We start from the raw sequence: 57,671 nt of genomic DNA on the forward strand, positions 1-57,671 counted from the left end.
TATACATTCGGCATCTCACTCTTTACCGTTTTCCTGATCGGGTTTTTAAATTTTGCAGTCAGCTTTGGTTTATCTATGTTTCTGGCATTCAGGTCAAGAAAGCTTAATTTCGGTCAGGTAAGTGAAATTTACAAAGGAATTTTCAGGTACTTCCTGAAAAATCCGCTAAGGTTTTTCATTCCTTTACAATCCGGTTTGGATAAAAAGACGGATGATCTGATGAGCAGCAAAATTCCTACAAAATCTGAAGATCATTAAATTGATCAATACCAAATTTATCCTGGAATTTTTTCAGGTAAAAGCTTTTACGCATCTGAAAATCGTTCTTCAATAACGGGGAGTGAATTTTGATAATCACTGTTTTGTCCTCAATATTTACGCTCTTTATCTCCCTGAAAAGGCTCTCATCGAGATATTCTTCCAGAAAATCTTTAATTTCAAAAGCAATCAGTTTACCTTCAAAGCCATAAATTCTTGCGAAAGACTTCACAAGCTCCGATGATTGATATTCTCGTTTTTTACTCTTTTTCATGATAAATTCTTTTCAATCAAATAGATTATAATTCGAAAATAATACTTTCCTCGTTAATTTTTTTTACCACATTTTCGGTACGTTCTCTGTGCGTATCCGTAATAAATATCTGTCCGAAATTTTCCTGGTTTACCAGTTCAATCAGCTGCGAAACCCGGTTGTCATCAAGCTTATCAAAAATATCATCCAGCAGCAGAATCGGCGTTTTTTTGGTGAGTTCCTTTACAAGGCTCATCTGGGCAAGCTTTAGAGAAATAAGAAAAGACTTTTGCTGTCCCTGTGACCCGATTTTTTTAATCAAAACAGAATCCATCTCAAACAGAAGATCATCTTTGTGAATCCCTTTTGATGTATAGGTAAGCATTCTGTCGCGCTCCAGGCTTTCCTTCAATAGATCTTCAAATGAATGTTCCAGGAGATGAGATTCGTAAATTACCGAAACCCGTTCCATTCCTCCCGAAATAATCTGGTAAAAACTCTGAACAATAGGGTTAAGTTTTTCAACAAAATCCCTGCGTTTTATAAAAATTTTTGTTCCGGTTCTGGCAATGGGATCATCATAAATTTCCAGGGAATCTTTATCCCAAATCCTGTTTTTAGCGAAATATTTTAACAACGCATTTCTTTGCTGCACGGCTTTCTGATATTGGATGAGATCAAACAGATATTCAGAATCGGTTTGTGAAATCATCGAATCCAGAAACTTTCTTCTGCTTTCCCCGGAATCCGAAATGAGATTGGAATCGTAGGGAGAAATCATGACGCTCGGCAGATAACCGATGTGGTCAGCAAGCCGGTCATAGCTTTTATCATTTTTTTTGATGATCTTTTTGGCTTCTTTCGGCTGAGAAATTTTAATGACATCTTCACGGTCTTCATTGATGATTTCTGCGTCGATAGTGAAAAAATCTTCTTCGTGCTTAATGTTATTGAGATCGGTATTTCCCAGGAAACTTTTTCCTACCGAAAGATAATGAAGCGCATCCAGAATATTGGTTTTTCCCACACCGTTGTTTCCCACAAAACAGTTGATCTGCGGTGAAAACTCAAATCTTTTTTCAGAATGGTTCTTAAAATTATACAGCGAAAGTTTCTTGATAATCATTTGTCAAAAATACTTCATTATTACTGAAAATAAAAAAGGAAGTGCAGAGCAGGTTTCCACTCCGAAGGAAAAATAAGCATCATCTCTTTCGTTTTCAGAGAAATAAATAAGAACAAATGTAATAATACCTGAAAAGAAAAAAGAAACCGCAGCATTGAAGCTGAGGAATTGTGAAGCTAAAATAACACTTAAAAATACCAGCACATATGCAATGTATTTGGTATTCTGAACACCAACAAGAGCCGGGAATGTTTTCACCCTATCTACTTTCATATCACGGATATCAAACGGAAGAACCAGCGCGGTAATGAACAGGAAGCTGATTAGAAATATCGGGATATTAAATTCCGGCAGGGTAAGCCAGCAGTTCATCAATGCCCAGACCAGTCCTACATAAAATACCTTGAGCAGAGGGATTTTCCGGATATAAACATCAAGGAAAAAACTGTTGTAGAGGAGTCCCAGAAAAACAATGATGCCCCATTTTATCAATCGTATTTCATTATGATTATGAATAATTAAAAACGAGCAGATAATTCCGGCAGCAGCATTTACCATTAAAATTTTAGAAAAATGTTTTGTTTTCTGGTATTTGGTGTAAAGATAGCCACTGAAATATGTTATAAAAATCAGGAAAACCGTGGGATAACGGAATGTGTTTTGCTCCAGCATGAAAAATACTGCAAAAAGGGTTCCCGTTAAAGAAACATATAATTGACTGTCTATAACGGATTTTTTCAGTATTTTTAAGGTATTCATTTATCAAAAATAACATATATGAAAAGATTTTCCAAGATTTTTATGCTTTTGCTTCTCCTGCTGAATTTTTCGGTAGTTTTTGCTCAGAAATATTACGATGAGCAGTGGAAAAAAGTAGCTTCAAATTCTCAGAAAGGAGCGTATAAATCTAATCTTCCCATCATTTCAGAAATACAGAAACAGGCGATGAAAGACAATAATATGATACAGCTTATTCAGTCTTTAAAGGCAGAATTCAGCATTATCAACCGAACTCAGGATGATGAAAAAAATGATACGGCAAGTCAGTTCTTCAAAAAACTTACCGAGGTTGAAAAACAGCTGAAAGGCAATGACAGCATATTCTTTGAAGTTTTGCTGAATAGTTTTTTCATGGATTATTACAATGAACATTCATGGCAGATAAGACAGCGTACCAATATCAATTCCCAGGATTTTTCACAAATAGAAACCTGGAGCAGGCTTGATTTTAAAAATTATTTATATCAAAAATACCAGCAGCTTGATTTCCAAAAAGATAAATTAAGAAAAATTGCTCTGAAAAAATACGAGAAGGCTTTTTCAGACGGCGATTATATTTCCTATTTCCCTACATTATGGGACTGGTATTCCACCCAAAAAATCAAATTTCTTTCCAATAATGATTTTTTCACCAAAAATGAGCTCGAAGAAAACCGTATTAAAATTAATGCAGATTTTGATGAATTAATTGCTCAGAACACCGGAAATTCCAAACTGTATTTTATGCACAAAAAGTTGCAGCAAAACTGTAATTTCGGTCAATGCAAGGATAGGCTGATGCAGCTTAAAAATCTATTGAAATCCGATGCGGAAGGCGATTATAAAGTTCTGATCATGGAAGATATCATCAATCAGCTGATTGCTGATAAAAAGCAGAAGGATGCTCTTGGAGTGGCTGCCCAGGCAAAAAAACAATACCCGAAATCTGATTTCATAACCAATATCAATAATGCGGAAAATCTTATTGTAAACCCGTTTTTGAATATCAAATACGAGCAGCAGACCCAAAGCAACAAACCGATTCATTTTGTGGCAGAATATAAAAATGTGAGTTCTTTTTCCATCAATATTTATGAAGTGAAGGAAGATTTGACATCCTTTTTAAAATATGCTAAAAATCCTTATGCCAATACATTTACCAGTGTTAAAAAGAATCTTATTAGAAAAGAGGGATATCAGCTGAATGATCCTAAGGATTACCAAAATCACAAAACATCGCTGGAAATACAACCTCTTCCGCCCGGAATTTATCTTGCAGAATATACCGTTCACGGAATCAGCGATAAAGATGCCGATGCTGACAAAGATTTTTATATTCTGGTTGCGGATAACAGGATTACTTACCAGTTGAAGACGGAAAGAGATCAGTTATCAAACGAATTAAAGCTGGTTCACAGCGAAAACGGAAAACCTCTTACCAATGAAAATCTTACCTTTTATGAATTTGTTTCTAATAAAGAGGTCAACACAATACAAGGTAAAACAAACGATAAGGGCGTCTTTATGTTTCCAAAAACATCGGGTTCGGATTATTACAGAACCTTCCTCATCGGGCAGCCGAAAACAAACAATTTTCAGATCATGGAGGTATACGGAAGCAGAATCCAAAATATCGATCAGGATAAAGAAGCAAAACGAAGCAAAGCTCATATTTTCACAGACCGGGGAATCTATAGACCGGGGCAAATGGTTTATTTTAAAGTGATTAACACCAGTATCAATAAAGAAATTGAATCTGCGGTTGCAGGATTGCAGCAAAAAATAACGTTAACGGATGCAAATGGCCAGGATGTTTCTGCTCAAACATTTACCACCAATGAATTCGGTTCTTATCACGGAAGTTTTATGTTGCCGAAAGGTAAATTAAATGGAGCTTTCTATTTGAGAACCGATACCAATGAAGGATATAAAGATTTCAGCGTTGAGGAGTATAAAAGGCCAAAATTTGAAGTAACATTTGATCCTGTAAAAGACGAGTACAAATACGGACAAACCATCGAGCTGAAAGGCAAAACCATGATGTTTTCCGGAGTTGCTTTAAGCAATACAACGGTAAATTATGAAATCAAAAAACGCAATATCCGCTGGAGATATTTTTCATGGTATCCGCAGGATGATGATAACGAAAACTCAATTTTAGGAGAAGCAAAAACCAATGAAAAAGGAGAATTTATCATTAAGCTTGACCTTAAAAAAGATGAAAAGATAGAAGGGGTTCAGATTGATAATTACGAAATCAATGCCTCTGTTACAGATATCAACGGCGAAACGCAGACTGCCGATACACAATTAAAAGTAGCTTCAGTTTCCCATTACATCCAGGCTGAAGAAATTAAAGATGTTTTCTCCGATGAAAATATAAAACTGAAAGTTGAAACCAAAAATTATAATGAACAAAACCTTAAAAAATCGTATCAGGTAAAGCTATCAAAGCTGCAGGCACCGGAAAGGATTTTCAGGAATAATTTCAAATCCGAAGTTCAGGATTTGCCGAAATACTCTAAGGCGGACTTCATCAGCAAGTTTCCGCATGATTTTTACGATAAAAATGATGAAATTAAAAACTGGAAAACAGCTTCTGTTATTCTTAATGATACAAAAAGAAATGAAGAATTTCTTGATCTTGGAAAACTGGAAGCCGGAGATTATCAGCTTGAACTGTACAATATCGAAGGGAAAGATACGATAAAAACCACTCAGAATTTCAGCGTCTGGGATAAAAAATCGTTAAAGCCGAATCAGAAAACTTTCCTAACGGTTTTACAGCCTCAAAGAGAATTTACGAGAGGTGAGAAAGCTATGTTTACTATTTATTCTTCCGTTCCTGATGCTTTACTGAATATTTTCGTTCAGGACGGATCAGGGAAAACAATTTCAGAAGTTAGGGAATTTAAAAACGGGATTGTAGAGTATACGGCAGACATTCCGAAAGATAAAAATGTAAGAACATTGAATGTTCAGTTCCAGGTGGTGGCATTCAATGATGTTCAGACGGAAACTGTCAATCTTGCGATAAAAGATGCAGAACAGCCTTTAAGAATTGAAACCATTACGTTCAGGGATAAAATTCAGCCCAATTCAAAAGAAAAATGGTCTGTAAAAGTTTCAGGAAATGAAAAGGAGAAAATCAATGCGGAAGTATTGGCCAATATGTACGATATGTCTCTGGATAAATTTGTTATCCATAGATTCAATTGGTATAGCTTATCTGTGCAGACTTCAATGGTGACTTCTTATGACATCAGAAAATATCTTAATCAGCAATATTATCAGAAAAGATTGGAATATATGCCGGAAGAGGAAGTTGTAATTCCAGCTTTTAATTGGTTTGACAGAGACTACTTTAACGGACTTCCGGGAGAAGCATCAGGAGTGGTAGTACGCGGTGTTGCCAGTCCGGCTCCAATGGCTTCAAAAAGGGACAAAACGCAAATCGCAAGTATGAGAATTAGTGATGAGGCTATCAATATAATCAATTCCGGAAGACAATTAACGGAAGAAGAAAAAAAAGAGTATACTGATGATTTCTATTATGATAAAGACGACAAACCTTTGGAAAATATTCCGGTTCGCCAAAATCTTAATGAAACCGCTTTCTTTTATCCGGATTTAAAGACCGATTCCGAAGGAAACGTAAGCTTCGAGTTTACTTCTCCGGAAGCTTTGACGAAATGGAAATTAATGTTCCTGGCGCATACAAAAGATGCCAAAGCAGCAACATTGGAAAAAGAAGTGATAACTCAGAAAGAATTCTCAGTAACCCCGAATTATCCAAGATTTTTAAGAGAAGGCGATGAGCTGAATCTCCAATCAAAACTGTCGAATTTAACCGATAAAAAATTGAACGGTTCGGCAAGCTTACAGATCCTTGATGCTTTCACCAACGAAGATATTTCTTCCCAATTCGGATTAGATTCAAACGTTCAGAATTTTGAATTGAATGAAAAAGGAAATTCATCATTAACATGGAAAGTAAAAGTTCCTAAAAATGTTTCATCGATTATTTTAAAAGTGGTTGCCAAAGCCGGTCAGTTTTCCGATGGCGAACAGAAAGCTGTTGCTGTTTTACCAAACAGAATGCTTGTAACAGATGCCGTTCCGGTTTTCGTAAAAGAAGGTGAAACCAAAACATTTACACTTGAAAATCTCAAAAACTCGACTTCAACAACGATTTCTAATGTTTCCAATACATTGGAACTGACGACCAATCCGATCTGGGAAATTATGTTTGCGTTGCCAAGCCTTAAAAATGATCCCAATAATTCAGCCGATGTCATCTTTAACAAATGGTTTGCGGATGTGTTAGCATCAGAAATTTTTAAGGCCAATCCAAAGATGAAAGCTGTTTTTGATGAATATCAGGATAAAGGATTGTTAAACTCCAATCTTGAGAAAAATCAGGAGTTAAAACAGTTGTTGCTGGAAGAGACACCGTGGGTTCTGGAAAGCCATAATGAGAAAGAGCAGATGCAGAAATTAGCATTGCTGTTTGACGTTAATACGATGAAAAATTCGATCAACCAGGATTGGGATGATCTTAAAAAGCTCCAAAACCCGGATGGCGGTTTCTCCTGGTATCCGGGATATCCGAGTTCATATTCCACTTCATTGTACATTCTTAAAAACTTAGGAAAAATCAATCTATGGCTGAAAGATCATGTAAAAGCATACCAAAGTTCAGAACAAAATGAACTGGTGAAAAAGCTGGTTCAGTATGTAGATAATGAAGTCGCAAAATATGAAACCTCGGCTTCCCTCAAATCAGGTAAAGAAAGTAGCCTGAACAACTGGACGCTGGAGTATCTTGATGCCAGAAACTATTGGGAAAACCAATATCCTCTAAAAGGAAAAGGTGAAACCATAAAATCTCTGGTAAAACAAAAAGCGAAAACAGCAAAAATTACAGATTTCACCTTCTTCGGGCTCCATCGTACCGCCTTGCTGATGAATGATTTCGGATTGAAAGATGTTTCGGATAAACTGATGAATTATTTAAAAGAAACTTCCGTAGACTCAAAAACGCAGGGTATTTACTGGAAACAGAATCTTGACGACTGGGGCTGGTTCAGCTCTAAAGTAGTGAATCATGCCGGCGCATTGGAAGCTTTCAATAAATTAAAACCCAACGATCAGAAATTCATTGAAGACATGAAGATATGGCTCATCACACAGAAAGAAGTGAATTCATGGGGAAGCTCCAGAGGAACCGCTGAAGTAATTTTCACCATTTTAAATTCAGGAAAATCATGGACTTCTTCTGAAAGCGATAAAGCAACCATCATGTGGGGCGGAAAAGAACTGAAGCCGGAAACGCAGGCAACAGGTTATGTGAAATCTACGATAAAAACGGATGTTCTCAACAAAAGCCTTGCTGAGGTTACCGTTACCAAACCGGGGCCGGGAATTGTTCAGGGAGGTTTGTTCTGGCAGTATTATGAAGATTTAGATAAAATAAAATCTTCTGAAAGTTATCTTTCCATCACGAAAGAACTGTACAGAAAAATCAAAACAGTCAACGGTGAAGAATTACAGAAAATAACTCCGGAAACGCCATTAAAAGTTGGAGATAAAGTAACGGTAAGAATGATCTTGAATACGGACCGTGCGATGGAATTTATTCATATTAAAGACATGAGAGCGGCAGGCTTTGAACCTTTAGATGTATTGTCCGGTTACCAGTGGAAAAATAATTTAGGATATTATCAATCCACAAAAGATGCTTCCACGAATTTCTATATCCAGTATATGCCGAAAGGGAAATATGTTTTTGAATATGATTATGTAGCCAACGCTTCCGGAAAATTCTCGAACGGAATAACCACCATACAGAATTATTATGCTCCGCAAATGAATGCGCATACCAAAGGAAGCGATGTTCATATTTCGGAATAAATTTGATTTTTAAACTTCTCAGAAATGGGAAGTTTTTTTATTGTAGGCTGGCTGTGAAAATTTTATAAAATTTAAAATTCTCTTTTTAACATTTAATGAAAACGATCACAAAAAAACTGATATATTTGTTTTTTTAACATTACTAATTATGGAAAACATTTTTGATGTAAAAACGATTCAGAATTATATTGACAGAATTAATACGTTAACTCCTGAAACGCAGCCGTTATGGGGGAAAATGGCGGTAGACCAGATGCTCGCACATTGTAATGTTTCTTATGAAATGGTTTACGAGCCGGAGAAGCACAGAAGGCCAGGTTCCATTGCAAAATTTATCTTAAAAACATTCGTAAAATCCAAAGTGGTCGGTGAAAAGGGATATTCCCGCAACAGCCCTACTGCCCCGCAGTTCATTATTGCCGACAGGAAAAATTTTGAAGAAGAAAAGAAAAGACTGATCGGTTTTATCCAGAAAACACAGCAGCTGGGAGAAACAGCTTTCGACGGCAAAGAGTCTTTTTCTTTTGGTAAATTAAAGGCGCAGGAATGGAACAATATGTTTGCCAAGCACCTGAATCATCATCTGGCACAATTCGGAGTGTAATTAATTTAAACCAAAACAGATGAAAAAATTAGTACTGTTTCTCCTTCTTATTTCAAATTTTCTGTTCTCACAAATGCCCGATATTTCAAATGTCTGGCTAAATAACAGCAAATCTTACACAGGAACAATCGGCAGCAAAAACCAGCAGATTACGCTTAAAATCGAAATCTCTGAACAGGATAAAAAAAATGACCAGGAATATTTTGTTTCCGGCTATACGCAGGTAGATAACAATTATACCAAATTCGAGGGCAAATTTAAAATTAAAAAATACAAAGATTCCGGTAAAAAAGGAAAGGTCTACGGAGAATATGAACTTGCCGAAGAATCCAAAGGAAAGCATTCCGGGATGTTCAGGGGGGAATTTGTATATACCTTCCGCTGGGATAAAAGCAGCGAGAAAATTGTTGCGCAAAATATTAAACTTACAGGCAACTGGAAAAGTTATGATAATACTCTGGATTTTAAAACAATAATAAATAATCAGTAATCATGATAAGAAAAATTTTGGCAGTAGTAGCAGGAATGATCGTGGGATCGGTAGGAGTATGGCTTATTGAAAGACTTGGTCATGCATTGTATCCTTTTCCGGCAGGTTTAAGGCCGGATAATCTGGAAGGTTTCAAATCGTATGTAGAAAGTTTGCCGTTTATGGGAAAATTTATTGTTATTATCGGCTATGCGTTGGGGGCTTTGCTTTCAGGATTTATTTCTACTAAAGTTGCGAAAGATGGAAAACCCACAGTCGCAATCATTTGTGGAGCAATTTTTACTTTTTTCACCATTTATAATATGATCATGCTGCCTACTCCTCTTTGGTTCTGGATTCTTGGAATCGCAGTTTGGGGATTGGTTCTGGCAGGATATAAATTGGCTTTAAATAAAAACAACATATGAAATTAGGAGCTTTTTCAATCAGCTTAAGTGTAAAAGACCTTCAAAAATCGAAAGATTTTTACGAAAAATTAGGTTTCAGCCAGATGGGCGGAAATATGGATCATAATTATCTTATCCTGAAAAACGGAGATCACATCATTGGCCTTTTCCAGGCAATGTTTGATGGTAATATGCTTACATTCAATCCGGGATGGGATCAGAATGCCCAAAACCTTGAAAGTTTTGATGATGTGCGAGACATCCAGAAGCATTTAAAGGAACAGGGTATTGTATTGGAAAAAGAAGCAGATGAAACCACTTCCGGGCCTGAACATATCTACCTTAAAGATCCCGACGGAAATATGATCCTTATCGATCAGCACAGATAAAAAACTATATAAAAATATAAAAATATGGCTACAGTAAATGTTTATTTAACGTTCAACGGAAACTGCATGCAGGCTTTCGATTTTTACAAATCAGTTTTCGGTGGAGAATTTCCCTACGTAGGAACTTTTGGCGAAATGCCTCCTATGGAAGGTAAAGAAATGCCGGAGGAAGACAAGGATAAGATCATGCACATCAGTCTTCCGATTTCTCAGGAAACCATTCTGATGGGAAGCGATACAGGAGGAGAGTGGGCTTCCGGTTTTAAGGAAGGCAACAATTTCTCAATTTCCATCAATGCAGAATCAAAGGAAGAAGCAGATAAACTCTTCAACGGGCTTTCTGAAGGCGGAAAAGTAACTATGCCAATGGCTGATACTTTCTGGGGCGCCTATTTCGGCATGTTTACCGACAAATTCGGAATTAACTGGATGGTCAATTACGATGACCCTTCCAAAATGCAACAGCATCCTTAAATAAGATACACCAAATAATATACACCGGCATCAATTGCCGGTTTTTTTTGCATACATCTCACCGATATAATTATTACAAGATATAAATCATTTTCATAACCTGATTATTTTGCTTATTATTGATAAATAATATTAAATTTTAATTATTTAATAGATTTTAGTAATAAAAATAAACGGAATGAAAATTTTAAGATCAATTGCAGCAGGGCTTTTAATGTTCGCAATTTCTTCATTGCAAGCGCAGAAAAACGATTTGGGAGCCTGGTATATGTATTTTGGAAATAACAAAATCAGTAAAAAATTAAACTGGCATAATGAAATCCAGTACCGGAATTTCGATGCAGGAGGAGATCTTGAGCAGCTTCTCATCCGCACGGGAATCGGGTACGACCTTACAGAAAACAACAATAATATCTTGTTAGGATACGGATTTATTTTAAGCCAGCCTTATGTAAATGGCGAAAAAACAGAAAATATTGAGCACAGGATTTTCCAGCAATACATTATGAAACAAAAGTTCGGAAGGTTTAATATTCAGCATCGTTACCGTTTGGAAGAACGTATTCTCGAAGATGATTTCAGGATGAGGTTCCGGTATTTTCTAGGATTTAATATACCGATCAACAACAAAGAGCTTGTCCCGAAAACCTTTTATGTATCTGCGTACAATGAAATATTTCTGCATTTAGACACTCCGGTTTTCGACAGGAACAGGGTGTATGGAGCTTTGGGATATGTCATTAATAAAAATATGAGAATTGAAGCCGGATATATGAACCAGATCCAGGAAAACAGAAACCGCGGGCAAATTCAGGTCGGCTTTTACAATAATATTCCTTTCACAAAGAATTAACAGAGGTTATCCATCATGGGTTTGTTTACCGTGGAAGCTAAGAAAGATTTTCGCATTTCTAGTCAAAAAAATAGTACATTTAATATTCAATAAATCATGAAAAGATAAAAATGTCAGGAAAGTTGCATTAAATCAATAAAACAAAATATATGAGCCATCCGATCATCATAGAACAGAAAGTGAATGCGCCTGCAGAAAAAGTCTGGGGAGCATTAACCAACAGAAACGAAATGAAAATATGGTATTTTGATATTCCCGATTTTATTCCGGAAGTTGGGGCAGTTTTCAATTTTTATGAGCCCGGAGATGAAAGGAAATACCATCATCAGGCAGAAATTTTGGAAATCATCCCGGAAAAGAAACTTAGGCATACCTGGTTTTATCCCGAATTTTCAGATCAGAAAACAACCGTAACCTGGGAACTTGAACCACAAGCCGAAAGCACTTTGATCCGGCTGATTCATGAAAATATCAACGGCTTTAATGATCTTGGCGAAAATTTTTCCGAAAAAGCTTTCAATGAAGGATGGACACAAATTATAGAACAAAGCCTGAAACGGTATCTTGAAAATTGATCTTCATCTATTATATATTACAATTTAATGAAGCTATGCAAGGAAATTAGCAGGGAGCAATAAATTTTGCTAATTTTGGAAAAATTTTTAGAAATCAATGAAGAAAAATATAATAGTCGGTTTTGCAGCAATTTTATTGTTGTCGGCTTGCAAAAATGATAAAAAAGTTCTTGATGCACTGGCAGATTACAACAACTCTATGGAACAGAAAGGATATCATTTTGGAGAAAAACTTATCCTCCCTAATGAAGTTACCGATGAAGCCGAAAGCATTTCCATAAGTTTCGGGGATAAAGAGACTTCCAGCTTAACCATTGATCCTGCGTTCTTCACATTAGGCGATAATCCTGTTACGTTCAACATCAAAACAAAAGGCGGAGAAACTCTTACTCAGGATGCAACCATTAATGTTTTTGCTAAAAATCCTGAAGAAAAAATGTCTTACAAAGTTGTTGCAGAATATCCCCACGATCCTAAAAATTTCGTTCAGGGTTTTCAGGTGGAAGGAAATACCGTTTATGAAAGCGACGGGCAGAATGGTTCTTCCCAGATTTTAAAATATACGCTCGGAACCACAACACCGCTGGCTTCAACAAAACAGCCGCAGGAAGATTTTTCCGAAGGAAGCACGATTGTAGGAGATAAAGTCTACCAGCTCACATGGCAAAGTAAAAAAGGATATATTTACGATAAAAATACCCTGAAATTATTATCTGAATTTGCCTATCCCAATGTGTTGGGTGAAGGTTGGGGGCTTACTTACGATGGTAAAAACCTTATCGCATCAGACGGCAGCAAGTTATTGTATTTCCTTGATCCCTCCAACCCTTCAAAGCTGGTAAAACATATCGCCGTTGCAGGAAGCGCGCAGGCTTACGATCAGCTCAATGAGCTGGAATACCACAATGGATTTATCTATGCCAATGTATGGCAACAGCCGGTTATTTTAAAAATTAACCCTCAGACAGGTGAAGTAGTCGGGACTTTCGACTTTACCGATATTGCAAAACAAAATACCAAAGGAAGCGACGATGTTCTCAACGGAATTGCCTTCAAAGGAGACAATATGCTGGTTACAGGAAAAAACTGGCCGAAAATTTATGAAGTGGCAATTAAATAATAATTTGATATAAAACCGTTACAGTTAAAATTCTGGTATTATTTAAAATAATAGAATAAAATAGTAAATTGTAGCGTTCCTTTGGAGCGCTACTTTATTTAAAAACAATTTGAGAGTATTATATTTGATATTGATTTTCGTTTTCTGTTCTATGCCTGCGCAGAAGTCTCTTCCTTTAGACACCTTGAAGCTGAAAGAAGCTAAAGATATGCTTGCCGATGATTACGGGAATCTTTATATCTACAAAAACAAAGATTTCAGCCTTACCAAATACGATTCTTTGGGAAAGCAGATAGGGCAGATGATGCTTACGGTCCCGTTTAAAGTGCAGACTGTGCAAAATCCGCTGAGTGTACCGCTCTTTTCAGAAAATGCTCAGGAACTTAAATTTGTCGACCAGAATATGAACGAGATCCAGCGCGTGGATTTCAAGCAGAAATTCGGGTTTATCAAAATTGCGTATGCGGAAGATCTACAGCAGGTGTGGCTGTTGGATGAAAGTACCAAAAGGCTGATCCAGTACAATTTCAGAAACGAAACCATTATTAATTCTTATCCTTTCGATGCAAGTTTTGACGACCTTATGGATCTTCTTGTGTACGAAAATAAGATCTATGTATTAACCAGGCAGGCTTTCAGAGTGTATACTTTTAAGTTTGAAAAAATCTTTGAGGCACCGATAGAAAACGGAAAGCGTTTCAGGAGAGAAAATGAATTTATTTTAGCAATTACCAACAATGCTATTCTAAAATACACTCCGGAAAAAGAAATGGTGAAAATTTTTCAGGATCCCGAAGCGCGGATTGTGGATAAAAATACTCTTTCTTATTTTGAAATCAAGGCCAACAAACTTTATCTTTACAGCCTTGAAAAAAACGGAGGGGCGCACCCGCAACAAGAGCCGGAAGTACAACAGAAAGAACCGGAGCAGCAGGTAAAGCAGCCTGAGGAAAAACCTGCAGAGGCCGGAAGCCCGGAGGAAAAGCTGGAGAAAAAGACTCAGGAAATTGAAGATAAAAATCCTGCCGAAAGCTCTTTACAAAAGCTGATTGAGGATATCTCCGTGTTGGAATCGGCCGGCAGTTAGCTGATAGAATAAAAAAATATTAAGGAGAAAAATATGCATATTGCAGTTACAGGAAATATCGGAGCAGGTAAAACGACCTTAACCACCATGCTTTCTAAACACTACGGATGGGATGCCCAGTTTGAAGACGTAGATCACAACCCTTACCTTGAAGATTTTTATGCAGATATGAGCAAGTGGAGCTTTGCGCTGCAGATCTATTTTTTGGGGAGCCGTTTTCAGCAGGTGAAGGAAATAAGAGAAAGCGGGAAAAATATCATTCAGGATCGTACGATTTATGAAGATGCCCATATTTTTGCAGAAAACCTGAACGATATGAACTTGCTTTCAGACCGGGATTTTAACAATTATTCATCTTTATTTAACCTGATGAAATCGTTCGTTTCAGCACCCGATCTTTTGATTTACCTGAAATCTGATGTACCGAACCTGGTAAAAAAAATTTATAAAAGAGGAAGGGAGTATGAAGCTTCCATCAGTATAGAATATCTTTCCAAGCTCAACCAAAAATACGAAAAGTGGATCTCTAATTATACGGAAGGCAAGCTTCTGATAATAGAAGTAGACGATCTTGATTTCGTAGAAAAGCCGGAAGATTTCGGTTTTATCCTTGAGAAAATTGAAGCAGAACTTTACGGGTTATTTTAGCAAAGATTTATCATCGTTAAATTAATTCTGGTAGTATTCTTGCTGCATTTATTTAAGTAAGAATATATTTAAATCCATTAAAATGATAGTGAAAGTTTTACATAACGGAAATTGCTCAAAATCCAATGCGGTTTTGGAATATCTTGATGAAAATGGGGTTCCGTTTGAAATCATTAATATTATCGAGGAGCCGTTAAGCGTGCAGGAAATTAAAGCCGTTCTTAAAAAACTCAATCAAAGTGTTTTTCATATCATCAGAAAAAATGAAAAGCTGTATCTTGAAAAATATGCCGGTAAAAATCTCTCAGAAGAAGAATGGATACACATCTTAGCTGAAAATCCTTCTCTCATTCAGAGGCCCATTTTGATTAAAGGCTCGGTAGCCATGCTGGGAAGGCCTGTTGAAAATGTGAAATATTTTATAGATAAATAAGAATCAATGAAAAAGTCAGCCTTTTGAGCTGACTTTAATTTTATTTAAAAACAGTTTCAAATTTCTTCTGTTTTTTTCGGAGCCGGAATTCCCGTGAATTTCTGTCTGCCGATTAAAAGTTCAAAAAAGAGCCTGAAATCAGATATCAACGACCAAAGCGGATAACGGAACGTTGCCGGTTTATTCTTTTCAATCACAGCATGGCTGAACCAGGCAAAGCCGTAACCGAATATCGGTACGTACCAGAGAAATCTTTCTTTTCCTGAACTTATCACGTACCCGATGACGAAAAAGACCAGTAAAATTCCTATAAAATGAAAAATACGTGTACCCATTTTGCTGTGCTCCGTAAGGTAAAACTGGTAAAATTCTTTAAATGTTTTTATTCTTTCTGACATGGCATTTGTGGTTTAGATTATCAAAAGCTAAAGCAAGAAGTCCGCCAATGTTGAAACAGCTGAAAAAATCCGGACTCAATAAGAATCCGGCTCTGTATATTGTAAACTAAGCTTTTCGGAGCTTACTGTTTCTGTATCCGTAGCAGAAATAAATAATCAGCCCTATTGCGAACCACAGCCCGAACCAGAACCAGTTGTCGTGGCTCATCCCCGTAAGAAGATACAGGCATGAACTCAAACCGATTAAGGGAATTAAAGAGAAGTTTTTTATAAAGGTAACAACACAAAGCACCAGATTAATCAGAATGAAAAAAAAGATCGAAGCTCGGAATTCTCCCTCTTTAGGATCTTTCCAGTCCATCAGCGTATGAAAAAATTCAGGTTGCCAACAGTAAAAGCCGATTAAACTTCCGAGGAAAATAACCGGGAAAATAATTTTACCATTAATATAAGGAAGGTGGAATCTGCCTTTTATCTTTTCTTTTGCAGGTAACATCAAAACACCGGCACAAACCAATACAAATGCAAAAATAGTCCCGATGCTTGTAAAATCAAGGATAAAACTCTTATCGGTAAATAAAATAGGAACACCCACTACAATTCCGGTAACCACCGTTGCGTAAGAAGGCGTTTTATATTTAGGATGTACTGTCTGAAACTTCGGAGACATCAACCCGTCACGGCTCATTGCGTACCAGATTCTCGGCTGTCCCATCTGGAAAACCAGTAAAACGGTAGTAATGGCAACAATAGCGACAAATGATACTACAAGCTCCATCCACGCTACGTTCGCATTAGCTTTTTCAAAGATAAAAGAAAGCGGATCTCCCACGCCGTCAAATTTCCGGTAATCTACCATACCGGTTAACACCAAAGTTAATGCAATATAAATGAAAGTACATAATACGAGGGAAATAATCATTCCTTTCGGTAATGTTCGCTGCGGATCTTTTGTTTCTTCGGAAAGAACACTTAACGCATCAAACCCGATATAGGCAAAAAATACTCCTGAAACCGCACTCATCACCCCCGCAAAACCGTTCGGCATAAAAGAGGCGACCTGAGTTTCGGGATTTACTGGCGTCCAGTTTTCGGTATTGATATAGGCAAAACCGACAAGAACCACTAAAATGATTACCGCAAGTTTAAGGATAACCAATACGTTATTGAAATTTTTACTTTCTTTAACACCAATGTAGCAAAGCCAGGTAATGAGTCCGTTAATGACCAAAGCCGGAACATCAACAATAAATTTTAAACTTCCCAGCAACGGAGCATTTTTCCAGGCATTGATGAGTTCTTTGTTTTCTGAACCGTTCATAAACGCTTTTTTGGCTTCCGTATAGCTGCAGGTAAGGTAATCCGGGATATGCATTCCCAGTCTTTCCAAAAAGCTGGTTAAATAATCCGACCATGAAAAGGCGACGTAGATATTTCCGAAAGAATATTCCATAATCAAAGCCCAGCCGATGACCCAGGCAATAAGTTCCCCGAAACTGGCATAAGCATACGTATAAGCCGAACCTGCGGTAGGAATTCTGCTGGCAAATTCAGCATAGCAAAGTGCCGTAAATCCGCAGGCGAAACCGCAAATCAGATACAGTAAAATAACGCCGGGGCCTCCCCTGAAAACTGCCTCTCCCAGACTGCTGAAACTTCCCGCACCAATAATCGCTGCAATACCAAAGAACACAATGTCCCAAACACCTAAAACCCTGTGCAGGCTTGTGGATGTGTCTGAATCTGAATAGATTTTCCTTCTAAAAAGCTGACTCATTCAATTCTAAAATTTGATTTGAAAAAAGCAAATGTAATTATTTATCTGAAAACAATTTAGGTTTTCTTAAGGTTTCTTGCTGAAAAGTTAAGATGTCTTAAAAATTTATCCACTTATTAACAATGTGTTAAAAGGCTTGTGTATGCAATATCTTTTCAATATTTTCGTTGATGGATTGTGGATAATTTTCCGCAGAATTTTAAATATCGTAGAGCTGATTATCAGTCTTAAACATTTTAAAATTTAAAATTAATGAAATCAAAAAAAATACTCTTAGCAGCTGCGGTGTTTTATTTCGGAATCTCCGATGCACAGCAGTCTCAGTACTTTACCCAAAAAGAAAACTACCGGTTCAACCTTGCTGAAAATCTTTATCAGACCAAAATATACAACGCTTCTCAATACGAATATGCCCGACAATACTTCTACAACCAGAATTTGTCCAGGTCAAGGCGGGAAGCGGCGCAGTTTTTTGATAATGTGATCGGTGTCATTCTCCAGAAAAACTATGCGGAAGAAGGTTTAACCGCTTTTATCAAAGAATACCCGAATTCGGCGTATTTTGCACAGGCTAATTTACCTTTAGCCGATTACTATCTTGCTAAAAAAGATTTCCCGAAAGCGCTGGAAACACTTAAAAAAGTAAATCAGTATCAGCTTTCAAAAGAAGAAAATACACAGTATGTCCTGAAATTAGGATATGCTAAATTCATGATGGGAGATTCCAAAGGCGCAACGGACGCTCTTGAAGAAGCTTACAAAACGGCAGACGAATCCCAGAAAGGCGATATTGCTTATATGCTCGGGCATTTGTATTATTCCGACAGGCAGAATGACAAAGCGTTCCAGTATTTTGATTCGGTGAAAGATCAGCCGAAATATTCCAAACTTGTGCGTCCTTATTATGTTCAGATGTATTATAACGACAAGGATTACGATAAGGCGATTTCGGAAGGTACAGCTTTATTGAATGAAGATATCTCAGAATCTTATAAAGCGGAAGTTCATAAAATCATTGGTGAAAGTTATTTTATGCAAGGGGATTACACTTCTGCATATCCGCACCTTAAGGATTATCTGAGCGTTCAGCAAAACCCTTCGGAAAATGATTTGTATGAAATGGGATTTGTGGCAGCTCAGCTTAAAAAATATGATGAAGCAGTTTCGTATTATAATCAATTGTTAAACAGCAATTCCGCATTGGCTCAGAATGCCTATTATCAGCTTGGAAATGCATATCTGGCGGTGGATAAAAAGCAGGAAGCCCTTTCTGCTTTCCGTTCTTCCTACCAGATGAATTACGATCCGAAGGTGAAAAAGCTGGCTCACGAACAATACGCGAAATTAAGTTATGATATCGGGAATCCTTTTGAAAGCGCTTCCACGGTCATCCAGAATTATATTACGGAAAATCCGGATACCAACGGTTCAGAGATGAGATCACTTTTAGTGAAATCGTATCTGTATTCCGGAAATTATAAAGAAACGCTGAACACCATCGACAGACTTCAGAATTCATCCCCTGAAATTGATAAAATCGATCAGGAAGTTTCTTATTTATTGGGAACGGAAGAATTCAACAAAGGAAATTATGATGAAGCGGAACAGTACTTTCTGAGAAGTTTAGGCTTTAACATCAATAAAGAATTTAACAACAGAGCATTGTACTGGCTCGGACAGGTGTACTATCAAAAAGGGAATTATCCTTCTGCAATCGTTCGTTATGAAAAGCTGTTGAATGAAAATTTCCCGGAGAAGCAGCAGCTTCCTTACGATCTGGGATATGCTTATTTTAAATCTAAAAAGTTTGATCAGGCGGAACAGTATTTTACCCAATATTTAAAAAATCCGAAACCTGAATTTAAAAATGATGCGGAGCTTCGTCTCGGAGACATCAATTATGCCAATAATAATCTGAATGAAGCAATTGCTATTTACGAAAAAAATGAAGATGCTACAGATTACACCCTGTATCAAAAGGCCATGGCATTAGGATTTAAAGGCGATACGCAGGCTAAAATTTCGAACCTGAAAAACCTGTTATCCAAATATCCGGATTCTGAATATTATGATGATGCCCAATACGAAATCGGGACTGCTTATGCCGCTCAGGATGATTTTGCCAACGCCAATGATTTCTTTGCTAAAGTGATCCGAAATTCATCCGACAGAGACCTTGTTGCCAATGCTTCGATTTACAGGGCTCAGAATTATATCGATTTAAACCAGAGCGATAAAGCTTTATCTGAATTAAAATCTCTTGGTGAACAGTACAGAAATACGGCTTATGCTGAAAAAATTGTACAGGCAGCCAAACCGATCTTTACCAAAAATGGCGATGTTTCAGGATATGAAAGTTTTGCAAGAAATATCGGTGTTAATATTGATGCTTCTGAAATCGATGAGATCAATCTTTCCACAGCGAAACAATACTTTGCTAAAAAAGAGTACAAAAATGCAATTTCTTATTACGAGAAGTATTTAACGCAGAATCCTACCGGAGAAGGTCTTTATCAGGCGAAATATGAGCTTGGGGAAAGTTATTACCAGACAAAAAATACCACAAAGGCGCTCCTGGTTTTACAGGAAATTGCCAATGTTCAGAATGATTACCAGGATGATGCGCAGACGCGTCTTGCCCAGATTTATATTGCACAGGGCGATACGGCAGAAGCCAGAAGATATCTGGAAAACATTAAAAATTCTTCAAACGTAAATGTAAAAAATTATGCGAATGTAGAATTGATGAAATTATATGCGGAAGAAAAGAATTTTTCTGAGGCCGAAAAGCTGGCAGATGCGGTGATTGCCAACGGTAAAAATTCTGCAGCCGTTATCGAAACGGCTAAAGTGATTAAAGCAAGAAGCCTGATGAATTCCGGAAAAGATAAGGATGCACAGTCAGCCTATGCTTCGCTGGAAAAATCTTCCAATACGGAAGTTGCGGCAGAATCGCTTTATGCAAAAGCATTTTATCAGAATAAGGCAAAAGCTTTCAAATCTTCCAATGAAACTATTTTCAGGCTGGCCAATAATTATTCTTCCGAAGAATATTGGGGCGCTAAAGCGCTCGTGCTGATGGCGAAGAATTATGTTGGACTGAAAGATAATTACCAGGCAAGTTACACCTGCGATCAGATTATCGAGAACTATAAAGATTTCTCTGAGATCGTGGCGGAAGCAAAAGAAGTGAAAAAGCAGATTAAAAAGTAAAATATTATAGTTTATCAATTTATCAATATACCAGTTACCAATTTGAGCTGAATTACATTGTTAGATTGCTACATTATTACATTCTTACATTAATACAGAAAAATAATGAACAAAAGAATTCAATTATTATCCATCATATTTTTAGGATTTTCCTCAGTGGCATTTTCCCAGATCAAAGAGGAGAAACTGATTCTCAATAAAAAAAGAGAACCGGAAATAAAGAAGATCGAAAAAAAGAAGACTTCTGTAGAAACCATTAAAAATTATCCGCCTGAAGAAAAGTCTCAAAATCCTGTACAGTACAGAATTACGGATGTTCCTGCAGTTTCGGATTTTAAAACGTCTACGATCCAGGGACAGGATGTTACGCCTAAATTTGAAGGTTCGGCGCAGAATAATTATATCCAGTTCGGAATGGGGAATTACGGGAAAATTTTAGGCGATGCCAATTTTTCCAAAACACTGGAAAACAAAATTGAAGTAGGCGTTGATGCTCATTTTCTTTCCACGCAAGGCCTGAAAAAGGTCTACGACTGGGATTCCAAGCAAAGCTCGACAACATTAGGCGCTTTCCTTAATTCTTACGGAGATAAAGGGAAATTCAACTTAAATGCCGAATACGGTTTAGACAGCTACAATTACTATGGAATTTATGCGCTTGAGCCGGCTGATGTTGATCTTGACCAAAGGGTTAACCAATTTAAAGTAAACGGATATTACGATTTTTATTCCAATGAAATCCTGAATGATGTCCGGGTGAAATCATCTTTCCTGAAAGACCATTTCGATGCGCAGGAAAATCAGGTTTCCATTTTAGCCAACCTTTCAAAACACGCGGTTGAAATCGGGAAATCGGGAATTAATCTGAATGCTGATCTTGGAGTAGGTTTGGATGCCGTGAAAAGTGAATTTGCGATTCTTGATAAAAATACATCCAATTTTGTTAACCTGAATCTGGCCCCGAAAGTAACTTTCAGAAAAGGTGATTCTTATTTAATGTTAGGTTCATCATTTGCCTTCCTGAATTCGAAAAATCAGAATCTTATGATGGCAGAGCAGATGAAAAATAATAAAACGTATTGGTTTCCGCAGGCTGAATTCCAGTATGCCGCAGCTGATGAATTTAAATTTTACGGTGGGGTAGATGGAGGTCTTAAATTGAATACATATGCTGATCTTTTACAGCAAAACCCATTCATTGTTTCTGATCAGTACTTAAGACCTACCGAAACAAAATACCATTTTTATGTAGGTTTGAGAGGAGATATCGATGAAATGTTTAAGTATGATGTTTCTGCGGGGTATGGAAAAATGAATGATATCATGTTCTTCAGGGCAAATGATTTATTTGATTATACTTCTGTCAACCGTTCTGCATACAATTACGCCAATACTTTTTCTGCCGTTTATGACAACGGAAATGTAAGCGATATCAAAGGAAGCCTTCAGTATTTTCCATTAGCCAATCTTGTGCTTGATACGGAGGTGAAATTTACCAAATTTGACCTTGATAATTACTCGGATATTTATAATGTACCGCTTGTAACAGCATCCATCGGGGCAAAATACACCATGCTGGATCAAAAATTAATGCTTGGTTTTAAAGGGATTTTTGCCAGCGACAGAACAACGAATTCCTTTGTGCTTGAGGGAGTTGGCAACCCGGTAACCTACCTGTCTACCGAGGATACCAATGACAAAGTTGGAGGGTATGCCGATTTAAACTTGTCGGCAGAGTATAAAATTCACAAAAATTTCAGTATTTTCGCACTCGGAAATAATCTTCTGAACTCAAAATACCAAACCTATAAAGGCTATAAAGTTCTTGGGGCACAGATTTTGGGCGGTGTGAAGATTACATTCTAAAAGAATAATGGGTAGTGAGAAATTAGCAATGATTACTTATTAATAATTACTCATTACTCATAAAAATGGCTCCGTAGTTCAACTGGATAGAATAACGGATTTCGGCTCCGTCGGTTGGGGGTTCGAATCCCTCCGGGGTCACTCTGTGGGAAACAGCACTTTTAGAAGTGCTGTTTTCTTTTTTTTATTTTATAACTGATTGTTAATCAGTAATATTTGGTTCAGTGCGGAATTTAATTTGGGTGTTCGAAAAGCATTTTCTTGAAATTCAAGTTTTTCAGCCAAAATCGAACACAATATAGAATTTTTTGCCTCATTATCATTACCTGAAATATGTCCTCCACATCGTAGACATTTTAAAAAGCTCTCTCAGTGGAAATTCATTAGCAGCGATAATTTTGCCTTGAGGTCTTACAGCCAAAGTTTTCCGTTTAAAACATTTACCTTTCAACTATAATACAAAAGTAGGAAACAAAGGAGTCGGTGTAAGTGTTGGCCAAAAACAAAGACCGTTCATCGCAAGAACTGTTTATAAATCCCCAGAATATATTTTCTTTGATGAAGCAACTTCTGCTAGGCCATTAAATGTGAAAAATAATTCATCTATGTCAGAATTATTTTTTATATTTAAATCTAATTAAAAGCGTGATCCGAAAAGCTATAAGAGAGTAGGAAAAAACTAAAAAAATAATTTTTATGAAAAATTTAAAAAAACTATCAAGAGAGAATTTAAGAACAATTAAAGGGGGAGCTATGTGTCTTGGTTGTGGGTGTGCTACAAATGGTGCTACAGGTATCTGGAATGGTGCTTGTGTAATATGTGAAAATAATGTTGTTGTATTATGCCCAACTCAGCCATGCGAGCTATGCGGGTAGTAAAACAATTTATTTAGGGTAAGAGGGTAATCAAAAAAGATTAACCCTTTTAATAAAATTAAAGTGAGTTTTGGATAATTTTAACCAAATAGAACTTTCAAAAATGATTCAATTTTTTTGTCTTGGTTATAAGATAGAAACAAACAATGGAAGACTTACTATTCCAATATTTGCTGTTAATACTTTAGAAATTAAATTGAATTAAACACAAACAAAAAGATATGATTTGGTAAAAATTGGGGTTATAAATGACTTTTTAATTTGACTTAAGCGAACCAAATAATCTATAACAGTGTTTGAATAAACGCTCTTAAAGTCACCTTAAAGGAAGAAGCAGGCATGCTTTTTCCTTTTTTATTTTATAATTTAGCGATTATCGTTCGGTTTTATGGTGTATGATGCAGGACTGTATAATTCCATGGATCCATTTCCAAAATCAGTGTATCATCAACCTTTTGTTCTTTACCCGAGAAAAGATTATAATATAAGCCCTTATCAAAAGAGGTATCAAACTGTGCCAGTACATGGTCTTTACTGAAGTTGATAAATACCAGTACTTTATGGCCGTTTTTCTCTCGTACAAACGAAATAACCTGATCCATCTTATCGTTCATGATTCTTACGATTTCTCCGCCAAAGCGGCCATTCCACAATGCCTGATTACGGTGCTTTAAATCAAAAATAGAAGAATAAAGCTTTGCATTACCGTGATGTTGCCATTCAATAGGATCTTTTTCAAAAAATTCCAGCGAGCGGTTAAGCCCTGCTTCCTGGCCGTTATACACCAACGGAATACCGTCCATCATAAAAGTAAAAACGGTTACTGCATCTACTGCATCTCCAAAATTGCTGTAAGGCGTTCCTTCCCAAGAATTTTTATCGTGGTTATCAATAAAGTTCATTCTTAATGCCTCTTTTGGAAATACGGATACGTGCTCTGCAAGATAAGCTTCGGTTAATGTTTTCACACTGTAATGATTCACCGAAATCTGATGCAGGATATTCCATAAAGTCCAGTTATAGGTAGCATCAAAGGCTCTCCGGTGCAGATCGCGGTCTTCACCTTCAGCCAGCATAAAAACGGGTTTCAAGCCGTCTAATTCTAATCTGACATTTTCCCAGAAATCAATCGGAACAAAACTGGCAATATCACAACGGTAGCCGTCAATATCAAATTCTGTGATCCAGTATTTTAAGGCATCGGTCATATACCGGCGTAGTTCAGGGTAGCTGTAATCCAGTTCGATAATATCATCATAATCCCGCCACCTTGTGGACTGGAAGGTATTTTTTCTTGATCTTCTGTACCATTCCGGATGCTCTGTAACGAGGTCATTGTCCCAGCTGGTGTGGTTTGCTACCCAATCCAGAATGACGAACATCCCTTCATCATGAATTGCTTTTACCAGGTTTCTGAAATCCTCCTCCGTTCCGAATTCAGGATTAACTTGAAAATAATTCTTTACGGAATAATAGCTTCCTAAGCTTCCTTTACGATGAACTTCTCCGATGGGATGAACAGGCATCAGCCAGATAATATCGATCCCCAGTTTTTTAAGCCGCGGCAATTGCTGTTCTACAGCTTTAAAGCTGCCTTCTTCCGAGAACTGTCTTATATTAAGTTCATATAGGGTGGCGTTTTTTACCCATTCAGGGGTGGAAATTTCAACATAGGATTTGGGTTGATACCGTTTATCTGAATTATGTTCCATACAGAAAATATATTATTCAATGCTGTATCGAATATCGTACCTATCGGATATAAAATGAACAGATTTAGCAAAAATTTAAATAATAAATACCACAAACTGAGGTAAAATCATATTTTATTTCTTCTGATTTATATAAAGGTTTAAAGTTTGTATGGTTAAATCAGACCAATTCTAAAAATATTAATTTATGATACCAAAAAAAATACACTATTGCTGGTTTGGAGGGCATCCTAAAGATGAGCTGGCAGAACACTGCATTGCTACATGGAAAAAAATTCATCCGGATTATGAAATCATTGAATGGAATGAAAGTAATGCTCCTTTAGAGGATAATAATTATGTAAAAGAAGCATTTGCTCAAAAAAAGTGGGCTTTTGTCTCAGATTATGTAAGATCCAAAGTGATGTATGAACACGGTGGCGTTTATATGGACACCGATATGGAACTGAAGTTGCCTCTGGACGAATTCCTTGATGAAAAAGCAGTCTGCGGTTTCGAGGTAAAAGGGGTTCCGTATTCGGCATTCTGGATGGCAGAGCCAAATCATAAGCTGGCTAAAGATTTTGTAGATTATTACAATCAGCAGGATGGTTTTGAAGAACGAATCAATACCGATATTTTCTCGGAGATGCTGGAAAAAGAATACGGTGCAGACCGTTACAGCGATACTATTCAAAAGCTGAAGCATGAGGTTACTTTATATCCGTCGGTTTATTTTTCGCAGGACTTACCTAAAAATTATGTGAGCCATCATTTCAATGGTTCCTGGTTCGGCGGAGATGAAGAAAATATCCATAAAAAAATGGTCAATGTATATGGTCTTCTGGAAAGATTGACAACGTATCCCGGAGCATCCAAAGCGGTGAAAAGTATTCTGGAAGAGCATAAAACAATTAATGTAAATGATTTACTGGATCTGATTCCTATGAACCATATAACCGATTACGTTGATAAAAAAGCGTACAGTAAAGAATTAGAAGTCATCTAATCGCTTATGAACCCAAAAAATAAGAGACTGTCATTTTAAGGCAGTCTCTTATTTTAAGTAAGTTTTTAAGCAGAAATTTAATCAATCAGCTTCCTCGGTAAGTGGAATAGCCGTAAGGCGAAAGCGTTATCGGAACATGATAATGATTGTTACCTTTAATTTCAAACACTACCTCAACAAAAGGATAAAAACTTTCTGTATTGGTTTTGTTGAAATAATCTTTGGTGTAATAAATAAGTTTGAATATACCGGCATTTGGATTTACAGAAGGCAGAAAATCTGAAATCCTTCCATTGGCGTCTGTCTTTTTCTCATCTACAAAAGTCCAGGTTTCTGACTGCTGATTGTATTTTTCCAGTTTTATTGTTACTCCCGGTGCAGGAATACCTTTGGACACATCAAGGATGTGCGTTGACAGCTGAAAATTATTTTTCTGTGCATAAGTTCCTATTGATAAAAGCGTAAATAAGATTGTAATGATGAATGATTTCATTTGTATTGATTTAAATTATTTAAGGGATATTCAATTCATTACAAAATTAACAACCCCAAAAAACAAAAACGTTGTCCTATGTCAACGTTTTTATAATTTTGATTTTATCCTGCTTAAGGTAGAAGGTGATATTCCGAGATATGAAGCAGCCATCCTGTTCGATACCCGAAGCAGAAGCTGCGGCTGATATTCGATCATCCATTTCACTTTATCTAAAGCATCAAAACCCTGAAATCCGTAGATCCTCTTTTGTGCAATGATAAATCCAAGCTCCAGAATTTCAGTATATATTTTTGCGAATTGAGGGATCGTTTCAACCAGGTGATAAAAGTCGCTCCTCGAAATGCACAACAGCTGTGATTTTTCAATGGTCTGCAGGTATTCATGGGCAGGTTTTTGATCTATAAAGCTGGGCAAAGCCGTGGCGAAATTTCCTTCAAAAGCAAAATATCTTGAAATGTCCGTGCCTTCTTTGGTAGTAGTGAACAGCCGGATGCATCCCTTATTGATAAAGTAATAATTTTTGCATACCTCATCATACTCAATTAGTATTTCGTTTCTCTTTGTTTTGAGCGGTGTGAAAAGAGATTTTATAACCTCAAGCTTCTGTCGAGAAATATCACCTTTACTGCATATAAATTTTTCAAGGATTGAATACATTGTTGTATAATTGATTATAACGTAGACGTGATCGATTCATATTATCTTTTTAAGCAGACAATTTACTCACAGCATTATATTCGGATAAAGGTACTAATATAATCTTTTATAAATTCTTATCTGATGTTTACCGGCTTAAAAAAAATGAGTAATTTAATGGTAAAGTAAATTTCTTAAAAACCTTTCTAAAAAGATACATTATGGTAAAGCAATTGAAAATTGTAAATATGCTTGCTTTAATTGCAACAATTGTCATCAACTACCTTTCCAACACCGGGATTTTTAACGGTGAAACGATGAGCAGTATTTCAGCAAAGTTCCAGAATCTGTTTACGCCTGCGGGATATGCTTTTTCTATCTGGGGACTTATTTATCTGGGTCTTTTGGGGTTTGTGGTGTATTACGGCCCATTTACCAAAAATAATGATGCTAAAGATAAAACCGTTGCAAACATCAGGTGGTGGTTTGTCATTTCATGCTTTGCCAACTGTTTGTGGATTATAGCGTGGCTGTATGAATATACGCTGCTTACCATTCCGATTATGGTTGTTTTATTTATTTCCTTACTGAAGATTATTCAGAATAATCGAAATATCATAGAATCCGGGGATATTAAAACTGCTGTTTTTCTTCGCTGGCCTTTCTACATTTATTCGGGCTGGATTTCTGTGGCGTTAATTGCCAATATTTCGGCGTATTTAAAGAAGATTGAATGGAACGGTTTCGGTATTTCGGAAACTTCCTGGACACTTACATTATTCGTTATTGCAGCCATGATCCATTTATACATGATCTGGAAAAAAAATATGAGCGCGTTTGCTTTAGCAGCAGTCTGGGCGTTGATCGCCATTGCAGTAGCTTACCAGAATTCCAATCACATGGTTTATATTTCGGCTATTGTAACGGCAGTATTTATTTTGTTGAATATTATTTTTAAAGTGCTGAAGAAAAAAGCGGTGTTTTAAAGATTTAGCAAAATTATAATTCATTAAAAATTTAAATTTAATCATTGATGTTAACGCATTTTACCAACCGGCAGATCTCCGAACTGGAAAAAAGGAAAAGAACTGCACTGATCAATTCTCTGAGTGGATTTAAAAGTCTTAATCTAATCGGAACCGTGAGCAAAACAGGACAGACTAACCTGGCAATATTTAATTCGGTGATTCATCTGGGCGCCGATCCTGCTTTAATGGGCTTTATCTCCCGACCTGATTCTGTCGAAAGACATACTCTTGAAAACATAAAAGAAATAGGGTATTATACAATTAACCACGTCAATACCGATATTTTTGAAAAAGCGCATCAGACTTCCGCACGGTACAAAAGAGAAGAATCGGAATTTGATGCTGTCGGATTAAAAGCTGATTATAAGAATGAATTTTTAGCGCCGTATGTCCGGGAATCGAATATACAGATTGGCTTACAACTCCAAGAGATTATTCCTATTCAGATTAACAATACGCTATTGGTTGTCGGTGAAGTTGTGGAATTATATTTTCCTGTTGAAATCTGGGATGATGAGCCGGGTATTTTTAATATTGAAAAAGCAGGTACTGTTGCAGGCTCTTCTCTTGATGGTTATCATTCCACGCAATTGATAAAGCGAATGAAATATGCAAAGCCTTAGTATAATAACAGAAATGGAAAAAATAAAAAGCGATAGTGTTTACATAACTTTAAAATCTATAGTATATGTTTTAGCAATAATGGGTTTGATTTTTTTTGCCAATTTCTGGCTGGGAACTCAGGATGGCTTCGAAGATATTGTTGAAAACGAGTTCTATCCGGCGCTTATAACCAGAACTTTATTTTTAACAACAATAGGGCTTTTCTTTTTAGTGATTTCATATTTTCTTTCTGCTTTTTATAAAAAGAAATACAATTATTTTAAAGAGTTACTCGTTTTGATTTTATTTTCATTGATGGTAAACTTATATGTAATGCTATTCTGATAATGCGATTGAATGATTAATTTAAATAATAAATTGAATTTTAAATATGTTTATTAATTATTAAACCATAAACTTAATACATAATTAACTTTTATGAGATCCGAATAAGTGCAGAATCCGATAGTTTCGCAGGCAATTTATAACAATTAAAAATTAAATTTTTATGATTCAGAAACCACTCTTCGGATGGATGCTTTTGCTTGCCGTAACCGGAATCGGATGCCAGAACAATGACATTGCTTCAGCTTCAACAGGAGATGAAATTTCATCAAAAACCACCAACAAAGCAGCAGCTGATGTCACGGTAAATGCGTATGTTGATACAAGTGCGTATATTAATTCAGGTTTTAGTTTTTTAAATCCGGCTCAGGTTGATAAAAACCGACAGGCAATTGGCGGAAGCGCTTACACACAAGTTTACGGATTCAACATTCCTGAAGAAAACAGGGTGAGAGGAATTCGTTGGAATACCGACGATGAAACCACATCCATCTGGAGGCCTCAGGGAATTGCAGGATTTACCAAAGATGGTGTGCGTTATCTGCTGGTGAGCTGGTATGCAAAAGATTATGCCGAATTCAAAGGTTCCCGAATTACGCTGATTGACATCAGCCCAAGCTCAAGCACCTATCTTACGTACCGTCATATTCTTTTGGTACAGCCTGATATTCCAGCCAATGCGATAACGTATTCACAATATGGTTCTTATGCGCCGTTGAACGTCCATGCCGGTGGAATTGCTTATTTTAAAGATAAAATTTATCTCAGCAGTACGAATTTAGGCGTTCGTATTTTCGATCTGAATAAAATCATTGAAGTGAGTACCGGTGATACAACCGACAACAAATGTGGTAAAGATGCCAACGGTAATTTATTCGCTTTTAATTATCGCTATATATTGCCACAGATCGGGTATCAGAAGATCAATAATGCCAATCCTTTTTCTACGGTACAGGTTAATGATGAAGCAACCCAGTTATGGACCGGCCAATATTACGCAGGAAGTTCCGATGCTTCCATTGTTCCTAAAGTATTCGGCTTTCCGATTAATACGAGCGGGATACTTCAAAATACAGGAATTATAGAAGTTGCTCCTAAAAACAGTCTGTTTACCGACAATCACGCGCATGGAATACAGGGCGTTTTCCGGAAAGGAAACAGAACGTGGCTTTCGTGTACCGGATCTCCAAGCAATTCTTACGGCTCGAATGCGAGATTAGCACGCTATACAGACGGAGCTGATGATACGGTACGTTACCGATGGCCTTACGGAGCAGAGTCTCTTTACTATGAATCCCAGTATAATTACCTTTGGAGCCTTACGGAATATGAGCCGAATGCCGGAGCACAAAACGGAAGCCAGGTCAACAGATGCATATTTGCCGTTGATTTTTCTAAATATGAATAGATCAAATCGAGATAAAGGCTAGTAATTATCCTTAAATTCTATTATCAATTAAACCAAAGCAAAAGTTATGCTTTGGTTTTTGTTATCCGTTATCGTTTCGAAATTTTATTATTGCTGATTACCCTTTGCCTGCTGCATTTAAAACGATTGATTTCTTCGTTTCTTTTTTTCAAATGCTTCTGGCTCACTCCGGAATTCACTCTTTTTCTCCAAAGCTTAAAGCTCGATTCTTTGAGCTCACTGCGCATCAGTTCAATCACTTCAGATTCGCTGATTCCAAACTGGAATTGTATGGCTTCAAAAGGCGTTCTGTCTTCCCACGCCATTTCTATGATTCTGTCGATTTGCTGTAAGTTGAGGTTTTTATTCATTTTTTAAATTGTATTGATACATCATCCGACAAACTCAGGATGACATTTCTAATACTAACGGTTATTTTTTGTTGTCAGGCTGAGCTTTTTGAAGTTGATATTTATTTAATAGGATTTCATCCTATTTTAGTTAGTTCGTCCCTTCGGGACTCATCCCAAACAGAAAAAACTCTTTTGTATACTTTGAAACACTTTATTACAATAAATTCTTTTGTTCCTTTTTCGGCTTAAAAGATCATTTCAATTTTGCAATAAACTCTTTCGCTGTTTTTAAATGCTGTTTTCGTTTATCTTCCGGCATTTTTTCCAGTGTTCTCAGCATCATTCCCAATCTTGGATTTTCAGCAAAGAAATCTTGATGATCATTAATAAAATTCCAGAATAGCGCATCCCATTGTTCTGCCCAGTCCCCGTCCGGATAATCGCTCATCTTTTTAATATAATTGCTTCCGCTGATATACGGTTTCGTGCTCATCTTTCCGCCATCCGAAAAGCTGCTCATTCCATACACATTCGGAACCATTACCCAGTCGTAAGAATCGATGAACATTTCCATAAACCATTGGTAGGCTTCATTGGGATCAATCTGGCATAAATTCATGAAATTGGCAAAAATCATCAGCCGCTCGATGTGATGGGCATAACCGGTTTTCAGGATTTTCTGAATTGAGCTGTCAATCGGGCGGATTCCTGTTTTGGCAGTATAAAAAGATTGAGGAATTTTCTTTGTATGTTTCCAGTAATTTTTATTTCGTTGATAGCTTCCCTGATACACATAAACGCCGCGTACAAACTCCCTCCATCCTAAAATCTGACGCACAAAACCTTCCAGAGAATTAACCGGAATATCATTTTCCTTAGCAAATGACATCGCTTTTTCTAAAACATTTTCAGGAGCCAACAATCCTACATTCATCAACGGGGAAAGCACGCTGTGATGCAGAAAATGTTCCTTTTCCACAATGCTGTCTTCATATATTCCAAACTCATGAAAACGCATTTCCAGAAACTGTTCCAGCCATTGATCGGCCTCTTTGAAAGTGACAGGGTAGAGCTGTTCGTCGGTAAGCATTCCGTAGTTTTTGGCAAAATATTTTTCGGTATACTTTTTTGCTTCTTCGTAATACGTATTGTTTTCCGGAAAATGAATGGCAGGCGCTTTTTTATTTTTCGGGTATTTTTTTCGGTTTTCCGTGTCGTACGTCCATTTTCCTCCCAGCGGTTTTCCGGCTTTCATCAGGATATTTCGGGTGATGCGCTGCTGCTTGTAAAAGTCGGTTTGATGATAGGATTTTTTACCTTCAAAATAATCTTTAAGGTCTTCTTTGGTGTTGATAAAAAGCGGACTGTCCGAAATTTCAATTTCCAACTTCGATTTTCGAAGTCTCTTCTCCAGCCAGTTATCGCATACATCAGTGGTTTTTATGGTTTTAAATTGCTCTTTTTCAAGTTTCGGAATTAAATTCCTGAGGTCTGAAAATTTAGATGAACTCTCAATATATTCCACCTCGAAACCTGATTTTTTCAGTTCATCTTCATAAAACTTCATCGTTGCCCTGTGAAAAGCAATTTTCTGTTGATGAAACGAATATTGCTTAAAAAAAAGAAATTCTTCCACCAGAAATACCGGCTGGCTTTTATCAAGATAATCCGTATCCTCAAAAAGCTGATGCGGAAAAATAATCTGGGCAGTGTGTTTTATTTTTTTAGCCATAATTGTCTGAATTCTTCGTTGGGATCATAGAACTCTGCCTGTTTTTCAGGGTTGAAAATACGATTTCGATTATCATTTCCTACGCCGGCGAGATACATCCAGTTGCCGTAATTGCTGTGAACATCATAATCAATCAGCATTTCTTCAAAGTAAGCGGCACCTATTCTCCAGTCCTGTTTCAACGTTTTACAGAAGTAGGAAGCTGCATTTTGACGGCCTCTGTTACTCATCCAGCCTGTATTTTTTAATTCGAGCATATTCGCATTCACAAAATCGGAATCCGTTTCTCCGGCTATCCATTTTTGAATCAATGCTTCATTGTTTTCAGCGAAATATTGTTGATGATTAATTCCGTTTTTGCGGAAAATCAAGTTTTTATGCTGTAAAGAAACATACCTGAAAAAATCCCGCCAAAGCAATTCAAAGATCAGCCAATACGTAGAATCATTGGCTCCGAATTCTTTTTCGTATCTTTTGATTTCGTGGTAAATGGTTACCGCAGAAAGACTTCCATCAGATAACCACGCAGAAAATTTGGAGCTGTAATCTTTTCCCGTCAAACCGTTCCGGGTTTCTTTGTAGCAGCTCAGATTTTGAGTTTCCGAAAAATAAAAGTGCAATCTCTTTAAAGCTTCATTTTCAGCGCCGGAAAACGGAAAAGCACTTCTTTTATCTTTTTTAAAATCTTCAAAACCTAAAGACTGAAATGAAATTTTATCACTTTCAACAGCAATATTTTCTTTATCGTACATCAGGTTTTCCGATTCAAATTCCGGACGGATCAACAGATTTTTTTCAATTTTCTGCCTGAAGGTGGTGAAAAGCATCGGAATTTTATTCAACGTTTTAAAAACAAAAAGCGGATGTAAAAGAAATTGAGAATACGATTTTTCCCAAATGGCAGCCGGAATAACTTTTTCAATTTTTCTTTGTACATCAACTTCTTCTTTTGTCCATTCCTGCTGACAAAAAATTTTTACCACTTCGAATCTTTCCGAAATTTCTTTGAAAACATTTTCTGTTTTGTTAAATTTTACCAGAAAAGGAATGTTTTTTTCGGCTAAATTCTTTTTTAAATCTTCCACGCTTTCGAGCAGAAATTTTGCCCTGAACTTCCCGATTTTCTGAAATCCGAATTGTTTTTGTTGTAAAGATTCAGTATCAAAAACATATACAGCAAGAAAAGGCAAATCTTCCTGCATGATGTGGTATAATGATTCAGAATCTCTCGTTCTCAGATCTTTGGTAAACCAGAGGATGTTGATTTTTTGTTTCTTCGGCATTTTTCGCTACAATATTTTACTTCGTCCCAGTTTTTCTTCCATTTTTTACGCCAATTGAAAGAGAGTCCGCAAACTTCACAGATTTTGAACGGTAATCCTGAAGGCATATTTTTAATTATTTATTCGATTATAATTAAATTCCTTAATTAAAATAAACTTGTTTATTCTTTTCAACATTAAGAATTTTAGCTAATCAAGCTGATTGATAAAGCAGTCAATTGATTTGATTAAATTTTTAAGAATAGAATCTAAATTCCTTAATGTTAAATTTAAAGTTCCAATAATCTTCGATATTTATTTTTAAACTTTTGAATAACTTAAAAATTCATCAATATCTTTTGTGACTTTTGCGGTTAAACATCACTAACTGTAATTTTTAAAATTATTAATTGCTATGTCTTTCGCTTTCAGATCATGCATCATATTATAAAGTCCGAAAAAAGTTCGGTTCAGGTAAATGAAATGCCGGGAACCACGGTTGGTATTTATTCCTTTCATATCACTTATTTTGGCGTAGCGCTGTCCGAGATCGGCGATTTCCTGAAAGAAGGATTCATCGGAAAAGTCGAATTTTTCCTGGTTGAAAGGTCTGGTAAACAGTTCCAGCAATTCATAAAATAATTTGGCAAAAAATTCTTTTTCGTTTTCAGAATCATCGCTGCGAAGAATTTCCAGTGTATATAATTTCTCCCGGAAAATTTCAGGATTTTTCAAATTTTCTTCTCGGGCAAGTTCAAAATAAGGGATGTAAAAATCTTCCGGAATCTCCTTGATACAGCCAAAATCAATAACCAGCAGTTCTTTATTTTCCGAAATAAGAAAGTTTCCCGGGTGCGGATCGGCGTGAACCTTTTTCAGGATATGCATCTGGTACATGTAGAAATCCCAAAGGGTCTGTCCGATTTTATTTAAATCTTCCTGGCTGTTTTCTTTTTTAGTAAATTCCGAGAAATGAATTCCGGACATCCAGTCCATAGTGATGATTTTTTCACACGAATATTCCGGGTAATAATACGGAAATTTTACATTGGGAAGGTGCTGGCATTTTTCAGCAAAATGTTGGCTTCGTTTGAGTTCCAGATTGTAGTCGGTTTCTTCAAATAACTTGTCTTCTACCTCCTGGAAGTAGGATTCCGAGCCTTCTTTTTTGATATTGAACATCTTCATGGCAATGGGTTTTACCATTTTCAGATCACTGGAAATGCTTTCTCTTACTCCGGGATACTGGATTTTTACGGCTAATTTTTTATCACCGATTTTGGCGGTATGCACTTGCCCGATACTTGCAGCATTTACCGATTCTGAAGAAAATTCATCAAAGATGTCTTCCGGATTTTTCCCGAAATATTTTCTGAACGTTTTTTTTACAAGCGATCCCGACAAAGGCGGAACGGAAAATTGTGAAAGCGAAAATTTTTCTACATATTCCACCGGAAGGATATTTTTTTCCATGCTCAACATTTGGGCAACTTTAAGGGCAGAACCTTTCAATTCTTTCAGTGAATCATAAATGTCTGACGCATTGTCTTTATTGAGTATTTTACGGGCTTCGTCTTCATCTTTCGTGATTTTATTTCCATAATATTTCAGATAATTGACACCGACTTTCGCGCCTGCTTTGAGAAGGCTGCCTGTCCGTTCAATTTTTCCTGTTGGAATTTTATTGAGTGTTTTCATTTTTAAATTTTGTTTAAAGTATGCTTGATGAACTAAGCTCCTTTGGGGGCTTTATCTGTTTATCTGTTATATTTCTTTTTTCAGCACTCCGTAGGAGTGCAATTTTCATTTTTAAGATTGAACTCCTACGGAGTTCTCCCATATTTTTATCCTTATTCTACACAGATTCTGCTCCTACGGAGCACTTCAAATCTTATTTCTGTTATTTTATTCTTGCAGCCCGACCTGAGTGGAGCTCTTTTTGTAAGCTTGGGAAGAGCCTTGCACAAAAAAGCGGGAACGGAGGGCGGAAATAGCTGCCCAAATAATTCTTTCTACAATTTTTTAGGCCTTCCCAGATCCGGGTTATTAATCAGTTCAATAGCTTTGGAAACCTGTTTGTCGATGTCTTTTATTTTGTTGATTTGTATAAGGATACTTCTTTTCTTTCCATCCGTTAACAAACCGAATTTTTCTTTCAGTACTGCATCCTGCTCAAGCAGGATCTGAACTGTTTCAGGAATTTCGGCGCCCAGCGGATTCGGATCTTCAGAAATTTCAAAATAGATCATATCTCCAGCGTTTTTATCAATTGCTCTCATATTTTTGGAAGAGATAATGATGAAAAAATTGCCGTCTCCATAATGATTTAAGCCACATTGAAATGAAATTTTATGATCTAATCTGCAGATGAGCCTTGTTTGCTTTTTGTGTGTGAATTGTTCCACTGTTTCAGCATTTAGGATCAGGAAAAAATAACCTCCTTTGCTTTTTTCCAGCTGTCGGACAATCTGTTCGCCTTTACAATTTCCATGCATATGGTTTAATGGGATTAGATCTGATTCAGCTCATTTTAAATTTTTCTTTCCAGAGAAATTTTCCAAGATCAAACACTTTTCTCAGAGGCTCGTTTTCAAGCAATTCAAAACCGGTGTCGATGGTTTTTTCGATGTAGATATCTGTTTTTTCAAAATCTGGCGAAGTATCTTTTTTCCAAAAATCTATGGCGGAAACCAGGTGCAGCCAAAGTGCTTCCTGTCTCGATTTTTCGTTGAATTTCCTGATATCCTGCTTGGCTTTTTCAAACATTTCCCATTCTTTAAAATCTAAGGTGCTGATGAATTGCCTGTGTGTTTCGCGAAGGTTTTGAAGGATTTTTATATTCTGAATTTTGTCTTTTCCCAAAATTGATAAAACTAAAGAACGGTTCATGGTTAGATTTTCAAAGAAGATATAATAAACATTCAGAAGTTTTTCTTTGGTAGTGACATCCTGGGAGGTATTTACTTCCGCGGCGAGTTCCAATGATTTTATAAAAAGATGATTAAGAATTTCTTGTTCAATTTGTCCAAATCCTGAAAAATAATGGTAAAATTCTATCTCTTCGAAATTATTTTCCTTTGCAAATAGATAGACATTTTTTGGTTTTGCTCCGTGATTTAACAGATAATCACCATATAATTCAAATATTTTTTCCTTTGTGATTTTTAATTGTTCTTGCATGACAGATTTATTTATGGGTAAATTTAGTAATAAATTTTATCATATTATATTTTATGGTATTAATTTATACTATATTAACCATTCGATTTTTAAATCATTACATAATAACATTACAAAATTCTTGATTTTACTAAGCATGCTTTTAAATTAATTTCAGGAGATAAGGATAAATTGTTTTTATATATAACTGAATTATGTTCCGGAAAATATCATTTAACAAAATATTAATATTTTTCTTCCTGCAATTTTGTTTTTTTATTAAATTTAAACCATAAAACTAAACGATGAAAAAAATTTCAGTTCTGATCGCACACTATAATAACGGGAAATTTTTTGAGGAATGCTACCTTTCATTAATGCATCAGACCTACTCAAACTGGGAAGCCGTTATTGTTGATGACGCTTCTACAGATGATTCAATAGAAATTATAGAATCCATTATAAAGGATGACCCCAGATTCCGGCTTTACAAGAATACTGAAAATAAAGGTTGTGGCTTTACCAAAGGTATGTGCGTGAAATATGCTGCCGGTGAGATTTGCGGATTTCTTGATCCTGATGACGCATTATTCCCGGAAGCATTGGAAAGATCAGTCGAAAAATTTTCAGATGACAATATTGTGGCTGCTTATTCTAAAATGCTGTTGTGTGATGAGAATCTGTCACCAAAAAGTGTTTATGGCCATACAAAACAAATTTATAATAATCGCTATTTCTTTAATTATCCCATTCAGGCGGCTCATTTTTTTACATTCAGGAGAGAAGTTTACTTAAGAACAGAAGGAATTAATCCACATCTTAAAAGGGCAGTAGATCAAGACTTGTATTTAAAAGTTTTAGAATTGGGAGATGCGGTGTATATTGATAAAGTATTATACAAATACAGGCTACATTCGGCAGGGATATCCCAGGCAAGTTCTAAGCAGTCTGCGAAAGATTCTTTTGCAGAAGTTATCTACGAAACAATGAAGAGAAGAAAAATTAGAAAAATCAAAAATCACAAAGTTCCCGAAAATTATACTACACCTGAAGAAGTTTACAAACTCATCAATTATCAGAATGGACTGCTTTACAGGCTAAAGTTAAAATTAAAATTGATATTTCATAAGGCACACATTCTTATTTTCTCAGCATTTATTGATTTTCCAGAGCTGCAAAATTTTAGTTTAATTATTTCCTGAATCTTTTAAAAATTGAATTAAGCCTACAAATATTAGCTTTCTTAATTTTATTCCCGAATTTCCATCATCTGTTTTTTATTAAAACAGAATTTTTCACTGTTGATCAGGATCATATGAACTATAATTCACATTTCCTAAATTAGATTAGTTTCATTTATACTTTTATTGAAGCAACTCTACCCGCTGCAATTATTTTTTAGATAACAATTTTAAACCTGGCGTTTGTTACTGGCAATCCTTTTGCATACACAGCTTCAAGCCTTTCGGCAAGATCTTACAGTACAAATGTTGTAAGAAGTTGTAAGATTTACTAAGATTAAATGCATGGCAAAAAGAAGAGTATAAAGATTTCGAAATCAAAACCAATTACAAAATAGACAGAATTAATGATTTTAAAAAATTCAAAAATCGGAATCAGTTCAGAAGAACTCTCCGTAAGATCTCTTATATATTTTATTATGGAACTGCAAAATCTGTTTAAATATATCGGAAACTACCTTTTGGAAGCAGAAGAGACCATTGCTGTGGCGGAAAGCGTTACTTCAGGATTTCTGCAGTTTTCTTTTTCGCAGATGAAAGATGCTTCCCGTTTTTACAAAGGCGGCATCACGGCATACACTCCTGATGAGAAAATAAATCTCCTGAATGTAGATGAATCCGAAGCGCTTGCATGCGACTGCGTTTCTCCGAATATTGCCGAAACAATGGCGCTCAACATTTCAAAGATTTTTAAAACCGACTGGTCAATTGCCGTTACAGGATACGCCACACCGGTTCCGGAATCTAAAAACAAGCTGTATGCCTATTTTGCAATCGTGTATAAAGGGCAGGTCATTCTTTCGGAAAAATTAGATCTACACTCCCGCACGAAACAGGTAAATGCACAGTTATATTACACAGAATTCATACTTGGCTGCTTTAAGCTTGAGCTTGATAAACATCATGAAAAAAGATCAATATCATAATCCTGTAAAAAAAGAAAAAAGATATATTTTATGACAAAAATCATAAAAATATTTTTAGATATCAAATACCTTTGAATTATCTATTACTTCATTTTGCAGTATTTCTATAAGCTCCTCGCTTTTTCGGGGAGCTTTTTATAATTCCGAAATAATATATAAATAAAAAAATACCACATTAACACAGAACTAATATGCTTTTTGGATACTCAGCTAAATTTTTATTAGTTTTAAACCCGAAAATGCTAATCTCTTTAATGTGACATAAGGCTAAAACTTTATAAAAAACTATTTTTTTAGCAATTTTCTAATTATATTTAACATTATGAAAGAAATTAGTTATCAATATGAGTAATTACCCTTTTCCTGAAAATGAAGCTGGAAGAGTAAAAAAACTAGAGCTTCTTGATCTCATCAATCTGGGTAAAGATCCGGAGTTGGATGTTTTTGCAGAAACGGCATGTCTTATTACAGACAGCTCCTCTGCTATTATAGCTATTATGGAAAGTGATACACAGAGGATTCAGAGCTGTATAGGGCTTTCTTTTGATTCTGTCGACCGGCGTAACACGCTTTGCCAGTATTCAATAGCTAATGGGGAAGTTGTAATTATTGAGGATACACTTTTGGATGAAAGATCTTCCGGTAACCCATTAATTTTAGAAGGCGGAATTCGCTTCTATGCCGGTGTGCCACTTATTGATGACGAAGGGTTTGCTCTTGGCACGATTTGCGTAATCGATTTTAAACCCAAAACTTTAACAGAAAGCCAGATCTCGGCACTCAGAAAATTAAGTAGCGTGGTTACCAGGCTTTTGATGAGCAGCAGGCAAACCATTAATGCAGAATATTTTCAGCAGACATTTAATATTTCAAATAATCTTATTTGTGTGCTGGATAACCGGTTTATACTGAAAGATATTAATCCCTCTTTTGAAAAAATTTTTTCAGTTAGCAAGGAAGAAGCTGTAAAACAAAACTTCTTAACCCTTTTAGAACAAGATATAAAATCTTTGCCGGAACTTGAAAAATTTCCAGGCAGTATGAAAGAGGCTACATTTACAACCTCTACAAAAATTGAAGACGGCAGCTCAGTAATCGTAGAATGGTATCTTACACAAAATCATAAATACTCGGAAATATTCTGTTTCGGAATTAATATCACCCAGCAAATTGAAGAAAGACGCCAGCTGGAAAGTTCAGAACGACGCTTCAGAAGTTTCTTTGAAAATGCCATCGGCCTCATGAGCATGCACGATATGGAAGGAAACATTCTGGCCGTAAATGAAAAAGGAAGAGAAACATTACATTATTCCGCAGATGAGGTTAAAAGCCTTAATCTTAAAGATCTTGTTCCCGAACAAAACTGGCTTTTGCTGAAACAGTATCTTGAACGCATTAAGCAAAATAACGAAGATTTCGGAACCATGATCCTCAAAACCAAAGAAGGCGAAGAGCTGATCTGGATGTACCATAATATGGTGGAGGTTGATAGGGAAGGAAAACCGTATGTAGTAAGCACAGCGCTTAATGTCACCGAAAGGATGACGCTTGAAAAAGACCTCATTTATACGAAAAAAATGCTGGAGCAAACCAGCTCTGTGGCCCAGGTAGGAGGCTGGGAAGTCAATATGAAAACAGGCACTGTTTTCTGGTCCCAGAGTACCAAAGAAATTCATAAAATTAAAAATAATTTCCAGCCGGATTTTGACAATGCTATAGGATTCTATAAAGAAGACAGCCGTGAAAGGATGAAATTTCTCTTTAGCAGAGCCGTTACGGAAGGCATTCCATTCGATGAAGAATTTCAGCTTGTACGCAATGACGGAGTTACCATCTGGGTAAGGGTAAAAGGGCTTCCTGAATTTGAAGGAGAAGTGTGCAGCAGGGTTTTCGGAATTATTCAGGATATTGATGCTTTCAAAAATATGTTGCTGGAAATTACCAGAAAAGAAGCCATGATGCAGTCATTTGTCACCGATGTCCCGATTCCGCTGGCGATGTTTGATAAAGACCTGAACTATGTTTCCGTAAGCACCCAATGGAGAGAAGAATTTAATATGAATGATGTGGATCTTATCGGTAAGAATCTCTTTGCTACAGCACAGGATGTTCCTGAGGAAAGAAAAAAAATATATCAAAATGCTTTATTGGGTGAAACATACACAAACGAAGATTTTGCCCTAAAAATTGATGGTAAAGACGAAATTCAGCATTACGATTTGAAGGTAGGCCCATGGTATCTCAACGAAGATGAGATAGGTGGTATCATCATTTCCGTACAAAACATTACCAATGCCATACTGATAAACGAAGAGCTGAAAAATGCCAAGAAAACAGCAGACATGGCGAGCAAGGCAAAATCTGAATTCCTGGCCAATATGAGCCACGAAATCCGGACTCCGCTCAACGGGGTAATTGGGTTTTCAGACCTGCTTCTCAGAACACCGCTTAATGAAATTCAGACACAATATTTGAATTACATCAACGAATCCGGGGAAAACCTGCTCAACATCATCAATGATATTCTTGATTTCTCTAAAATAGAATCCGGGAAAATGGAGCTTCTCATTGAAAAAAGTGATGTCTATGACATGGTAAGCCAGGTAATTAATGTAATCCTGTACCAGTCGCAAAAAAAGAACATTGAACTTCTTTTGAATATCGAGCCCGGGCTTCCGAAAACAGTTTTAATTGATGAATCAAGATTAAAACAAATCCTGATCAATCTTTTAGGAAATGCCGTTAAGTTCACGGAAAAAGGCGAAATCGAGTTAAAGGTGGAAAAACTCCGGATGGATGATAAAAATATTTCATTACGCTTCTCTGTGAGAGATACGGGAATCGGGATTCCCGTTGAAAAACAGAAGCATATTTTTAACGCTTTTACCCAGGAAAACAGTTCCATCAGTAAAAGATATGGCGGAACAGGTCTCGGACTTACAATATCCAACAATATTCTGAAATATATGGGAAGCCATCTGTCTCTGATCAGCGCTCCGGATAAAGGTTCCGTATTTTTCTTTGATATCGAGATTCCGTATGAAATGTCTGAGATTCAGGAAGAAGAAGAAGTTACAATTAAAAGAGCATTGGTAGTGGATGATAATGAAAGCAACCGAATCATTCTCCAGCACATGCTTGCGTATAAAAATATCGAATCCACACTCGCTGCCAATGGAATGGAGGCGCTGCAAATACTCCTCAAAGGCGAACATTTCGATGTAATTCTGATGGATTACCACATGCCGGTTATTTCGGGGTTAGAAACCATTGATAAAATCAGGGAATTATTTAATCAACGAAAAGAAATTTCACCACTGGTGGTTCTTCATACTTCTTCAGAGGAACATGATGTGATCAACTCATTCAAAAAAGAAGATAATTCTTATTTCCTGCTGAAGCCAATTAAATCCGATGATTTATACAAAACACTCAGAAGAGTGGCGCATAGCAGTGTGGCAGAAGTTGAACCTCAGGAACATCCTGACAATGAAACGCATTCTTTCATGAGTAATCTTGAAGTTCTTTTGGTAGACGATAATCCGGTAAATATGGTGCTGAATAACAGGATGATGAAATCCATAGCTCCAGATGCGAATCTTACAGAAGCCGTAAACGGATTGGAAGCTTTGGAAGAATGCAGGAAAAAGCAATATTCCGCAATTTTAATGGATGTGCAGATGCCGGTAATGAACGGTATTGAGGCAACACAGCAGATACGCCTGCTTCCGGATTATGCTGATGTGCCGATTATTGGGGTTACCGCAGGAAATGTGCTGGGCCAAAAAGAAAGATGCCTGGAAGCCGGAATGAATGACTTTCTTCCGAAACCGCTAAGACAGGCAGACCTTCAGGAGATGCTTGAAAAATACATCAGTGTAGCAAGCAGTAAAAATGAAAAACCTGATAAGAAGGTTATTGAGGAAAATCAGCCGGGGATAAAGCCTGAAAAGTATATCAACATCAATATGCTAAATGAGCAGATTGGCGATGACGACGAAGATTTCAAGGAAATGTTTCTCAATCTGCTGATCCAGGAGCTTACCCAGGTAGAAGAAAATATTCAAAAAGCGGCGCAGGAAAAAGATATTGCTGAAACCAGGATGATTCTCCACAAGCTTAAAGGAACAGGAGGTATTGCAGGGCTTTTCAAGCTTGCTGAATGCGCCCTGAAATGGGAGAAGATGGCAGAAGAAGAACTGGATTTTTCTGCTATGAATGCGGAAATAAAAGAAGAAGTACAAAGAGGGATACATATCATAACCAATTTAATAAAGTAAAAAAAATCAGAGCTATGCTAATTTTGATCGCCGAAGATGATGAGCTGATTCTTAAAACAATAGAACATAAATTGTTAAAAGAAGGGCATGAAGTAATTTTGACCAGAAACGGAAAAGAAGCTATTGAAACATTAAAGGAAAAAGATGTGGATCTTACCATTACCGACATTATGATGCCCTTCGCTTCGGGGATAGAAATCCTTTCAGCAATAAAATCAATGGGGAAGGATATTCCCGTAATTATGCTTTCCAGCATGGGACAGGAAGAGGTGGTGCTTAATGCTTTTGATCTGGGAGCATCAGATTTTATCGTAAAGCCTTTCAGCCCCAGTGAATTGATGTTGAGAGTCAAAAGATTTTTGTCAAAATAAAAGATATGGCAATTTCATCGATTCATTTTCTTTTTGTCGTTTTTATCGTGATGTTATCATTAGTCTTGATGCTGGCATTAATTGTACTTATTTACAATATCATAGAGTATAATAAATCGGTACGCAGAGCCGGCTGGTCTGAAGTGATCAATAAGAAAATATCCGATGTTATAGTGTATGCGGAAGATGAAATTCCGGAAGACATCTATTTTAAAGCCCTTTCAGTAAACTCTTCATTCAGGAATCTGTTTCTGGAGAAGCTGGTAGATTCGGAGAAAAAATTTTCGGGAGCAGCAAAAAATAAAATTACCGATCTGTTTCGGGAATACGATCTCCGCAAAGAAGCGATGAAAAAACTCAGCCAGAAAAAAGCTTACCTTATCGCAAGAGGAATACGGGAGCTTACCGTAATGGAAGTTCAGGACGCTATTCCGAAGATTGAACAGTATCTGTATCATCCTTCACCCCAGGTTTACCAGGAAGCGCAATACGCCATGGTTCGTTTCAAAGGATTTGAAGGTCTCCATTTTTTAGACAATTTCCCAACCAGGATTTCAGAATGGCAGCAGCTCAGGTTTCTGCTATCCATTTCTTCATTGCCGGCAGATTCCGAAGGTGCAATATCCAATTGGCTTGAAAGTACCAACGATACGGTAATTATTTTCACCCTGAAATTAATAAAAAAGTTTCAGCTGCTTTATTTCTATCCCAAACTCATAGGATTGCTGAATATTTCTTCAGTCGAAGTAAGGGTTAAAGCTGTGCAGACACTCATGTCACTGGAAAATCCCGAAACCGTACAGTATCTTTCCGGAATTTATTACGACCAGCCGGATGAAGTCCGTATTGAAATTCTCAGGGTGATGAAAATATCAAAAGACCAATGCTGTATAGATCTGCTTAAAAAAGAGCTTTCCAAGGATGTTCCTTCCGGAATAAAGGTAAATGCTGCGCAGGCCCTCTATGAACTGGGACATGGCGATTATTTATCAGAACTTGCCAAAGAGGAAGATTCTTCAGAAGAATTAATTGAAATTATTAAATACGCATTGCAGGAAAAAATATGTTAGAATTTTCACACATTGTATATGATGTAGTTATATGGCTGTATTTACTGTACGGTACAGCAGTAGCAATTATTTACGGCTGGGTCGGAATTTATGCACTCGGAGCAGTATTACGCTATAAAAAAGAAAATGTTTTTACCGATTACAGCATTATCGCTGCCAATCCCAATGCGCCTGTTTTCAGCCTTCTCGCACCTGCGTATAATGAAGGCATGACCATTGTTGAAAATGTAAGATCCTTACTTTCCCTATATTATCATAATCTTGAAATCATTATCATCAATGACGGAAGTAAGGACGATTCTATGCAGAAGCTTATTGAAGCTTACGATCTGGAATGCGTTTCTTATTTTGTACAGGGAAAAATTGAAACCAATAAAATTAAAGGAATCTACAAAAGCAGGAATCAGGCTTTTAAAAAACTTATTGTCGTTGATAAGGAAAACGGAGGAAAAGCGGATGCTTTGAATGTCGGGATTAATGTTTCTTCCGGAGACTATCTTGTCTGTATTGATGTGGACTGTATCCTCGAGCAGGATGCCATTCTGAGACTGGCAAAACCTTTTCTTGAACAGACCGACAAAAAGATCATTGCCTGTGGCGGTGTAATCCGGCTGGCAAACAATTGCGTCATTGAAGACGGAAAAGTGGTCAGTGTAAATATGCCGAAAACATTGTTGGGAAGAACACAGGCATTGGAATATATCCGCGCGTTTGTATTGGGAAGAATGGCCTGGTCAAGAGCTTCAGGGCTTATCCTGATCTCGGGGGCATTCGGTATTTTTGATCGGAAGATTGTTCTGGATTGCGGAGGTTACGACAGGAATACGGTAGGAGAGGACATGGAGCTGGTCGTAAGGATGAGAAAGTATATGGAAGAACGCAAGGAACCTTACGAAGTAATTACCATTCCCGATCCCCTGTGCTGGACTGAAGTTCCGGAAACGAAAGATATCCTCAAAAAACAAAGGAACCGCTGGATGCGCGGAACCATAGAAACCCTCTGGAAACATCGCAAAATGATGTTTAATCCTAAATATAAAAAATTAGGAATGATAAGCCTTCCATACTGGTTTCTCTTTGAATTTTTAGGACCTCTGGTAGAATTTTCAGGGTATATTGTTTTTATCATTTTTCTTCTTTTAGGAATCATCAACTGGCCTTTCTTCTTTGTCTTGTTTGCACTCGTGCTTTCGATGGGATTCCTCTATTCGGTGTACGGAATATTGGTAGACATGGTGAGCCGCCAGGTTTACGGGAAAAGAAAAGATTTTTTTGCGCTTATCGGGACGGCTTTTTCAGAACCGTTTTACTTTCACCCGATTGTTGTAAGAGCAGGCGTAAACGGCTTTATCGATTATTTTAAAAAATCTCATGGCTGGGGCGAAATGACGAGGCAAGGTTTTAATCAGAATACTAAAAATTTACCGCTGAAAGAAAAAATATGGGCTATTCTGAAGCACGGGCTTAAAAAATGGGGCGCTTTGGCATCTGTTTTCTGTGTTCTTTTTCTTGTCGGAATTCTTGCAGAATGGCTCTGGTATCGGTATATGTTTACAAATATAGAGACTTCGTCGGTAGTGGGCTTTCTTTTTGCAGACAACCTGCTTTTTATTTTTGAATTGATGTTCGGATTCGGGATTCTGTATCTGATTATTAATTATATTAAGGAAAGCTGGGCGAAAATGCTCGCAATAGCTGCCTGCGGAATTGTTGTTGTCTTGCAGTATATATTATTTCTCTACTTTTCCGAAACAGGAAATTTACTGGGCGCTGATTTGATCTATTACAGCAAAGAAGAAATGAAACAGATTCTTCAGGCCAGCGGAATGCTCAACTTCAAAAATTATGCGCTGTTTGCGATTTTACTGGCGGTATCATTGATCCCGTTGTGGATGTCCGGGCGTTCTTCGGGGTTCAAATCAATTTACCCCGGAGTGGCTTTTCTTTCGCTGGGATTAATCGCATTTTTTATCCCTTCGGAAGCCATACAGCCGAAAACACTGGAAAAGGCTAATGAATTCAGCCAGAATGCTGCAAAAAGCAAATGGGAATATTTCTTTAAAGCCAATGGAGAAAATTTTATAAGCGATCATCCTGAAATTGCAGAATTTTTGGGCGATGATGAAGAATTAGGGCCAGGTAAAACAATGCTGAATCAGGAATTTCCTTTCTGGAAAAAAGAAGATACCCGGGATTTTCTGGGAGCGCATTTAAACAGATCCGAAAACGTCCCGAACCTTGTATTTGTGGTGCTGGAAGGTTTCGGGCATGCGTACACCTCTCCGAAAGGATACGTCGGGAATTTTACGCCTTTCCTGCATTCCCTTTCCAGCAAGAGTCTTTACTGGGAAAACGGTTTGAGTACTGCGGGAAGAACATTTGCTGCATTGCCTTCGCTCACAGGATCTCTGCCTTTTGGTAAAAACGGATTTCTTGAAACAGAAAAAATCCCGGATCATTTTAACCTGTTCAATATTCTTCAGGCCAACGGTTTTGAAACAGGATTTTATTATGGCGGTAACCTGAATTTTGACAACTACAGGAATTATCTGCAATACAGTAAAGTTAACCATATTGTAGACATTGGTTCTTACGGTGAAGGCTACAAAAGACTTCCCGCTAATTATGAAGGCGATAGCTGGGGATATGAAGATCAGGCTGTTTTCAGAAAAGTACTTGAAGTGCAGAAAGTGCAGGCTAAGCCATATTTTAATATGATTCTTACGCTTTCAACACACAATTCGTTTTTAATTAATAACAAAGCGTATTATGAGAAAATATATAACGAACGATTAAACTCGAATCTTTTAACCGCCGAACAGAAAAAATGGGCCGGACAGTACAAAAACCAGCTGATCTCAGTCCTGAATGCAGATGATGCCTTAAAACAGTTTTTTGAAAACTATCGTAAAAGACCGGATTTTGCCAATACCATCTTCTTTATCACCGGAGATCACAGTATGCCGGAAATTATTATCCAGGATAAAATTGACAGGTTCCATGTACCGATGATGATTTATTCACCATTGCTGAAAGGTCCTAAAAAATTCCTTAAAACGGTAAGTCATTTTGATATTGCACCTGCTTTTCTGGCGTATTATCGTAAAAATTATAATCTTCGCACGCCATCTAACGTTGCATGGGTTGGAAATGGATTGTCTTCGGATGCTGAAATTACGAAATCAGATTACCCGATCATGCAGAGTAAAAGCCTTCTCACGGATTTTGTTTCCGATAAATATTATTTGCATGACAATAAGCTATTCATTCTTAATAATCTGAATGAAGAAAGTTATGATAATCCTGATATCCTAAAAAAAGTAAAAGGGCGTTTCGACCAGTTTAAAAGAATGAATTCCAAATTCTATCAGACTCAAAAGCTGATGCCGGATTCAGTATTTACCAATTTTAGGAAGAAGACAGGTGGATGAGTTTAATGGTTATTAAATTTTTAACAAAATAGATCAGCTAACTTTTGCGTTTAAATTGAACTAATTTAAACCTTTCTTATACATTTAAGTTGTTAATTTTTTATACCATTAAATCAGAACTTTCGAGTATATCCTAAAGTAACATCAAACTGATTTCCCTTTACATTGGGCCTGTATTCCTGGTTAAAGTACATGGCGCCTACTGAAAATAAATTTCTTTTAACAGAGAAATTATATTCGCCACCCACTTTGAAGGTTTTCAGTTTAAAAGTTTCATTTTCCAAAAGGTTATTTCGGGATTCTTCCGGGCTGATTCCCGTTCCGATCTGGATTGCAAAATAATCCTGTGCGCTTTTGGTGTAGTAGCGTACTGTTCCGGTGTAAGAATGGGAAATATTTTTATTATCAGGAGTGATATAAGTCCGAATATTAAACCAGAAATTTTTATAATATTTTCCAACAGAAGCCGTGAACAGCCAGATATTATTGCTGAAATAAAGCTGCCGGTAACCGATTTCCGCTTCAAAGCTATGCGGAAGATTGGCATTTAATGAAACTCCGGTACGGTATTTCGGGAAGATTCCCACATCATTGGAATAAGCTGCGCCTACATAAAGATAAAACATATCGGATAACCTTGGATATGCTTCCAGCTCTGCCTGAATGCCGTTTTCAGCAAATTTGTTGGCATAGTTGGCTCTCAGGATTACAGATCCTATTGAAGTAACTCTTTTATAGCCTATGCTTACAATATGCCAATCATCCGGAAACTGTTTATCAAAATGGGAATAATTATAATTCACACTGACCGCATTTTTAGCTGCCAAATCATTTATCCTTACTGCCAGATTGATCGCTTCCGTATTTTTAGGGTTAATCGCTAAAAGACTCTTAACCGCACTTTCAGCTTCTGTATAATTCTTTTCGGCAAAATACGCTCTTGCTTTCAGAAGCCATAATGCTTCAGATTGCGGATGGTAAGTTAATCCTTTATCTGCAATTTCAACGGCTTTTATATTGTCATCATTCCAGTATTCCAGTGAAGCGTACGCAATAAAATAATCTTCATCCTGAACTTCTCTTTTCCCAAGCTCCTCAAAAACAGCTCTTGCAGCTTCGGTATCTTTATTCCAGGTATACACTCTTCCTAAAAATACGGAAATATCGGTATAATTGGGCGCTTTCTGCAATGCCTGTCTGGCAAGATCAATAGATTTTGTATAATCTTTTTCGTCGAATGCGGCTGTTCTTGCCTTTACGAATAATTCATCTGCAGATAGATCCTGCTGACTGTACGCCTGAAACGGAAGCATTACGAGTAATAAAAACCCAATATATTTTTTCATTGAAACGGGGAATGGTTTGAAAGTTCTCTTTTTAATGATATAATAAAAACAAATATATTGAACTTTTTGTATCTGTAAATAAATATTGGTAGGTAAAATACAATTTTAGCACAAAAAAATTAAATCAGCTCTTATAATAATTGAATCATATCATTAAAACCGGAATTTCTGTACTCGTGATAAAGATGAGAATGGAACTCATTCAGTTTTTTTAGCAGTTTTAAAAGCTCTTCACGCTCTTCTTTGGCCAGTTTTCCTGAAAGAAGCTGGGACGTTCTGTTTACACTTTCTACCGATTCATGAAACAGCTCTTCTCCTTTGGAGGTTAATTTCAGCCTTTTGCTTCGTCTGTCGTCCGCATCATTCCTTTCCTCCACCATTCCGGATTCCAGGAGGCGTTTGATGATCTGCGTTCCGGTCTGTTTTTCATGGCCGTTTCTTTCAATAAGCTGAATTTTGGTAAGGTTTGGCTCATCTTTCAGTCGGTAAAGATAGGTGAACTCTTCATTAGCAAGATTCGGGAATTCTCCCAGGCCTTTCCGGATCAGCTGCCTGGAATATCTTCCCAGCAATAAAACCTGCTTGCAGATTTCATTTTCCGTAAACGCCACTTGGTGTTCTTCGGTGGTAAATAACTTAGTAGGGCTTTCTTCCCTGTATTTTTTATCATTCAGCCAGAGACGGAAGTCTTCAACACTCGAATTCGGTTTGTATGCATCCGAACTTTCAAAATCTTTTACCTGATGGAGCAGATCGATAAAAAAATCAGTATTCATAATGCAAATTTATAGTAAAAATATCATTTTATACCGGGTATTATAGTTTTATGGTACTTAAACCTCCGTCAATCCCGAAAACCTGGCCTGTTATCCACGAAGCCTCATCTGAAAGTAGAAAGGCAGTGAGCCTTGCGATTTCATTCGCATTACCGATTCTCTGCAACGGATGTCTTTTTGAAGAAGCCTCACGTTTTTCGGGTGTTGAAAGAAGCTGTGAAGCAAGCGGCGTATCCGTTAGAGAAGGGGCAACGGCATTAACTCTTATTTTCTGAGCCGAAAATTCAGCAGCCAGGCTTCTTGTCAGTCCTTCCACGGCACATTTGCTCGCAGCAACGGAAGCGTGGAAAGGCATTCCTGTTTTCGCCGCCACAGAGCTGTAAAGAACAATTGATGCATTCCCTGATTTTTTAAGATTAGGAAGCAGCTTCTGTATACATTTCACGGCTCCCAAAACATTGATGGTAAAATCATGGCTAAAATCTTCCTCCGAAAGCCTGTTGAATGGTTTCAGGTTAATGCTTCCCGGCGCATATGCCAATCCGTCGAGAACATCAGGGAACTCAATGTCGTCAAAGTTATCTGATAAAATATCTTTTTCGTAAAATTTCATATTTATATTCTCAAGCTCCGGATTTTTAGTTCTGGAAATTCCGATGATTTGATGGTTTTCTGAAAGGATTTTTGCTGTTTCAAATCCGATTCCGCTTCCGCAGCCGACGATTACAATATTTTTCATAGACTTTTATTTTTCGATTGAAAATAATTAATATTCAAATTTAGTAAATTAATTTACTTTATATGTAAATAAAGTATAAATTTGTATAATATAGATCACTTAAATAAATTATTATGATGACAATACAGGCAAAATCCAATATACCAACCGATTTCGGCATGTTCACCATGTATGCTTTTTCAGAAGATGAATCCGACTGGAATCCGCAGCTGGCTCTTGTTGCACAAAACACAGATTTTAACAAAACCATTAATGTCCGTTTCCATTCGGAATGTATTACGGGAGAAATTTTCCATTCTAAAAAATGCGAATGCGGACAACAGCTTGATGCCGCAATGAAATTTATGGCTGAAAACGGAGGTATTATTATTTACCTGAGACAGGAAGGCCGAAACATCGGGATAATCAACAAGCTGAAAGCCTATGCGCTTCAGGAAAAAGGCTTTGATACCGTTGAGGCCAATTTGATGCTTGGCTTGCCTGCCGACGGAAGAAATTTCGATGTTGCCGTTGAGATCCTGAAAATCCTGGGAATTCAAAGAATAAACCTTCTTACCAATAATCCGGACAAGCTGAAATCATTGGAAAACAGTGGAATTATTCTCGACCGCAGACTGCCTCTTGAGATCGATTCTAATGAAGTGAATGAAAGTTATCTTGCCAAAAAGAAAGATTATTTCGGCCATCTTCTCGAAAGGGTATGATTTTTTCGGGGATAAAAAAAATCAATTCACAGAATCATTATGAAAAAGATACTGCTCACGGGAGCCACCGGATATATCGGGAAGAGGATGGTCAGCGTTATTGCTGCACAAGGGTATAAAGTGGTGTGCTGCTGCAGGGATGCAAGCCGGTTTTCGAGAAATACGGATATCGACGAATCCCTGCTTGAAATTGTGGAAGTAGACTTCCTGAAGCCTGAAACCCTGGAAAATATTCCAAAAGATATTTCCGGGGCATATTATCTCATGCATTCCATGAGCAACAGTAATGATTACGAAGATTCTGAAAAGAAATGTGCTGAAAATTTTGCCGCATTTATTGAAACAACGGAGTGTCAGCATGTCGTCTATTTATCGGGACTTGTCAATGAAAGAGAACTTTCAAAACATCTGGGTTCGAGATTTCAGGTCGAAAAAATTTTAATGGAATCTAAAGTCCCCGTTACGGTTTTAAGGGCAGGAATTATTATCGGATCTGGAAGCGCTTCTTTTGAGATCATCCGGGATCTGGTAGAAAAGCTTCCGGTGATGGTGGCTCCAAGATGGCTCGATACGAAATGCCAGCCTATCGGAATTGCCAATGTTCTTGATTTCCTCATCTTTGTTTTGTTTAAAGAAGAAAGCTATCATCAAAGTTTTGATATCGGCTGTGATGATGTGCTTACCTACAAACAGATGCTCCTGGAATTTGCCAGGATAAGAAACTTGAAAAGAAGGATTTTTACCCTGCCGGTCATGACGCCGAAACTTTCTTCTTATTGGTTGTATTTTATCACTTCCACCTCATACAATCTTGCGACAGCGCTGGTAGGAAGCATGAAAATTGAAGTAATCTGCAGACCCGAAAGCCTCGCCGAAATAAAACGTATTACCGGAATACAGCCATTTTCCTACGAAACGGCTTTAAAGAGAACACTGGCGAAAATTCAGGCAAATGAAATTGCTTCCAGCTGGAAAGACAGCTTTATCAGCAGCAGAAGGGATACCAGCCTTAAAGACTTTATGGAAGTCCCTCATTACGGTTGTTTTACCGATCTCCGAAGCGGAACGTACGACGACCGTGAAAAATGCATCGAAAGGATTTTCCGGCTTGGCGGCAGTAACGGATGGTACGGGCAAAGCTTATGGAAAATACGTGGTTTTATGGATCTTATGGTGGGTGGACCGGGTCTTAGACGCGGGCGTACACATCCGGACAGGCTTCACGAAGGTGACGCCCTGGATTTCTGGAGGGTTCTATATGCAGACCGAAAGGAGGGCAGGCTGATTCTTTTTGCTGAAATGAAGCTTCCGGGTGAAGCCTGGCTGATGTTCAAAATCTATCGTGGTAAATTATGGCAGAAAGCTGTTTTCCGGCCGCATGGAATTTCCGGAAGGCTGTACTGGTTTGCTGTTTTGCCTTTTCACGGTATAATTTTCAAAGGAATGCTTAGGAAACTTACGGGCGAATCCTGATTTTTTTCCTTGATGTGCCTTTTAAATGTTCAAAATTGATGAACTTTTTAATGAAATTATTAAGGCACATTTTAGCTTTTAAACAATAAAAGAGTGAATCAACAGAAACACTCTTTTAGAAAAATTTATTTAATGTATACTTACTCCTGAATAAATTCAAGGATGTCTTTATTGATGGTTTCATGCTCGGTTGTCGGCATTCCGTGAGGGAAACCAGGATAAGTAATCAGTTTTCCGTTCTTTAACAATTTCGCAGATTTGATGGCTGAATTTTCAATCGGCACAATCTGATCGTCTTCACCGTGAAGTACCAACACCGGAATATCTACAGCTTTAAGATCTTCAGTAAGGTCCGTTTCAGAAAAAGCTTTGATTCCATCGTAATGCGCTACGATTCCGCCCATTAGTCCCTGTCTCCACCAGTTTCTCTGGATGCCGTCTTTTACATCAACACCTTCTCGGTTGTAACCGTAAAAAGGGAAAGTCAGGTCATAGTAAAACTGGTTTCTGTTATTCATGGTCTGTTCTCTGATATTATCGAAAACCTCCATCGGAACACCATCCGGATTATTTTCGCTTTTTACCATTACCGGAGGAATCGCACTGATCAATACTGCTTTTTTAGCTCTTCCGTTAGCATATTTGTTAACATAACGAATCACTTCTCCACCACCTGTTGAGTGACCGATGTGCACTACCTCTTTTACATCTAAAAACTCTACCAGTTCTGCAGCGTCAGAAGCATATTGCTCGATGGTGTGATTGTAAATATTCTGGCTTGATCTTCCGTGGCCTCTTCTGTCGTGTGTGATTACTCTGTAACCTCTTTTCAGAAAGAAAATTACCTGTGCATCCCAATCGTCTGAAGATAAGGGCCATCCGTGATGAAACATCAATACTGGTCCTTCCCCCTGATCTTTGTAAAAAATTTCTGTTCCGTCTTTTAATGTAAGTGTACTCATTTTGTTTAATTTTTAAAGTTGATAATATTATTAGATGAAAATTATTCTGTTATTCTTTAGCAAATGTACAAAGACTCAATCTGATGAATGTTAATCTAGTTTAATTTCGTTCAAATTCACAAAGAATTTTTATTAACATTATTTTTTCTTGCCATTCAGACGAATCAGCTGTCTTATATGAACTTTTTACGTTCAAGAAAATAAAGCTCTGTCAATCAATTTTACTTATAATCCGTTTTTACATTACAATATGCATTTATTCGACATGGCACTATTGTTACCTGGCTTACATTGAAAGATGTTATATTTAATTGTTATGTTTTTAAAAATCAGGTTTTATCTTTATATCACTGATTCTCATTAAAACTATCAAAGACAGATTAAATTTGGTTAATTATTCTATTTTTTTTCTTCTCTATTAGGCTGGAATTGCCATAAAACATATATTTGCAGCCTAAATTTTAAAATAATGAAAGAATTAATTGAAAAAATCAACGCGGAATTTGAAACTTTTACAAATGAAGCCAACCAACAGGCAGAAAAAGGAAACAAAGCAGCTGGTACAAGAGCTCGTAAAGCAGCTTTAGAACTAAGCAAGCTTTTCAAGGATTTCAGAAAAGTTTCTGTTGAAGAATCTAAAAAATAATAATGAAGCCGGCTAACTCAGCCGGCTTTGTTTTTTATGCCTAAAATTAAGTCTGAAATATCTTACTTGTTTTTCAGGAGTCTATCTGATTATTATTTCTCGGTTGCTCCACATCCAATAAACTTCTTATTTCTTCCATTTTACTTTCTTTTACAACATATGTTGTGCAGATTTTATTGTTCAGATACATTCTGAAGTTCATCTGTATTCCCGTATTGTGCCCTATTGTGGTTCTTGAGCGGTATTCCGTGAAAATGGGAAATAAATTAGCCAGGCACAAAAAGTTTCTTTTTAAGGAGTGAATAAAAGCGGGATATTTGCCTTCGTCATCAATTACTTTCATCCGGAATATTTTTTTTCCAGGCGTTGTCCCGAAATACGATTCGGTTATCGCTCCGGAAATAATAACAGCCGGAATGGATAATCCGATACTTATCAGAATATTTTCATGAAACAAATAATAGAAAAGTGCGGAAAATAAAGCCATATCAAACCATTTGGCAAATAATCTCTGGGTTTCATTTCCTTTAAAACCGGGATTATATTGCAGATAATACTCATATGCATGATAGATCCTTTTGCCGTACCTGTCAAAATCTAAAGTCGGCCTGTGAATCACTTTTCTTTCTTTAATTTCTGATATTTTCACAATAATTTTATAAAATCATACTCAGCTGTATTCTTTTTCGGGCTTCATCTATATCCGTTATTTTTACCTGAACATGCTGATGCAGCTTTACTACCTCATTTACATCGGAGACAAATCCATCCTTCAATTGGGAAATATGTACCAGTCCGCTCTCTTTAATTCCCAAATCTACAAAACATCCGAAGGCGGTAATATTGTTGACAATTCCGGGAAGAATCATTCCGATCTTCAAATCGGTAATCTTCTTTACCGTCGGATCAAATTCAAAAACTTTGGCTGCTTTTCTTGGATCCAGTCCGGGTTTTTCAAGCTCTTTCAAAATATCTTTAATGCTTAAAATTCCGATATCGTCTGTGATATATTTTTCAGGTTTAATCTGTGCAATCTTTTCTTTGTTGGCAATGAGTTCGTTTGTTTTGATGCCTAAATCTTTTGCCATTTTTTCCACAATTCCGTAGGTTTCAGGATGTACGGCAGAATTATCCAAAGGATTTTTCGGATTGCTGATTCTCACAAATGCAGCAGCCTGCTGAAAAGCTTTTTCGCCCAGCCGCGGAACCTTTTTAAGCTGTTTCCTGTCTTCAAAAGCACCATTTTCGGCACGATAGCTGACAATATTTTCTGCCATTTTTTCGCCGATTCCGGAGACATAGCTGAGCAGCGATTTGCTGGCTGTATTGAGATTAATTCCCACTGAATTCACGCACTTCATAACAGTGGAATCCAGCTCATTTTTCAGTTGAGTCTGGTCTACATCATGCTGGTATTGCCCGACACCGATGGATTTAGCATCAATTTTTACAAGCTCTGCCAAAGGATCTGATAATCTTCGTCCAATGGAAACGGCACCACGAACGGTGACGTCATACGATGGAAATTCTTCACGGGCAATCTTACTGGCAGAATATACGGATGCTCCGGCTTCAGAAACCACAAAAACCTGCAGCGGTTTGTCGAAAGCAATTTTTTTGATGAAAAATTCCGTTTCACGGCTGGCTGTTCCGTTTCCTATGGAAATTGCTTCAATATTATAGGCATTTACCATAGACCGTATTTTCTTCATGGCCATTCCTGACTCGTTTTGCGGTGCATGAGGATAGATGGTTTCATTATGTAAAAGATCACCTTTTTCGTCAAGGCAAACAACCTTACATCCGCTTTTATAACCGGGATCAATAGCAAGGATTCTTTTTTCTCCCAACGGCGGAGCCAGAAGCAGCTGTGTGAGGTTTTCGGAGAAAATTTCGATGGCTTTTTTATCTGCTTTTTCCTTGGCTTCCTGAAGCGTTTCATTGGAAATAGCCGGTTCCAGCAAGCGTTTATAACTGTCTTTTATGGCTAATGCAATCTGCTCTGCCGATTCGTTGCTGGATTTAATAATAGCATTTTCTATAAACTCAATGGCTTCAGCTTTATCAATCCCGACATTTGTTTTCACATAACCTTCCGATTCTGCGCGCAGCATTGCCAGGAGACGATGGGAGGGAGTCCTGCTGAGGTTTTCTTCCCATTCGAAATATTGCGAAAATTTTTTGGCATCTTCCTCATCCTGCTTTGCTTTTACAACCTTTGAAGTAATCACCGCTTTTCGTTGGAATATCCTTCGGAGATTTTTACGGACATACATGTTTTCATTAATCCATTCAGCCATGATGTCTCTGGCCCCTTGAAGCGCCTCTTCTTCAGTTTCAACCTTATCATTAAGGTATTTTGGGGCTAAAAAATGCAGATCCTGGGCTTTCTGGCTCATGATGATTTTGGCTAAAGGCTCCAATCCTTTTTCCTTTGCCGCATCGGCTTTGGTTTTTTTTCTTTTTTTAAAGGGAAGGTATAAATC

General features: G+C 37.1%; 50 protein-coding genes, 1 tRNA gene and 2 pseudogenes (1 of these 53 running past the window's edge). 32 read left to right on the forward strand and 21 right to left on the reverse strand.

The window, feature by feature from the left end:
- Positions 1–258, forward strand: a pseudogene (locus SOP96_RS06065) (recombinase); the annotation flags it as partial.
- On the opposite strand, the gene SOP96_RS06070 reads toward SOP96_RS06065, so the two are convergent.
- Genes SOP96_RS06070 through SOP96_RS06080 form a run of 3 tightly spaced genes read right to left on the reverse strand, consistent with a single transcriptional unit; the run spans position 236 to position 2,396 of the window.
- The gene (locus tag SOP96_RS06070; protein ID WP_326320106.1) at positions 236–532 is read right to left on the reverse strand and encodes a hypothetical protein; all 297 of its coding nucleotides are present in this window, start codon (positions 530–532) and stop codon (positions 236–238) included. The pseudogene SOP96_RS06065 and the gene SOP96_RS06070 overlap by 23 nt on opposite strands.
- A 25-nt stretch (positions 533–557) precedes the next feature.
- Positions 558–1,637 carry a DNA replication/repair protein RecF gene (recF, locus tag SOP96_RS06075; protein WP_326320107.1) on the reverse strand — a complete coding sequence of 360 codons (1,080 nt, stop codon included), beginning with the start codon at positions 1,635–1,637 and terminating at the stop codon, positions 558–560.
- Positions 1,638–1,640: 3 nt separating this feature from the next.
- A complete protein-coding gene (locus SOP96_RS06080; protein ID WP_326320108.1) occupies positions 1,641–2,396 on the reverse strand; it encodes a UbiA prenyltransferase family protein in 756 nt (251 codons plus the stop codon).
- 18 nt (positions 2,397–2,414) lie between these two features.
- Here SOP96_RS06080 and SOP96_RS06085 point away from each other — a divergent pair, with 18 nt between their 5' ends.
- The 12 genes from SOP96_RS06085 to SOP96_RS06140 all read left to right on the forward strand — a co-directional run bounded on the left by SOP96_RS06085 (position 2,415) and on the right by SOP96_RS06140 (position 15,368).
- The gene (locus SOP96_RS06085; protein WP_326320109.1) at positions 2,415–8,309 is read left to right on the forward strand and encodes an alpha-2-macroglobulin family protein; all 5,895 of its coding nucleotides are present in this window, start codon (positions 2,415–2,417) and stop codon (positions 8,307–8,309) included.
- 148 nt (positions 8,310–8,457) lie between these two features.
- A complete protein-coding gene (locus SOP96_RS06090) occupies positions 8,458–8,913 on the forward strand; it encodes a DUF1569 domain-containing protein (RefSeq protein WP_326320110.1) in 456 nt (151 codons plus the stop codon).
- A 19-nt stretch (positions 8,914–8,932) separates the two neighbouring features.
- The gene (locus SOP96_RS06095) at positions 8,933–9,403 is read left to right on the forward strand and encodes a hypothetical protein (protein WP_326320111.1); all 471 of its coding nucleotides are present in this window, start codon (positions 8,933–8,935) and stop codon (positions 9,401–9,403) included.
- 2 nt (positions 9,404–9,405) lie between these two features.
- A complete protein-coding gene (locus tag SOP96_RS06100) occupies positions 9,406–9,810 on the forward strand; it encodes a hypothetical protein (RefSeq protein WP_326320112.1) in 405 nt (134 codons plus the stop codon).
- The gene (locus SOP96_RS06105; RefSeq protein ID WP_326320113.1) at positions 9,807–10,178 is read left to right on the forward strand and encodes a VOC family protein; all 372 of its coding nucleotides are present in this window, start codon (positions 9,807–9,809) and stop codon (positions 10,176–10,178) included. The genes SOP96_RS06100 and SOP96_RS06105 overlap by 4 nt, the downstream gene beginning before the upstream one ends.
- A 24-nt stretch (positions 10,179–10,202) precedes the next feature.
- A complete protein-coding gene (locus tag SOP96_RS06110; protein ID WP_326320114.1) occupies positions 10,203–10,652 on the forward strand; it encodes a VOC family protein in 450 nt (149 codons plus the stop codon).
- Between the two features lie 178 nt (positions 10,653–10,830).
- Positions 10,831–11,505: a DUF2490 domain-containing protein gene (locus SOP96_RS06115; RefSeq protein ID WP_326320115.1), complete on the forward strand. Its 675-nt coding sequence runs from the start codon at positions 10,831–10,833 to the stop codon at positions 11,503–11,505.
- A 149-nt stretch (positions 11,506–11,654) separates the two neighbouring features.
- Positions 11,655–12,080, forward strand: coding sequence for an SRPBCC family protein (locus SOP96_RS06120; protein ID WP_326320116.1), 426 nt, complete (start codon positions 11,655–11,657; stop codon positions 12,078–12,080).
- Positions 12,081–12,177: 97 nt separating this feature from the next.
- Positions 12,178–13,200, forward strand: a complete 1,023-nt coding sequence (locus tag SOP96_RS06125) for a glutaminyl-peptide cyclotransferase (protein ID WP_326320117.1) — start codon at positions 12,178–12,180, stop codon at positions 13,198–13,200.
- Between the two features lie 109 nt (positions 13,201–13,309).
- On the forward strand, positions 13,310–14,287 hold the full coding sequence (locus SOP96_RS06130; RefSeq protein WP_326320118.1) for a hypothetical protein: 978 nt from the start codon (positions 13,310–13,312) through the stop codon (positions 14,285–14,287).
- A gap of 33 nt (positions 14,288–14,320) precedes the next feature.
- Positions 14,321–14,935 (forward strand): deoxynucleoside kinase, encoded by a 615-nt coding sequence (locus SOP96_RS06135; RefSeq protein ID WP_072884054.1) that lies wholly within the window; start codon positions 14,321–14,323, stop codon positions 14,933–14,935.
- Between the two features lie 82 nt (positions 14,936–15,017).
- On the forward strand, positions 15,018–15,368 hold the full coding sequence (locus SOP96_RS06140) for an ArsC/Spx/MgsR family protein (RefSeq protein WP_326320119.1): 351 nt from the start codon (positions 15,018–15,020) through the stop codon (positions 15,366–15,368).
- Between the two features lie 56 nt (positions 15,369–15,424).
- Here the strand turns inward: SOP96_RS06140 and SOP96_RS06145 are convergent, their stop codons facing one another.
- Positions 15,425–15,766 carry a DUF962 domain-containing protein gene (locus SOP96_RS06145; protein ID WP_326320120.1) on the reverse strand — a complete coding sequence of 114 codons (342 nt, stop codon included), beginning with the start codon at positions 15,764–15,766 and terminating at the stop codon, positions 15,425–15,427.
- A 106-nt stretch (positions 15,767–15,872) separates the two neighbouring features.
- Positions 15,873–17,543, reverse strand: a complete 1,671-nt coding sequence (locus SOP96_RS06150; protein WP_326320121.1) for an APC family permease — start codon at positions 17,541–17,543, stop codon at positions 15,873–15,875.
- A gap of 252 nt (positions 17,544–17,795) precedes the next feature.
- Between SOP96_RS06150 and SOP96_RS06155 the strand changes: the two genes are divergently transcribed.
- From SOP96_RS06155 to SOP96_RS19990, 5 genes and pseudogenes are all read left to right on the forward strand, one after another.
- Entirely contained in the window at positions 17,796–20,756 is a 2,961-nt protein-coding gene (locus SOP96_RS06155) for a tetratricopeptide repeat protein (RefSeq protein WP_326320122.1), read from the forward strand.
- Between the two features lie 105 nt (positions 20,757–20,861).
- Positions 20,862–22,622, forward strand: coding sequence for a TonB-dependent receptor (locus tag SOP96_RS06160; protein ID WP_326320123.1), 1,761 nt, complete (start codon positions 20,862–20,864; stop codon positions 22,620–22,622).
- 67 nt (positions 22,623–22,689) lie between these two features.
- Positions 22,690–22,763: transfer RNA gene (locus SOP96_RS06165), tRNA-Arg, on the forward strand.
- 320 nt (positions 22,764–23,083) lie between these two features.
- Positions 23,084–23,263 (forward strand): annotated as a pseudogene (locus tag SOP96_RS19985) (hypothetical protein); the annotation flags it as partial.
- Positions 23,264–23,318: 55 nt separating this feature from the next.
- Positions 23,319–23,498 (forward strand): bacteriocin-like protein, encoded by a 180-nt coding sequence (locus SOP96_RS19990; RefSeq protein WP_411911978.1) that lies wholly within the window; start codon positions 23,319–23,321, stop codon positions 23,496–23,498.
- 386 nt (positions 23,499–23,884) lie between these two features.
- On the opposite strand, the gene SOP96_RS06175 is transcribed toward SOP96_RS19990, so the two are convergent.
- A complete protein-coding gene (locus SOP96_RS06175; protein WP_326320124.1) occupies positions 23,885–25,210 on the reverse strand; it encodes an alpha-amylase family glycosyl hydrolase in 1,326 nt (441 codons plus the stop codon).
- Positions 25,211–25,397: 187 nt separating this feature from the next.
- On the opposite strand from SOP96_RS06175, the gene SOP96_RS06180 reads away from it, so the two are divergent.
- The gene (locus tag SOP96_RS06180) at positions 25,398–26,198 is read left to right on the forward strand and encodes a glycosyltransferase family 32 protein (RefSeq protein ID WP_326320125.1); all 801 of its coding nucleotides are present in this window, start codon (positions 25,398–25,400) and stop codon (positions 26,196–26,198) included.
- A gap of 85 nt (positions 26,199–26,283) precedes the next feature.
- Here the strand turns inward: SOP96_RS06180 and uraH are convergent, their stop codons facing one another.
- Positions 26,284–26,691 (reverse strand): hydroxyisourate hydrolase, encoded by a 408-nt coding sequence (uraH, locus tag SOP96_RS06185; protein ID WP_326320126.1) that lies wholly within the window; start codon positions 26,689–26,691, stop codon positions 26,284–26,286.
- Positions 26,692–26,781: 90 nt separating this feature from the next.
- Positions 26,782–27,351 carry a Crp/Fnr family transcriptional regulator gene (locus SOP96_RS06190; protein WP_326320127.1) on the reverse strand — a complete coding sequence of 190 codons (570 nt, stop codon included), beginning with the start codon at positions 27,349–27,351 and terminating at the stop codon, positions 26,782–26,784.
- Positions 27,352–27,551: 200 nt separating this feature from the next.
- Between SOP96_RS06190 and SOP96_RS06195 the strand changes: the two genes are divergently transcribed.
- The 4 genes from SOP96_RS06195 (at position 27,552) to SOP96_RS06210 (ending at position 30,714) form a co-directional block, all read left to right on the forward strand.
- Complete coding sequence (locus tag SOP96_RS06195) at positions 27,552–28,316, forward strand: tryptophan-rich sensory protein (RefSeq protein WP_326320128.1); 765 nt, start codon at positions 27,552–27,554, stop codon at positions 28,314–28,316.
- A 47-nt stretch (positions 28,317–28,363) separates the two neighbouring features.
- On the forward strand, positions 28,364–28,981 hold the full coding sequence (locus SOP96_RS06200) for a flavin reductase family protein (protein WP_326320129.1): 618 nt from the start codon (positions 28,364–28,366) through the stop codon (positions 28,979–28,981).
- 13 nt (positions 28,982–28,994) lie between these two features.
- Positions 28,995–29,306: a hypothetical protein gene (locus SOP96_RS06205; protein WP_326320130.1), complete on the forward strand. Its 312-nt coding sequence runs from the start codon at positions 28,995–28,997 to the stop codon at positions 29,304–29,306.
- 163 nt (positions 29,307–29,469) lie between these two features.
- Positions 29,470–30,714, forward strand: a complete 1,245-nt coding sequence (locus SOP96_RS06210) for a hypothetical protein (protein ID WP_326320131.1) — start codon at positions 29,470–29,472, stop codon at positions 30,712–30,714.
- An 89-nt stretch (positions 30,715–30,803) separates the two neighbouring features.
- On the opposite strand, the gene SOP96_RS06215 is transcribed toward SOP96_RS06210, so the two are convergent.
- From SOP96_RS06215 to SOP96_RS06245, 7 genes are all read right to left on the reverse strand, one after another.
- The gene (locus SOP96_RS06215) at positions 30,804–31,085 is read right to left on the reverse strand and encodes a TIGR03643 family protein (RefSeq protein ID WP_326320132.1); all 282 of its coding nucleotides are present in this window, start codon (positions 31,083–31,085) and stop codon (positions 30,804–30,806) included.
- Positions 31,086–31,320: 235 nt separating this feature from the next.
- The gene (locus SOP96_RS06220; protein ID WP_326320133.1) at positions 31,321–32,799 is read right to left on the reverse strand and encodes a cryptochrome/photolyase family protein; all 1,479 of its coding nucleotides are present in this window, start codon (positions 32,797–32,799) and stop codon (positions 31,321–31,323) included.
- Positions 32,784–34,082, reverse strand: coding sequence for a DASH family cryptochrome (locus SOP96_RS06225; protein ID WP_326320134.1), 1,299 nt, complete (start codon positions 34,080–34,082; stop codon positions 32,784–32,786). Before SOP96_RS06225 ends, SOP96_RS06220 begins: the two co-directional genes overlap by 16 nt.
- Positions 34,034–34,189 carry a DUF2256 domain-containing protein gene (locus tag SOP96_RS06230; protein ID WP_326320135.1) on the reverse strand — a complete coding sequence of 52 codons (156 nt, stop codon included), beginning with the start codon at positions 34,187–34,189 and terminating at the stop codon, positions 34,034–34,036. Before SOP96_RS06230 ends, SOP96_RS06225 begins: the two co-directional genes overlap by 49 nt.
- 256 nt (positions 34,190–34,445) lie before the next feature.
- Entirely contained in the window at positions 34,446–35,759 is a 1,314-nt protein-coding gene (locus SOP96_RS06235) for an ABC1 kinase family protein (RefSeq protein WP_326320136.1), read from the reverse strand.
- Between the two features lie 314 nt (positions 35,760–36,073).
- The gene (locus SOP96_RS06240) at positions 36,074–36,556 is read right to left on the reverse strand and encodes a DUF1905 domain-containing protein (RefSeq protein ID WP_326320137.1); all 483 of its coding nucleotides are present in this window, start codon (positions 36,554–36,556) and stop codon (positions 36,074–36,076) included.
- Positions 36,557–36,581: 25 nt separating this feature from the next.
- Positions 36,582–37,241: a TetR family transcriptional regulator C-terminal domain-containing protein gene (locus tag SOP96_RS06245; RefSeq protein WP_326320138.1), complete on the reverse strand. Its 660-nt coding sequence runs from the start codon at positions 37,239–37,241 to the stop codon at positions 36,582–36,584.
- 284 nt (positions 37,242–37,525) lie between these two features.
- Here SOP96_RS06245 and SOP96_RS06250 point away from each other — a divergent pair, with 284 nt between their 5' ends.
- The 6 genes from SOP96_RS06250 (at position 37,526) to SOP96_RS06275 (ending at position 48,539) form a co-directional block, all read left to right on the forward strand.
- Positions 37,526–38,422 (forward strand): glycosyltransferase family 2 protein, encoded by an 897-nt coding sequence (locus SOP96_RS06250; protein WP_326320139.1) that lies wholly within the window; start codon positions 37,526–37,528, stop codon positions 38,420–38,422.
- Positions 38,423–38,808: 386 nt separating this feature from the next.
- Complete coding sequence (locus SOP96_RS06255; protein WP_326320140.1) at positions 38,809–39,387, forward strand: CinA family protein; 579 nt, start codon at positions 38,809–38,811, stop codon at positions 39,385–39,387.
- A gap of 344 nt (positions 39,388–39,731) precedes the next feature.
- Positions 39,732–43,667 (forward strand): response regulator, encoded by a 3,936-nt coding sequence (locus tag SOP96_RS06260; RefSeq protein WP_326320141.1) that lies wholly within the window; start codon positions 39,732–39,734, stop codon positions 43,665–43,667.
- Positions 43,668–43,681: 14 nt separating this feature from the next.
- On the forward strand, positions 43,682–44,038 hold the full coding sequence (locus tag SOP96_RS06265; protein WP_326320142.1) for a response regulator transcription factor: 357 nt from the start codon (positions 43,682–43,684) through the stop codon (positions 44,036–44,038).
- 5 nt (positions 44,039–44,043) lie between these two features.
- Positions 44,044–45,108 carry a HEAT repeat domain-containing protein gene (locus SOP96_RS06270; protein ID WP_326320143.1) on the forward strand — a complete coding sequence of 355 codons (1,065 nt, stop codon included), beginning with the start codon at positions 44,044–44,046 and terminating at the stop codon, positions 45,106–45,108.
- Positions 45,102–48,539 (forward strand): sulfatase-like hydrolase/transferase, encoded by a 3,438-nt coding sequence (locus tag SOP96_RS06275; RefSeq protein ID WP_326320144.1) that lies wholly within the window; start codon positions 45,102–45,104, stop codon positions 48,537–48,539. The genes SOP96_RS06270 and SOP96_RS06275 overlap by 7 nt, the downstream gene beginning before the upstream one ends.
- A gap of 113 nt (positions 48,540–48,652) precedes the next feature.
- Here SOP96_RS06275 and SOP96_RS06280 read toward each other — a convergent pair whose 3' ends face one another.
- The 3 genes from SOP96_RS06280 to SOP96_RS06290 form a co-directional block, all read right to left on the reverse strand.
- Entirely contained in the window at positions 48,653–49,885 is a 1,233-nt protein-coding gene (locus SOP96_RS06280; RefSeq protein WP_326320145.1) for a YaiO family outer membrane beta-barrel protein, read from the reverse strand.
- A gap of 131 nt (positions 49,886–50,016) precedes the next feature.
- Positions 50,017–50,661 carry a MarR family winged helix-turn-helix transcriptional regulator gene (locus SOP96_RS06285; protein ID WP_326320146.1) on the reverse strand — a complete coding sequence of 215 codons (645 nt, stop codon included), beginning with the start codon at positions 50,659–50,661 and terminating at the stop codon, positions 50,017–50,019.
- A gap of 40 nt (positions 50,662–50,701) precedes the next feature.
- The gene (locus tag SOP96_RS06290; protein WP_326320147.1) at positions 50,702–51,400 is read right to left on the reverse strand and encodes an SDR family NAD(P)-dependent oxidoreductase; all 699 of its coding nucleotides are present in this window, start codon (positions 51,398–51,400) and stop codon (positions 50,702–50,704) included.
- Positions 51,401–51,513: 113 nt separating this feature from the next.
- Here SOP96_RS06290 and ribA point away from each other — a divergent pair, with 113 nt between their 5' ends.
- Together ribA and SOP96_RS06300 are read left to right on the forward strand one after the other, a co-directional pair.
- Complete coding sequence (gene ribA / locus SOP96_RS06295; RefSeq protein ID WP_326320148.1) at positions 51,514–52,104, forward strand: GTP cyclohydrolase II; 591 nt, start codon at positions 51,514–51,516, stop codon at positions 52,102–52,104.
- A gap of 39 nt (positions 52,105–52,143) precedes the next feature.
- A complete protein-coding gene (locus SOP96_RS06300) occupies positions 52,144–53,577 on the forward strand; it encodes an SDR family oxidoreductase (RefSeq protein WP_326320149.1) in 1,434 nt (477 codons plus the stop codon).
- A gap of 140 nt (positions 53,578–53,717) precedes the next feature.
- On the opposite strand, the gene SOP96_RS06305 is transcribed toward SOP96_RS06300, so the two are convergent.
- Entirely contained in the window at positions 53,718–54,539 is an 822-nt protein-coding gene (locus tag SOP96_RS06305) for an alpha/beta fold hydrolase (protein WP_326320150.1), read from the reverse strand.
- 469 nt (positions 54,540–55,008) lie between these two features.
- Between SOP96_RS06305 and SOP96_RS06310 the strand changes: the two genes are divergently transcribed.
- A complete protein-coding gene (locus SOP96_RS06310; protein ID WP_326320151.1) occupies positions 55,009–55,185 on the forward strand; it encodes a histone H1 in 177 nt (58 codons plus the stop codon).
- A gap of 73 nt (positions 55,186–55,258) precedes the next feature.
- Here SOP96_RS06310 and SOP96_RS06315 read toward each other — a convergent pair whose 3' ends face one another.
- Together SOP96_RS06315 and SOP96_RS06320 are read right to left on the reverse strand one after the other, a co-directional pair.
- Complete coding sequence (locus SOP96_RS06315) at positions 55,259–55,834, reverse strand: RDD family protein (protein ID WP_326320152.1); 576 nt, start codon at positions 55,832–55,834, stop codon at positions 55,259–55,261.
- A 7-nt stretch (positions 55,835–55,841) separates the two neighbouring features.
- Positions 55,842–57,671, reverse strand: the 3' portion of a protein-coding gene (locus tag SOP96_RS06320) for a Tex family protein (protein WP_326320153.1). 294 nt of this gene lie beyond the right edge of the window; 1,830 of the gene's 2,124 nt are visible here — the last part of the coding sequence; its start codon lies beyond the right edge, outside the window; it ends in the stop codon at positions 55,842–55,844.

It is taken from the genome of Chryseobacterium salviniae (genome assembly GCF_035819015.1).
Taxonomy (GTDB): domain Bacteria; phylum Bacteroidota; class Bacteroidia; order Flavobacteriales; family Weeksellaceae; genus Chryseobacterium; species Chryseobacterium salviniae.

Excerpts from the sequence above, each read along its gene's own strand:
- SOP96_RS06100 (WP_326320112.1), top strand. The coding sequence starts at position 9,406 with ATGATAAGAAAAATTTTGGCAGTAGTAGCAGGAATGATCGTGGGATCG.
- SOP96_RS06175 (WP_326320124.1), bottom strand. The coding sequence starts at position 25,210 with ATGGAACATAATTCAGATAAACGGTATCAACCCAAATCCTATGTTGAA.
- SOP96_RS06200 (WP_326320129.1), top strand. The coding sequence starts at position 28,364 with ATGTTAACGCATTTTACCAACCGGCAGATCTCCGAACTGGAAAAAAGG.
- SOP96_RS06180 (WP_326320125.1), top strand. The coding sequence starts at position 25,398 with ATGATACCAAAAAAAATACACTATTGCTGGTTTGGAGGGCATCCTAAA.
- SOP96_RS06195 (WP_326320128.1), top strand. The coding sequence starts at position 27,552 with ATGGTAAAGCAATTGAAAATTGTAAATATGCTTGCTTTAATTGCAACA.
- recF (WP_326320107.1), bottom strand. The coding sequence starts at position 1,637 with ATGATTATCAAGAAACTTTCGCTGTATAATTTTAAGAACCATTCTGAA.
- SOP96_RS06285 (WP_326320146.1), bottom strand. The coding sequence starts at position 50,661 with ATGAATACTGATTTTTTTATCGATCTGCTCCATCAGGTAAAAGATTTT.
- SOP96_RS06240 (WP_326320137.1), bottom strand. The coding sequence starts at position 36,556 with ATGCATGGAAATTGTAAAGGCGAACAGATTGTCCGACAGCTGGAAAAA.
- SOP96_RS06150 (WP_326320121.1), bottom strand. The coding sequence starts at position 17,543 with ATGAGTCAGCTTTTTAGAAGGAAAATCTATTCAGATTCAGACACATCC.
- ribA (WP_326320148.1), top strand. The coding sequence starts at position 51,514 with ATGATGACAATACAGGCAAAATCCAATATACCAACCGATTTCGGCATG.
- SOP96_RS06245 (WP_326320138.1), bottom strand. The coding sequence starts at position 37,241 with ATGCAAGAACAATTAAAAATCACAAAGGAAAAAATATTTGAATTATAT.
- SOP96_RS06280 (WP_326320145.1), bottom strand. The coding sequence starts at position 49,885 with ATGAAAAAATATATTGGGTTTTTATTACTCGTAATGCTTCCGTTTCAG.
- SOP96_RS06255 (WP_326320140.1), top strand. The coding sequence starts at position 38,809 with ATGATTTTAAAAAATTCAAAAATCGGAATCAGTTCAGAAGAACTCTCC.
- SOP96_RS06235 (WP_326320136.1), bottom strand. The coding sequence starts at position 35,759 with ATGAAAACACTCAATAAAATTCCAACAGGAAAAATTGAACGGACAGGC.
- SOP96_RS06115 (WP_326320115.1), top strand. The coding sequence starts at position 10,831 with ATGAAAATTTTAAGATCAATTGCAGCAGGGCTTTTAATGTTCGCAATT.
- SOP96_RS06230 (WP_326320135.1), bottom strand. The coding sequence starts at position 34,189 with ATGCCTTCAGGATTACCGTTCAAAATCTGTGAAGTTTGCGGACTCTCT.
- SOP96_RS06120 (WP_326320116.1), top strand. The coding sequence starts at position 11,655 with ATGAGCCATCCGATCATCATAGAACAGAAAGTGAATGCGCCTGCAGAA.
- SOP96_RS06070 (WP_326320106.1), bottom strand. The coding sequence starts at position 532 with ATGAAAAAGAGTAAAAAACGAGAATATCAATCATCGGAGCTTGTGAAG.
- SOP96_RS06210 (WP_326320131.1), top strand. The coding sequence starts at position 29,470 with ATGATTCAGAAACCACTCTTCGGATGGATGCTTTTGCTTGCCGTAACC.
- SOP96_RS06085 (WP_326320109.1), top strand. The coding sequence starts at position 2,415 with ATGAAAAGATTTTCCAAGATTTTTATGCTTTTGCTTCTCCTGCTGAAT.
- SOP96_RS19990 (WP_411911978.1), top strand. The coding sequence starts at position 23,319 with ATGAAAAATTTAAAAAAACTATCAAGAGAGAATTTAAGAACAATTAAA.
- SOP96_RS06225 (WP_326320134.1), bottom strand. The coding sequence starts at position 34,082 with ATGCCGAAGAAACAAAAAATCAACATCCTCTGGTTTACCAAAGATCTG.
- SOP96_RS06190 (WP_326320127.1), bottom strand. The coding sequence starts at position 27,351 with ATGTATTCAATCCTTGAAAAATTTATATGCAGTAAAGGTGATATTTCT.
- SOP96_RS06160 (WP_326320123.1), top strand. The coding sequence starts at position 20,862 with ATGAACAAAAGAATTCAATTATTATCCATCATATTTTTAGGATTTTCC.
- SOP96_RS06205 (WP_326320130.1), top strand. The coding sequence starts at position 28,995 with ATGGAAAAAATAAAAAGCGATAGTGTTTACATAACTTTAAAATCTATA.
- SOP96_RS06310 (WP_326320151.1), top strand. The coding sequence starts at position 55,009 with ATGAAAGAATTAATTGAAAAAATCAACGCGGAATTTGAAACTTTTACA.
- SOP96_RS06155 (WP_326320122.1), top strand. The coding sequence starts at position 17,796 with ATGAAATCAAAAAAAATACTCTTAGCAGCTGCGGTGTTTTATTTCGGA.
- SOP96_RS06140 (WP_326320119.1), top strand. The coding sequence starts at position 15,018 with ATGATAGTGAAAGTTTTACATAACGGAAATTGCTCAAAATCCAATGCG.
- SOP96_RS06270 (WP_326320143.1), top strand. The coding sequence starts at position 44,044 with ATGGCAATTTCATCGATTCATTTTCTTTTTGTCGTTTTTATCGTGATG.
- SOP96_RS06095 (WP_326320111.1), top strand. The coding sequence starts at position 8,933 with ATGAAAAAATTAGTACTGTTTCTCCTTCTTATTTCAAATTTTCTGTTC.
- SOP96_RS06145 (WP_326320120.1), bottom strand. The coding sequence starts at position 15,766 with ATGTCAGAAAGAATAAAAACATTTAAAGAATTTTACCAGTTTTACCTT.
- SOP96_RS06250 (WP_326320139.1), top strand. The coding sequence starts at position 37,526 with ATGAAAAAAATTTCAGTTCTGATCGCACACTATAATAACGGGAAATTT.
- SOP96_RS06220 (WP_326320133.1), bottom strand. The coding sequence starts at position 32,799 with ATGGCTAAAAAAATAAAACACACTGCCCAGATTATTTTTCCGCATCAG.
- SOP96_RS06215 (WP_326320132.1), bottom strand. The coding sequence starts at position 31,085 with ATGAATAAAAACCTCAACTTACAGCAAATCGACAGAATCATAGAAATG.
- SOP96_RS06275 (WP_326320144.1), top strand. The coding sequence starts at position 45,102 with ATGTTAGAATTTTCACACATTGTATATGATGTAGTTATATGGCTGTAT.
- SOP96_RS06105 (WP_326320113.1), top strand. The coding sequence starts at position 9,807 with ATGAAATTAGGAGCTTTTTCAATCAGCTTAAGTGTAAAAGACCTTCAA.
- SOP96_RS06090 (WP_326320110.1), top strand. The coding sequence starts at position 8,458 with ATGGAAAACATTTTTGATGTAAAAACGATTCAGAATTATATTGACAGA.
- SOP96_RS06110 (WP_326320114.1), top strand. The coding sequence starts at position 10,203 with ATGGCTACAGTAAATGTTTATTTAACGTTCAACGGAAACTGCATGCAG.
- SOP96_RS06265 (WP_326320142.1), top strand. The coding sequence starts at position 43,682 with ATGCTAATTTTGATCGCCGAAGATGATGAGCTGATTCTTAAAACAATA.
- SOP96_RS06300 (WP_326320149.1), top strand. The coding sequence starts at position 52,144 with ATGAAAAAGATACTGCTCACGGGAGCCACCGGATATATCGGGAAGAGG.
- SOP96_RS06260 (WP_326320141.1), top strand. The coding sequence starts at position 39,732 with ATGAGTAATTACCCTTTTCCTGAAAATGAAGCTGGAAGAGTAAAAAAA.
- SOP96_RS06135 (WP_072884054.1), top strand. The coding sequence starts at position 14,321 with ATGCATATTGCAGTTACAGGAAATATCGGAGCAGGTAAAACGACCTTA.
- SOP96_RS06290 (WP_326320147.1), bottom strand. The coding sequence starts at position 51,400 with ATGAAAAATATTGTAATCGTCGGCTGCGGAAGCGGAATCGGATTTGAA.
- SOP96_RS06080 (WP_326320108.1), bottom strand. The coding sequence starts at position 2,396 with ATGAATACCTTAAAAATACTGAAAAAATCCGTTATAGACAGTCAATTA.
- SOP96_RS06125 (WP_326320117.1), top strand. The coding sequence starts at position 12,178 with ATGAAGAAAAATATAATAGTCGGTTTTGCAGCAATTTTATTGTTGTCG.
- SOP96_RS06305 (WP_326320150.1), bottom strand. The coding sequence starts at position 54,539 with ATGAGTACACTTACATTAAAAGACGGAACAGAAATTTTTTACAAAGAT.
- uraH (WP_326320126.1), bottom strand. The coding sequence starts at position 26,691 with ATGAAATCATTCATCATTACAATCTTATTTACGCTTTTATCAATAGGA.